At 64.8% G+C, this 57,671-nt stretch carries 41 protein-coding genes and 2 pseudogenes (2 of these 43 only partly in view); 15 read left to right on the forward strand and 28 right to left on the reverse strand.

The window, feature by feature from the left end:
- From FHY18_RS00775 to FHY18_RS00795, 5 genes are all read right to left on the reverse strand, one after another.
- Positions 1–362: the start of a carboxymuconolactone decarboxylase family protein gene (locus tag FHY18_RS00775; RefSeq protein ID WP_259149382.1), read on the reverse strand. 736 nt of this gene lie to the left of the window's left edge; the window shows 362 of its 1,098 coding nt (coding positions 1–362); its start codon is at positions 360–362; its stop codon lies beyond the left edge, outside the window.
- 53 nt (positions 363–415) lie between these two features.
- Positions 416–817, reverse strand: coding sequence for an alpha/beta hydrolase (locus FHY18_RS00780; protein WP_259149387.1), 402 nt, complete (start codon positions 815–817; stop codon positions 416–418).
- Between the two features lie 220 nt (positions 818–1,037).
- On the reverse strand, positions 1,038–2,132 hold the full coding sequence (locus tag FHY18_RS00785; RefSeq protein ID WP_259149388.1) for an alpha/beta fold hydrolase: 1,095 nt from the start codon (positions 2,130–2,132) through the stop codon (positions 1,038–1,040).
- A gap of 421 nt (positions 2,133–2,553) precedes the next feature.
- Positions 2,554–3,198 carry a response regulator transcription factor gene (locus FHY18_RS00790; protein WP_259149389.1) on the reverse strand — a complete coding sequence of 215 codons (645 nt, stop codon included), beginning with the start codon at positions 3,196–3,198 and terminating at the stop codon, positions 2,554–2,556.
- The gene (locus FHY18_RS00795) at positions 3,191–4,630 is read right to left on the reverse strand and encodes a PAS domain-containing sensor histidine kinase (RefSeq protein ID WP_259149390.1); all 1,440 of its coding nucleotides are present in this window, start codon (positions 4,628–4,630) and stop codon (positions 3,191–3,193) included. The genes FHY18_RS00790 and FHY18_RS00795 overlap by 8 nt, the downstream gene beginning before the upstream one ends.
- Positions 4,631–4,814: 184 nt before the next feature.
- On the opposite strand from FHY18_RS00795, the gene FHY18_RS00800 reads away from it, so the two are divergent.
- Both FHY18_RS00800 and FHY18_RS00805 read left to right on the forward strand, forming a co-directional pair.
- Positions 4,815–5,756 carry a bestrophin family ion channel gene (locus FHY18_RS00800; protein ID WP_259149392.1) on the forward strand — a complete coding sequence of 314 codons (942 nt, stop codon included), beginning with the start codon at positions 4,815–4,817 and terminating at the stop codon, positions 5,754–5,756.
- A gap of 14 nt (positions 5,757–5,770) precedes the next feature.
- Positions 5,771–6,688, forward strand: a complete 918-nt coding sequence (locus FHY18_RS00805; RefSeq protein ID WP_259149394.1) for a universal stress protein — start codon at positions 5,771–5,773, stop codon at positions 6,686–6,688.
- A 660-nt stretch (positions 6,689–7,348) separates the two neighbouring features.
- Here the strand turns inward: FHY18_RS00805 and FHY18_RS00810 are convergent.
- The 7 genes from FHY18_RS00810 to FHY18_RS00840 form a co-directional block, all read right to left on the reverse strand.
- Positions 7,349–8,152, reverse strand: a complete 804-nt coding sequence (locus tag FHY18_RS00810) for an SDR family oxidoreductase (RefSeq protein WP_259149396.1) — start codon at positions 8,150–8,152, stop codon at positions 7,349–7,351.
- 43 nt (positions 8,153–8,195) lie between these two features.
- Complete coding sequence (locus FHY18_RS00815; protein ID WP_259149397.1) at positions 8,196–9,722, reverse strand: GMC family oxidoreductase; 1,527 nt, start codon at positions 9,720–9,722, stop codon at positions 8,196–8,198.
- On the reverse strand, positions 9,719–11,080 hold the full coding sequence (locus FHY18_RS00820) for an alpha/beta hydrolase (RefSeq protein ID WP_259149399.1): 1,362 nt from the start codon (positions 11,078–11,080) through the stop codon (positions 9,719–9,721). Before FHY18_RS00820 ends, FHY18_RS00815 begins: the two co-directional genes overlap by 4 nt.
- A gap of 302 nt (positions 11,081–11,382) precedes the next feature.
- Positions 11,383–12,051: a glycosyltransferase gene (locus tag FHY18_RS00825; protein ID WP_259149400.1), complete on the reverse strand. Its 669-nt coding sequence runs from the start codon at positions 12,049–12,051 to the stop codon at positions 11,383–11,385.
- Entirely contained in the window at positions 12,048–12,650 is a 603-nt protein-coding gene (locus FHY18_RS00830; protein ID WP_259149401.1) for a class I SAM-dependent methyltransferase, read from the reverse strand. Before FHY18_RS00830 ends, FHY18_RS00825 begins: the two co-directional genes overlap by 4 nt.
- On the reverse strand, positions 12,647–13,405 hold the full coding sequence (locus tag FHY18_RS00835) for a PIG-L family deacetylase (RefSeq protein ID WP_259149402.1): 759 nt from the start codon (positions 13,403–13,405) through the stop codon (positions 12,647–12,649). The genes FHY18_RS00830 and FHY18_RS00835 overlap by 4 nt, the downstream gene beginning before the upstream one ends.
- On the reverse strand, positions 13,393–13,911 hold the full coding sequence (locus FHY18_RS00840; protein ID WP_259152442.1) for a dehydrogenase: 519 nt from the start codon (positions 13,909–13,911) through the stop codon (positions 13,393–13,395). Before FHY18_RS00840 ends, FHY18_RS00835 begins: the two co-directional genes overlap by 13 nt.
- Positions 13,912–14,784: 873 nt before the next feature.
- Here FHY18_RS00840 and FHY18_RS00845 point away from each other — a divergent pair.
- Positions 14,785–15,445: pseudogene (locus FHY18_RS00845) on the forward strand (AraC family transcriptional regulator); the annotation flags it as partial.
- A gap of 43 nt (positions 15,446–15,488) precedes the next feature.
- On the opposite strand, the gene FHY18_RS00850 reads toward FHY18_RS00845, so the two are convergent.
- Positions 15,489–16,493, reverse strand: coding sequence for a GlxA family transcriptional regulator (locus tag FHY18_RS00850; RefSeq protein WP_259149403.1), 1,005 nt, complete (start codon positions 16,491–16,493; stop codon positions 15,489–15,491).
- Between the two features lie 15 nt (positions 16,494–16,508).
- A complete protein-coding gene (locus tag FHY18_RS00855; protein WP_259149404.1) occupies positions 16,509–17,537 on the reverse strand; it encodes a DJ-1/PfpI family protein in 1,029 nt (342 codons plus the stop codon).
- Positions 17,538–18,144: 607 nt separating this feature from the next.
- Between FHY18_RS00855 and FHY18_RS00860 the strand changes: the two genes are divergently transcribed.
- From FHY18_RS00860 to FHY18_RS00880, 5 genes and pseudogenes are all read left to right on the forward strand, one after another.
- Complete coding sequence (locus FHY18_RS00860) at positions 18,145–18,450, forward strand: XapX domain-containing protein (RefSeq protein WP_259149405.1); 306 nt, start codon at positions 18,145–18,147, stop codon at positions 18,448–18,450.
- A 307-nt stretch (positions 18,451–18,757) separates the two neighbouring features.
- Positions 18,758–19,648, forward strand: a complete 891-nt coding sequence (locus FHY18_RS00865; RefSeq protein ID WP_259149407.1) for a glyoxalase — start codon at positions 18,758–18,760, stop codon at positions 19,646–19,648.
- A 6-nt stretch (positions 19,649–19,654) separates the two neighbouring features.
- Positions 19,655–21,052 (forward strand): alginate export family protein, encoded by a 1,398-nt coding sequence (locus FHY18_RS00870; protein ID WP_259149413.1) that lies wholly within the window; start codon positions 19,655–19,657, stop codon positions 21,050–21,052.
- A 315-nt stretch (positions 21,053–21,367) separates the two neighbouring features.
- On the forward strand, positions 21,368–21,646 hold the full coding sequence (locus FHY18_RS00875; protein ID WP_259149414.1) for a hypothetical protein: 279 nt from the start codon (positions 21,368–21,370) through the stop codon (positions 21,644–21,646).
- Between the two features lie 482 nt (positions 21,647–22,128).
- Positions 22,129–22,290 (forward strand): annotated as a pseudogene (locus FHY18_RS00880) (RDD family protein); the annotation flags it as partial.
- Positions 22,291–22,465: 175 nt separating this feature from the next.
- Here the strand turns inward: FHY18_RS00880 and FHY18_RS00885 are convergent.
- Together FHY18_RS00885 and FHY18_RS00890 are read right to left on the reverse strand one after the other, a co-directional pair.
- Positions 22,466–23,611: an MFS transporter gene (locus FHY18_RS00885; protein WP_259149415.1), complete on the reverse strand. Its 1,146-nt coding sequence runs from the start codon at positions 23,609–23,611 to the stop codon at positions 22,466–22,468.
- A gap of 202 nt (positions 23,612–23,813) precedes the next feature.
- Complete coding sequence (locus FHY18_RS00890) at positions 23,814–24,425, reverse strand: DUF1349 domain-containing protein (protein ID WP_259152443.1); 612 nt, start codon at positions 24,423–24,425, stop codon at positions 23,814–23,816.
- Between the two features lie 223 nt (positions 24,426–24,648).
- Here FHY18_RS00890 and FHY18_RS00895 point away from each other — a divergent pair, with 223 nt between their 5' ends.
- The 4 genes from FHY18_RS00895 to FHY18_RS22035 all read left to right on the forward strand — a co-directional run bounded on the left by FHY18_RS00895 (position 24,649) and on the right by FHY18_RS22035 (position 26,844).
- Positions 24,649–25,191 carry a TetR family transcriptional regulator gene (locus FHY18_RS00895; RefSeq protein WP_259149416.1) on the forward strand — a complete coding sequence of 181 codons (543 nt, stop codon included), beginning with the start codon at positions 24,649–24,651 and terminating at the stop codon, positions 25,189–25,191.
- Positions 25,192–25,391: 200 nt separating this feature from the next.
- Positions 25,392–25,817: a YqaA family protein gene (locus FHY18_RS00900; protein ID WP_259149417.1), complete on the forward strand. Its 426-nt coding sequence runs from the start codon at positions 25,392–25,394 to the stop codon at positions 25,815–25,817.
- A 171-nt stretch (positions 25,818–25,988) separates the two neighbouring features.
- The gene (locus tag FHY18_RS00905; RefSeq protein WP_055854279.1) at positions 25,989–26,264 is read left to right on the forward strand and encodes a hypothetical protein; all 276 of its coding nucleotides are present in this window, start codon (positions 25,989–25,991) and stop codon (positions 26,262–26,264) included.
- Between the two features lie 313 nt (positions 26,265–26,577).
- Positions 26,578–26,844, forward strand: coding sequence for a hypothetical protein (locus tag FHY18_RS22035; RefSeq protein ID WP_259149427.1), 267 nt, complete (start codon positions 26,578–26,580; stop codon positions 26,842–26,844).
- A 150-nt stretch (positions 26,845–26,994) separates the two neighbouring features.
- Here FHY18_RS22035 and FHY18_RS00915 read toward each other — a convergent pair whose 3' ends face one another.
- The 4 genes from FHY18_RS00915 to FHY18_RS00930 all read right to left on the reverse strand — a co-directional run bounded on the left by FHY18_RS00915 (position 26,995) and on the right by FHY18_RS00930 (position 31,036).
- The gene (locus tag FHY18_RS00915; RefSeq protein WP_259149428.1) at positions 26,995–28,050 is read right to left on the reverse strand and encodes a Gfo/Idh/MocA family oxidoreductase; all 1,056 of its coding nucleotides are present in this window, start codon (positions 28,048–28,050) and stop codon (positions 26,995–26,997) included.
- A gap of 167 nt (positions 28,051–28,217) precedes the next feature.
- Positions 28,218–28,904, reverse strand: coding sequence for a thermonuclease family protein (locus FHY18_RS00920; RefSeq protein ID WP_259149429.1), 687 nt, complete (start codon positions 28,902–28,904; stop codon positions 28,218–28,220).
- 402 nt (positions 28,905–29,306) lie between these two features.
- Positions 29,307–30,623: a sorbosone dehydrogenase family protein gene (locus FHY18_RS00925; protein WP_259149430.1), complete on the reverse strand. Its 1,317-nt coding sequence runs from the start codon at positions 30,621–30,623 to the stop codon at positions 29,307–29,309.
- Entirely contained in the window at positions 30,620–31,036 is a 417-nt protein-coding gene (locus FHY18_RS00930) for a hypothetical protein (RefSeq protein ID WP_259152444.1), read from the reverse strand. Before FHY18_RS00930 ends, FHY18_RS00925 begins: the two co-directional genes overlap by 4 nt.
- 937 nt (positions 31,037–31,973) lie before the next feature.
- On the opposite strand from FHY18_RS00930, the gene FHY18_RS00935 reads away from it, so the two are divergent.
- Both FHY18_RS00935 and FHY18_RS00940 read left to right on the forward strand, forming a co-directional pair.
- Positions 31,974–32,606: a carboxymuconolactone decarboxylase family protein gene (locus FHY18_RS00935; protein ID WP_259149431.1), complete on the forward strand. Its 633-nt coding sequence runs from the start codon at positions 31,974–31,976 to the stop codon at positions 32,604–32,606.
- Between the two features lie 1,187 nt (positions 32,607–33,793).
- A complete protein-coding gene (locus tag FHY18_RS00940) occupies positions 33,794–36,544 on the forward strand; it encodes a S8 family serine peptidase (protein ID WP_259149432.1) in 2,751 nt (916 codons plus the stop codon).
- 171 nt (positions 36,545–36,715) lie between these two features.
- Here FHY18_RS00940 and FHY18_RS00945 read toward each other — a convergent pair whose 3' ends face one another.
- On the reverse strand, positions 36,716–46,915 hold the full coding sequence (locus tag FHY18_RS00945; protein ID WP_259149433.1) for an autotransporter-associated beta strand repeat-containing protein: 10,200 nt from the start codon (positions 46,913–46,915) through the stop codon (positions 36,716–36,718).
- 708 nt (positions 46,916–47,623) lie between these two features.
- On the opposite strand from FHY18_RS00945, the gene FHY18_RS00950 reads away from it, so the two are divergent.
- Positions 47,624–49,435, forward strand: a complete 1,812-nt coding sequence (locus tag FHY18_RS00950) for an EAL domain-containing protein (RefSeq protein WP_259149434.1) — start codon at positions 47,624–47,626, stop codon at positions 49,433–49,435.
- Between the two features lie 115 nt (positions 49,436–49,550).
- Here the strand turns inward: FHY18_RS00950 and FHY18_RS00955 are convergent, their stop codons facing one another.
- From FHY18_RS00955 to nirB, 7 genes are all read right to left on the reverse strand, one after another.
- Positions 49,551–50,471: a M14 family metallocarboxypeptidase gene (locus tag FHY18_RS00955; RefSeq protein WP_259149435.1), complete on the reverse strand. Its 921-nt coding sequence runs from the start codon at positions 50,469–50,471 to the stop codon at positions 49,551–49,553.
- 275 nt (positions 50,472–50,746) lie between these two features.
- The gene (locus tag FHY18_RS00960) at positions 50,747–51,049 is read right to left on the reverse strand and encodes a hypothetical protein (RefSeq protein ID WP_259149436.1); all 303 of its coding nucleotides are present in this window, start codon (positions 51,047–51,049) and stop codon (positions 50,747–50,749) included.
- Positions 51,050–51,247: 198 nt separating this feature from the next.
- Positions 51,248–51,505: a KGG domain-containing protein gene (locus FHY18_RS00965; protein WP_005990975.1), complete on the reverse strand. Its 258-nt coding sequence runs from the start codon at positions 51,503–51,505 to the stop codon at positions 51,248–51,250.
- Positions 51,506–52,124: 619 nt separating this feature from the next.
- Positions 52,125–52,871 (reverse strand): uroporphyrinogen-III C-methyltransferase, encoded by a 747-nt coding sequence (cobA, locus tag FHY18_RS00970; protein WP_259152445.1) that lies wholly within the window; start codon positions 52,869–52,871, stop codon positions 52,125–52,127.
- A gap of 65 nt (positions 52,872–52,936) precedes the next feature.
- Positions 52,937–55,735, reverse strand: coding sequence for a nitrate reductase (locus FHY18_RS00975; RefSeq protein WP_259149437.1), 2,799 nt, complete (start codon positions 55,733–55,735; stop codon positions 52,937–52,939).
- Entirely contained in the window at positions 55,732–56,097 is a 366-nt protein-coding gene (gene nirD / locus FHY18_RS00980; protein WP_259149438.1) for a nitrite reductase small subunit NirD, read from the reverse strand. Before nirD ends, FHY18_RS00975 begins: the two co-directional genes overlap by 4 nt.
- Positions 56,094–57,671: the 3' portion of a nitrite reductase large subunit NirB gene (gene nirB / locus FHY18_RS00985; RefSeq protein ID WP_259152446.1), read on the reverse strand. The gene runs 840 nt beyond the window's last position; the window shows 1,578 of its 2,418 coding nt (coding positions 841–2,418); its start codon lies off the right edge, out of view — the gene reads right to left on this strand; its stop codon occupies positions 56,094–56,096. The genes nirD and nirB overlap by 4 nt, the downstream gene beginning before the upstream one ends.

Genomic DNA, 57,671 nt, shown 5'->3' on the forward strand with positions numbered 1-57,671 from the left:
GCAAGGTGAGTCATCGCGCTGTGCGGCGAGGCGCCATGCCAATGCTTGACCCCGGCCGGACACACCACCACATCCCCGGTGTGTATCTGCTGCACCGGCTTGCCCCACTCCTGGGTCAGCCCAACGCCGGATGTAACCACCAGTCGCTGACCGGCGGGGTGGGTGTGCCAGGCCGAACGTGCGCCCGGGTCGAAGCTGACGTATGCGGAAGAGGCCTGCAGCTCCTTGTCTGCTGGGAACAGGGGATCCACCCGCACCGTGCCGACGAAGTTCTCCGCCGGACCGGCAGCGGATAACTGCGTGCCCGCTTGAGTGATCTTCTGCGTGGGCGTTTCGCCGGCGCAAGCGAATGGTGCCGCCATGCTCAATGCAGCGCCCAGCAGAGCAGTCTGCGCGGGTGATTGACGACGCGCGCTCATGGAGCCAGCGTCCGGGCGTAGAACGTGGGCGGCTGGCCGCCGCTCGCACCCTGATAGGCCGCATCGGCGGTTATCGCGATGTAGCCCTGCCCGGCCAACCGCTGCGCGTACAGGCCGGCCACCTGCTCCTTGACCCCGCCGTTGGGGTGGGCGACCACGATGGTCGGATACTTCCGCGAAGCATCGAAGCTGGCTGCTGTGTAGAAGTTGGCCGCGATCTCGATTCCATTCGGCGGATAGGACACCGAGTGGACGTTGACCTCGTCGAGCACATTGCGCGTAACCGCGCTTTCATAGGCCAGTTTGAACGGGCTGAGCCTGTAGTCGGCGGCGGTGGCGTTGCCTGCCGCCAAGCCAAGAGACACCGCCAACAGCGTGGGGTGCACGATGTGCTTCATTCAACTGCTCCCAGTTTGGACGCTACCCTCATACCGGTGCGTGCGGCGCGCGCACGTTAGATGGGATCAGGAGTAACGCTAATCACCGTGCACGCATGGATATAGAGCATCGGCCGGATATCACTCATGCGCGCACGATATGAATGGTGCCTCGGCGTGCGACGCAGCGATCAAGTTCCGCAAACCGCCATTGCGCGATTCAGGCACCAGGCACGTCAGCTCAACGATCGAGATGCTTGTTCTCCAGAAACTCGCTCACCAGATCAGCGATCTGGACGTTGTTGAGGTCCGAGAACAAGAAGTGGCTGTTGCCACGGATTCCCATGTCCGGCAAATGGATCAGGGTGACGTCCCCACCCTGCCGATTGACGGCGTCGCGCCAGGCGCGGGCCATTTCCAACCGTGCCCGCCAGCTGTCCTGCGCGGGCAGGTCAACGGGCTTGTCAGGAATGTTGTCGCCATACAGCACCAGAATGGGAATCCGCGTCAGCGCCTTGAACTCCTCAGGCGAAACCACCGAAGGTGCGACCGTATCGAATGCACTGGGAATCGGCGCCGGCGCGTCGTCCTTGGCAAACACGAAGCTGCTGCCAGGCTCGAAGGCTACGATTGCGCGAACATTCGGGCTTTTTATCGCCGTCATCCAGCCAGGGCCTCCTGCCTGCGAATGGGTAAACAGGATCGCAGGGCCCGTCTTCTGCAGCACAGCAGCTACCCCGTCAGAGACTACCCCGAGGTCAAACGGCCCCGTATTTGGCGTGACCGAACGGAAAAACTGCTCAAGCGTGGCCTTCCCTGTCGGGAATTGGCTGCCGCCAAAGTACGCCGGCCAGAGGCCAATTCGGAACTGGTTAAACCACATCTGCTCATCAGCCACTGGCTTCAGCGTGGACTCGACCATGCTTCGGCCGGCTTTGCCTCGCCTTGGCTGATCGATCAGGTAAGTAGTGAAGCGACGACGCAGGAACAGGTTCTGGAAGCCCTCGCGCCCATCGGCAGTCGTTTCCCAACTCTTGGAAGACTGGCCCGCGCCGTGCCACATTACGATCGGCAGCGGACGCGCATTTACCGGCTTCTGATAGAAGGCATAGACGTGATCGCCGTGGTAGCTCTGGCCATCCGGATTGGAGGGTTTCAATGGATCGAACGTGCCGGGTTCCGTCTTTTCCATGCCACCAGCGAGGAAACTTCCCTGCGAATCGATCTGCAGTGGCTCGCTCGCCATGGCAGTCGTGGTGCAGAGGGAAACCGCCATCCAGATCAGTGCGGAGGGGACGCCAGGCACCAGAGTGCGGAGTCGGGTGCGAGTCTGCATGGGTCACTCCTGACAAATCGTCAGGGGAATCTACTCTCGGGAGCCTGCTGGAAGAAGATCGCAAGTGCATATCACTCATGCGTGGAGGATATATATGCCAGGCCTACGGCATGGCAGTGGCCAGTAGACGCAGCGCTTCGAAGACGTTCTTCAATCAGGCGCGTCTCAATCGGGGGTGGGTCAACTGACCGGCCGCTCCTGCCACATCGCGCAAGCGGTCGAGTTGGCAGGTCGGGGTTGGGTTCCATCGCGAACGCACGACCGATTGTCGAAGCTGGAAAGTTCAGATCCTGCGCGGCCCAACTCGCTTAGATGTGCTCCAACACCCCTGCTCTCGCTCCATCACGAATCTGCTCTCTCTCTCTCTCCGGGTTGCTCGCCAAGTCAACAAATCAGGCGCTGGCTGAAGCGACACGCCGCCTCACACCAGATCACGATAGTCCTGCAGGATCACCATTACCAGCTGGCTGCGCGAGCGCACGTCGAGTTTGTTGAACAGCTGTTGGAAGGTCGCCTTGATGGCGCTTTCCGAACTGCCCAGCTGGCGGGCGATCAACTTGTTGGACTGCCCGCGCAACAGGCCGCGCAGCACTTCGCGCTCGCGGTCGGTGAAACTGGGTCGGCTTTCGTGGGTGCCCTGGGCCACCAGCGATTGCAGATACCGTTGGTCGATCAGCACCCGGCCCATTGCCACGGCGTGGATGCTGTCGATCAGTTCATCCGTGGAAACGTCCTTGCGGCAGATGCCGGAGACGCCTAGCCGGATCAACGCCAGTGCGTCGCGTTCGGGCAGGCCGGCGGTAACGACCAGTGTGGCCGGGCGGCGCGCCTGCTCTGCCTGGCGCCGCATGTAGTCCAGCGCGTTGTACTCGCCCATGTCGTAGTCGAGGATGACCACGTCCGGCATCAGCGACGCGATCTGCACGATGGCCTGCGCCAAGGTGCCGGATTGCCCCACCACCTCGAAGCGGGCATCGGCACCGAGCAGGCGCAGCAGGCCCTCGCGGAACAAGGTGTGGTCGTCCAGCAGATAAAGCCGCACCGGTGCACGCCGTGACTCATCCATCCAGCGCCTCCGCATAGGGGGCATGTGCCAGCGGCAGATGCAGCTCGAAACATGCGCCCTGCCCGCCCGGCGCATAGCGCAGCAGGCCGCCCTGGTTGGCCATCAGCGCACGCGAGATGTACAGGCCCAGCCCGGAGCCGTCGCTGTCGCTGCGGAACGGCTGGAACAGGCGGCCTGGCTCGGCGATGCCGGTGCCGGTATCGCGCACGCTCAGCACGGCGCGCTGCTGTTCCAGGCGCGCACTGACGATCAACTGGCGGCGTTGCGGCGGCAGCGCCTGCACCGCACGCAGCGAATTACGCGCCAGATTGAGCAACACCTGCAGCAACGCATGGCGATCGCCGTGCACCGATGGGAAGTCGGCGGGGATCTGGATGACCAGCTGGCCGTCGACGTCCTCCCAGTCCGAGCGAATGATCACGTCCAGTTCGCTGCACAGCGTCTGCAGCCGCGTTTCATGCGCCTCGTCGGGCAGCTGCCGACGCAGGTTGAAGGACGCCAGCTCCATCAATGCCGACACCAGGCTGCGCAGTGCGGCCAGGTCCGGATCTTCGCCGATGGCCGGATGCCGCGCCAGGTTGGAGGTGACCACGCCGGCCGCAGAACACAGGTTGCGGATCTCGTGCGACACCGCACCGGCCAGCAGGCGATTGTTCTTGAGCACATCGTCGAAGTGCGCCGATTCGCGCGCGCGTACTTCCTCGCTGGTGTCGACCAGGATCGCGGCCAGGTGGCGCTCGGCGCTGTCTTCGTAGACCGAGAACCAGGTGGTGGCCGGGAAGCGGGTGCCGTCGCTGCGGCAGCCCCAGGTGCTGGCGGAGGTGCGCATGCCATCCAGATTGGCGCTCATGCTCAGCGCATCGTCCAGCAGCGGCAGGAACTCACGCACCGCGCGGCCTTCCAGCCCGCCCTCCTCGGCCATGTCCAGGATCTCGTGCGCGGCGCGGTTGGCTGCCACGATGCGGCCGTCGCCGGCCACGGTCAGCAATGCCGCCGGGCTGCTCTCGGCGAGCAGCCGCAATTGCCGCTCCAGCCGTCGGCGCAGCCGCTGCTCGGCGCGCAGTTGCACGTAATGGGCCAGGATCACCCGGCGAGTGCGGCTGATTTCGGCCACGAGCAGGCCGCAACCGGCATAGGCAATCGTCGCCATGAAGAAGCGTAGCGCCTGTTCGACCAGGGTTTCGTCGGTCACGAACAAGCCGCGCAACACCGCGCAGGCGATCGCGGCGATGACGATGTCGCGCCGCGACAGCACCGTGGCCGCCAATACCACCGGCAGGATGTACAGCAGCCCCAGCGAGACGCCCAGGTGCGAGTACCACTCCGCCCACACCAGTGAGGCCAGCATCGCCAGCGAGGCCCACAGCGTCGGGCCGCGATTGAGCTTGACCACCTGCCCGCGCCACTTGAACGGCAGTCTCAGTCTGTCCATTGCCTACCCCTGCACTTGCGCTGCAATGCCGCTCCTCTCTCGCTGTGGTTGATGCCACAGCATCGTGGCCAGGCGTGCGGATTTCACCCTATCGAAAGATAGCCCGTGCGCATCGTTCGGACGGTGCGTGCACTGTCCAACGCTGGCGCAAGGATGGCAGACACGACCGTGGAGGCTGGGTGTAATGCCCCTACCCCACGTCGATGCCGCCTTCCCCATGATCACCCGCGATACGTTTCCGTTGCGACGCATCTGGCCCAAGACCTACAAGCGCCTGCTGGTGTTGCTGGCGTTCGATTGCGCCGTGGCCGTGCTGTACACCTTCTTCGGCTGGCAGTGGCTGTCGATCGAAGCCTTGCCGCTGGCCCAGCTTGGCTCGGCGCTCACCATCTTCCTGGCGTTCCGCGCCAATGCGGCCTATGGCCGCTGGTGGGAGGCGCGCCAACTCTGGGGCTCGCTGGTGAACACCTCGCGCGCCATCGCACGCCAGGCGTTGACCGCGCTGGATGTGAATCCGGCCGACCCGCGCCAGGCCGCACTGCGCGACGACATCGTGGTGCACCAGGTCGCCTTCGTGCATGCCTTGCGCTGCCATCTGCGCCGGCAGAACCCGTTTCCCGAGTTGGCCGGCCTGCTCGGCCAGGCACGCGCCGACGAGCTGCGCGGCTACGCCAACATCCCCAATGCGCTGACCCTGCGGCTGGGCGAACAACTGCAACAGGCGCGCGACTGGGGGATGCTCGACAGCCTGCGCTGGTCGTCGCTGGACGCCAACCTCACCACGCTGGCCAACATCCAGGGTGCCTGCGAACGCATCAAGAACACCCCGCTGCCACGGCAGTTCTCTTCGCTGCCGCGCACGCTGGTGAACATGTACTGCTGGCTGGTGCCGCTGGGCCTGATCGCCGGCATGGGCCTGGCCATGCCGATCGCCTCGGTGCTGATCAGCTTCACCCTGATCGCCATCGACAGCGCCAGCAGCGCCATCGAAGACCCATTCGAGAACACCGTGCACGACACCCCGATGACCGCGCTGTCGCGCGGCATCGAACTCACCCTGCGCGAGATGCTGGGCCAGCGCGTACCGCTGCGCGAGGTGCGCGCCATCGACGGTTTCATCTACTGACCACGGAGCCAGCCATGCAGACCACCCCCACCCACCTGATCTTCGCCACCAACTTTTCCGAGACCTGCCATGCCGCGATCCCGACCGTGGCGCAACTGGTGGACCGCCTGCGTGCGCGCCTGACCATCCTGCACGTGCACGCCAAGGGCAAGCGCACACAGGCCCAGCAGTCGCTGGATTCCTTCTTTGCCGAGGCGTCCAACTACCCGGGCTGCGAGCGCGCCCTCGCCGGTGGCCCTGCCGCCGCCGGCATCGTCTCGTTCTGCCGCAGCCGCGACGACGCGCTGCTGATCATGCCGCCGTCCGAGCGCACCGGCCTGCCGCGCCCGTTGCATGTCTCGCTGCGCGCGCGCGTGCTGCAGCGCGTGGCCACGCCCATGCTCACCCTGCCCTATGCCGATGCGATCCCGCGCGACGGCGCCGTCGGCGGCCATGTCGCCTGCTGGATCACCGGCCGCGAAACCAGCCTGGAATCGCTGCGCGATGCCGCCGCCCTGGCACGCCGTCGCGGCGCCGACCTGCACTTGCTGCATGTCGTGCCGGAGGTCAGCGAAGGGCTGCTGGTGGACAGCCTGTTCAACGACAAGCCGCTGAGCGAAGGCGCAGCCAGCAACTGGCTCAGCGATCTGGTCCAGCAGCTGCCCGACGATGACGACCTGCGCGTGCGCATCCACGTCGCGGTCGGCAATCCGCGCCGCGAAATCGCCGGCCTGCTCAAGCGCGCCTGCGCCGATGTGCTGGTGGTCGAACACGACGCACTCGTGCGCCGCGGCGTCTGGCGCTCTTCGCTGCAATCGGCCCTGGCCAAAACCCCGTGCGTGCTGATCTGCCTGCCATCGCCGCACCTGCGCCGCCCGATCCTCGGCGCCGGCAGCGACCGTGCACCCACAACGCGCAGCCGCAGTGCGGCGACGCAGCGGCTGCGTGCCTGAGGGAGCGCGCGGCGGGGCAGCGGCAGTCGGACGGCTGCCCCGGCATCCAGTGATTCCCCGCCGCCTCCGGCAACGATGAAAAACCCAATTCGGCCCCTGCTGCTTCATAAACTCGTACTGTCACTGGGCAGCAAGGAGATACAAAGCCTGCCGGTGACAACGGCCTGGCCGAGCCAGGCAGCCTGGAGGACTTCCTGTCCGACACACGTGCACGGGGCCTCATGTTTTAGGCGGCTTCATGCGATGCCATGTTTGTACGCGGCAACTCCGAAAATTCCGTCATTGGGTGCGCCAAAATCGGGGGGCTTTGTTCTGCGGGCAGTATGGCAACGACCCGCCGCTCGCTTGGCTGCTGGAACGATTTCTGCTTGAACCTGCCAGCTTTTCGCCGGCGCCGTACCGGGTGTTTTCAGAAGACCGTAGCGATCGTTCCGGCGGAGAGCGAACCAGCGTGGACTGCGTGGTGGGTACCACCAACGTACGGGCCTGTAGAGCGATGGATAGCGGCTGCAATCGGATCCAGTACGGCGGCAATACCCAGCCGGGCACTGGGAGAGGCTCCCAGAACCAACCCAGACACACGATCATGCGGATGCGGGGTGAGCGGCTGTCCGTCGCGCTTTAAAGACATGCGGCGCTACGGTGGCAGCGCCGCACGGCTCAGCCAGCGATGGTAAACACAGAGCCCGAATCCACGCGCACGCCGGCCCCGTTGATGAAGCTGGCGCGCTCCGAACACAGGAACGCGACCACCGCGGCCACTTCTTCCGGGCGGCCGCGTCGCTTGAGCACCATGCCGGGACGCTCCTCGTCCAGGAATGACGAGATCGCTTCTTCGACACTGGTTCCGTTCTCCTGCGCGCGTTTTTGCATCATCTTGTCGGTCATCGGCGTTGCGATGAAGGCAGGCGACACGGTGTTGACCAACACATTGTCGGCGCCGTAGGCCTTGGAGAGCCCCTTGGCCAGGCTGAGGATGCCGGCCTTGGACGCGCAGTAGGCCAGTTCATCGACGTAGGGCTGCACCGCATCCTCGGAGGCGAACAGCACGATCCGTCCCCACTGCTTGCGACGCATGGCGGGAATGGCCTGGCGGCACATGCGCACCGCGCCCATCAGGTTGATGTCCAGTGTTTCTAGCCAGCCTGCATCGCTGACTTCCAGGAAATCGCCGGTGGCGCCGGTGACGCCGGCTGCATTGATGTAGATGTCCGGCTCACCCAGTTGTTCGCGCACCTGGTTCCAGATGGCGGTGACATCCTGTTCCCGCGTCACGTCGCCTTCGATGGCGATGATCTCTCCCAGGCCGGACAACTCGGCCAGTGCCTGGTCGAGTGTGCCGTCGGGAAGATCGGTGATCGCCACGCGCACGCCCGCTTCGAGCAGCTGGCGTGCGGTTTCCTTGCCCATGCCGGAGTCGCCGCCGCTGATGAGGGCGATGCGCTGGTTGATTCCGAGATCCATGTTGAACTCCTGGTCGTTGAATAAGGTTGCGGCGCAGGCGCTGCTAGCGCGCAAGGAAACGTTCTGCGGTACGTAGCCCGAGCGCCATTTGCGTCAGCGCCGGATTGGCCGCCAGTGCACTGGGAAAAATCGAGTTGTCGCAGATGTAGAGGTTTGGCAGATCGAAGGCGCGGCCATCGGGATCGACAACGGCCTGCGCGGGATCGGTGCCCATTCGGCAAGTACCGAGCGTGTGCGCCGAACGCGCAGCCGCGAAGATATTGCGGGCGCCAGCGGCTTGCCAGATCGCTTGAAGCAATGCGCGCGCATGCGCATCGATGGCCTGCTCGTTCGGCCCGTAACTGAAATCGATGCGCGCCTTGCGCTGGCCGAACGCATCCCGTTCGTCCGACAGGACCAGGCGATTGGCATCGTGCGGCAGGCATTCGCCATTGATTCCGATACCGGCCAGGCGGTTGTAGCGCAGCATGGTGTCGACCAGTTCCCTGCCCCACAGGCCGGCACCGCGCGCCAAGGTATTCGCCAGCGTGATCGGCTGTACGCCCAGGCTCTGCACCAGATAGCCGCCCACGAAGTCGGCATCGGCCGGGCGCAGCATGTCCTCGGTCATCAGCGAGGACGGGTATCCCCGATTCATGCGTATGTCTGCGTCGAACTCACCCCACACCTGGGTAGCCACATGCGCCATGAAATTGCGCCCCACCTGTCCGCTGGAATTGGCCAGCCCCAGATTGAGCAACAGGCGCGGCGTCTCCACCCCGCCCGCGCACAGGAAGACAGTGCTGCAACGCTGGCGATACTCCTGCCCATGCTGGCGGTAGATCACCGCGGTGAGCGCGCCGCGGCCATCGCGTTCCAGATCGATCACGCGGCTGTCGCTGCGCAGTTGCGCGCCATGCGCCCTGGCCAGAGGAAGCCAGGTGGTATCCACGCTGACCTTGGCGGCGTTGCTGCAGCCCTGGTGGCAGGCGCCGCAGTTGTTGCAGGCTGCGCGTTGGCCCCAATGCGGCTGCTGGTGGGGCCTGGTGACCAACGCGGCGGGTGCATCGGTCGCCCGGATGCCGAGGGCGCGGCAACCGCGCTCCATGGCCGCGGCCGACGCATTGCGTTGCGGTGGCGGGTACATATAGCTGCGCGCGGGGTCCCATGGATAATGCGCGGGTCCGGAGACGCCGATAAACGTCTCTACACGACGAATATAAGACAGTAACTCCTCGTGTGGGATGGGCCAATCGGCACCATGGCCGGTCTGGGTCAGAAGGCTGAGATCGCGCTTGTCCGGCCGTGGGCAGAAGGCGCCCCAATGCAGGGTGGAACCGCCTAGCCCGGAACCCGAATTGTTCGGTCCGAACGCAGTCGGCGTTTGCCCACCGCTCAGACGCTCGTCCATCCAGTAGATGCCGGTGGTCAATTCGTCGGGGATGTGGGACTGCGGCGTGAACGCCGCGCCCGCCTCCAGCACGACCATCGAAACGCCGGCCTGCGCAAGCCGCGCCGCCAGGGGGCCACCGCCAGCACCGCTGCCGATCACGACGGCATCGACAACATCCTGTGTGCCAGCAGCCTTCATCGTTTGGCTCCGGAGGCGTGGAGTTGCCAGGACTCATGCCGATCCGCTGCGGTCTCTGCGTAACCCAGGCTCTCGGTGCCGGCAGCGCCAACGGCGAACCCGTCGTAGCCCAGCGCTGCCATGGTGGCGGGCAGGCTGGTCCAGATGCGGACCGTCTCGGCACGCACGTCCTCGAACCAATGCGCCAGCTGGGCGGCATCCAGGCCATGCGCTGAGGTGGTGCCTAGCGCCGCCTGCGCAAGGTCCTGCAGCCAGTGGTCCTGGTTGTCTACCGACAGGTCGGCAAAGCCGCCGGCCAGCGCATCGAGCGTATCCAGCCCAAGCGCTATTGCCAGGCGATCTTCCGGCAGGTCAGCATGCCGCCAGCCATCGCCCGCACCGTCTGCGAGCTGCACGTCGATGCGCCGCGCAATTTGCCGCGCGTCGCCTTCGCCATCCAGGACGCGTGCGACCACCGCTGCCAGCACCGTCAGCTGGCGCGAGTTCAACACGCCCTCGGCCGTGGCGGGCGGACCTACGTGCCGCGCGAGCAGCGTCGCCCGCATGCGCGGTGCGACGCGCTCGGAGTTGAGCAGCGCAACGAAGGCTTCGGGCAGGCAGTTCTGCACGCAGCGGTCCACATGCGCCGCGATCAACTGCGCCAACTCCTGCGGCTGCTCATAAGGGATCAGATGCGCGGCATCGGCCACAACGGCAAGCTGCGCATGCGCATAGTGCGGCGCATTCAAGCGCTGTTGCGCGGCCTCGCCCAGGTCGCCATCCTGCTCACCGGCGACGATCACTGCCGGCACGCCAATGCATCCGGCCTGCGCGCGGACGTCTTCCCGACTGCCGTGTGTGAGCCACGCAATCCATGCGCTGGGCGCGGTGCGCAGGACATCGTCGATCGCCATCGCCCTGGGCCCGTCAGGCAGCGTCGAGGCACAGTTGGCCTCCACGAACTGCACGGCTTCGGCACGTGTGGGCTGACCCGTTTCGAACCAGGCAAGCATCGTGCGTCGTCGCGACTCTTCCATGGGTTCGGGTGCTGGTGGCGAGGCGGCAACCAGCACCATGCCTGCCAGACCGGCCAGGCCTGCCACACCATCGCGCGCCCGCGCTGCCGTCAAGGTAGCGATCTTTCCACCCATGCTGTGCCCGATCGCGAACCAGCATGGCGGCTGTCGATTGATGACTTCAGCGCTGAACCATTCGACGAGCGCATTCGTGTCGAAGTGGTCCAGCGGAGCCGCATCGCCAAACCCCGGGATGTCCAAGGCAACACAGTCGAAGCGATCACCTAGCTGCGCGATTACACTGCTCCACGCATGCCGGCTGCCTCCGAGGGCATGCAGAAAGAACAGCGTTGGCTTGATCATGTGACACCTTGATCCGTCGGTCCGGCATGGTGGCGCACGCTTCGTCCACGCCTCGTGCAGATGAGGTCGAAGGCCGGTCAGTAACGGGAGGCGTTGGTTGGTGGAATACCGTCGTTCGACGCAGGCTATGCAAAGGCGCAGAAGCATTCCGCGTCGCTTGTCCGGCAAGGCAGTAGCCTTGCAGTCGCCACGGCAACCAGAGCCAATTACGCCCGACGGCACCCGCTGAGCAAACCACGGAAGTGCGGCGTTGCCGCCGGCATCGCTCTCTCAGAGACAACGCCTCCTGCCTGCGTCACCGGCTATGCAGGCACCCAGGGCGAGACTTCCAGCTGCTTCAAGAAATCCGAGAACCCGCCAAGCGCACGTGCATGCCTGCGCGCACTGGTCCACACCACCGAGCGTGGCGACCACGCGATCGACGCCTTGATTGCCTGCAGCGCGTGGACCAGCGCGACATCTTCGCTGCAGGTCAGTGCAGAGAATCCGCCGCATTGTTGATACAGCGCGGTGCTCACCCCCAGGTTTGCGCCGTGAATGCGCCCATGGCCTTCGCCGGTCGCCTGGCTCTGTTCGAACCTGCGGCGTACCTCATCGGAATAGTCCAGCCAATCTTCAACTTCCACCACGCCGCAGAACACGCCGGTGCCTGCCCTGCGTTGTTCCAGCAGCCAATCGGCCGGAACACGCGAGTCGGCATCGGTGACGGCCAACCAGTCGGCGCCCAGCGCAATTGCCTGGGATGCGGCTGCGGCGCGCGCAATGCCTACGCCGCCGGGCGTGGGGACGTCGACCACGCGCGCGCCGAATGCCAGCGCCAGCTCGGCGGTGGCATCGGTGCAGCGGTCCACCGCGACGATCACTTCCACTGCCTCCTGCAGCTCGGGATGCGAGGCGGCGCGCAAGACCGATGTGAGACACGCGGCCATGCACTCGGCCTCGTTATGCGCGGGAATGATGACGGCGATCACCGCAGGCCTTCCTGCTGTGCCACCGACAGCGGCTGCGCTGTCCAAGCTTCCAGCAGAAAATCGCTGTCTTCGTAGCGATAACTCAGCGGCAAGCCGAGCAAGCGGGCGATGCAGGCGTGGACCGCGATTCCATCTTGTTGTGCCTGTTCGAAAGGATGCTTCCAGTGGCAGGCCACCAACAATCCGTCCGGCGTGAGCGCCAGCTGGAGACGCGCGACCAGATCGTCGAGATCGGCGGCGGCGAAATAGTAGCCAACCTCACTCAGCACGATCAGGTCGAAACTTCCCACCGGCCACTGCTGCGGATGGCAGGCTTGCACGATCTCCACGTTGCTTCGCTCACCCACGCGCTGTCTGGCTTGTTCCACCGCAGCTTCCGACATGTCGGTCGCCAGAAGACGCTCGCAGCGGGCGGCGAGCCCGCGTGTGGCCTCGCCGTTGGAACATCCCAGTTCCCATCCACGTGCAAATCCCATCCGAGGCAGCGTTGCCAGCAGAATGTCGCGTTTGCGCTTTTCGTACCAACGCGTCCCGTAACCGAATGGATCGTGCCGTTGGTAGATGCTGTCGAAATATTCTGCGTTGGCCTGGGCGTTCATGGGAGATAGACCTCAAAGTCGCGCTGAAACCTGGCCAGCGCCCAATCGGGAAGGATGGGGTTGGGCAGCGCGGGCGTGACGCGGCCGGTCTGCGTCTTGAACGCTGACATTGCCTGCACCTTTGCAGCGTGTGCAGCGGGCGTAAGCTGAAGACGCGTGGCCGCTGCCAGCATCTGACTCTGGTTCGGGTTGTCCCAATGCCACGCCCACACCGGGAACTGGATCAACTGCGCTCGGCAGCGTGCAGCTGCGTTGCTCGCGGCATCTGCACACGCTTCGTGGTCGGGGTGGCCGTCGCGCGCATACGTAACCAGCACCGCATCGCCCGGTTGCAGGAGATCGGCGATCTGTGCACCGAGTGCGATGACCCCTGCGCGCACCTGGCCATCTCCGGCATCAAGCCTGACGATGTTGGACGGAGCGATGCCCAGGCATGCCAGCGCAGCACGCAACTCGTCGCGACGCGCTGCAGCCAGCCGGGCCGGTGGCCATGCGTCGTCCAGCGGATAGGCTGCTTCACCGTCGGTGACGGAAACGATCAGCACCTGCCTCCCGGCTGCAATGGCCATCGCAAGCAGGCCGCCACATCCCAGCACCTCGTCATCCGGATGCGGAGAGATCACCACAACACGTGTGGCGGCGCCCAGTAGCTGGTCGAGGCTGGTGATGGGCAGCTCAATCAACTGCTGCGATGCGCGCCAACGCGCTTCGCTGACGCCTTGACCTTCGATGTGCTCGCCTCTCACAGCAGCCATGGATTGCCCTCGCGCGCGTGCAGCTGTTCACCGAGCCACTGCTCGTCCTTCTCGCCGTGGGATTGGCGGATGAAGGCGGCCAGGTCTGCACACCGTTGCGCATGCTCGGCATCGCAACACAACGAGACGGGCCCCAATGCCAATGCAGCGCGTTCGATCACGTCCCGGCAGACGCGGTCCATCAAGCTACGCAAGCGAGTAACTGCGAACCGATGGCTTTCGGCTGGAGCGTTGTCGATCGCATCCGCCAGGTCCTGCAGCATCAGTCGCGCACCCGTCAGCTGTTCGTCGATGGCGCCCAGGTGTGCTGCGGAAAAGGGATTGTGCATCGCCCTTGGCGAACGGCGGACCTGCTCGGCAATGGCCGTGGCGGCGCCATACCAGCAGGCGGCGATGCCTGCCCCGCCATGCCAAAAGCCCGGCCGCTGCAGATAGAAGTCCGGCTCACCCAGCAACCTTGCCGGCGCACCTGCAAAATGGCCGCTGCCGGTCGGAATGCCGACCATGCCGGGGCCGTGCCACTGACTAGCGTCCAGCGCAAAGTGGGGGCGCGTGAGTGTCACCGCGGCAAGCGGATGCTGATCGCCGCTGCCGACAGTCACCAATGCATGCGTCACCACGTCCAAGTCGGCGCTGCACCACGGTTTGATACCAGATACAGTGCACGAGTCCGCTTCGTACGTCGCGGTGTCGTGCGGCCCCCCTGCTGCCCACACTGCCCAGACAGCTCCATTCGAAGGCAACGGCTGACCGGCCTCGGAAAAGATGGACAACGCGTCGTAATGCGCTTCCAGCACCTTGGCAAGCGGCAAGCTCTCGGCACCCAGCTTGCTCAATGCCTGCCAACGTGCATGCGTGTTTCCTGCACCGGGATTTGGTAGTTGCGGCATCAAGCGCAAATGCGCATGCACGCGTTGCGCGAGCGCGGAATTCGAAGAGGTCGAGGAGATGCCCGGCAGATCATTCCGGGCCAAGGCTGATTGATACATAAGCCAACCTAGACGATGGTTCGTCAATCCCAAGTGAGTCAGATATCCAATTCCCTCACGTGCAGGGCACGTTGACTCCACCGTGTGCGACGCGGCCCCGACCGGGATCGGCACCGATGCATCTGCACCGACCTTCCGGCCGAATCGCAGCGCTCGCATGTCGGCGCGCGAGAAGCCTCTGGTTCATGGCCCGCTTCCAGAGACAAGTTGTGCGTATGAGCTCGCCACAAAAGATGGTGCCCGATCCAGCAAGGCGAGCTGCGGGGCCAACTGGCGGTAGACCTAAGTGATCGATGCGAGCAAGAACTAAACAGTGACCACAGCGTTGCAACGGCGATTGCGTCAGACGATGGAACCGGACTCGGCCGTTCTTGACCCCGGTCGTCGACATTCGACGCTGCTGCGTTCGACCGCGACGCACTGCGGGTGCGGCACGGCAGCGACGAGGAAAACGCACACGTCATCGGTGCCATGTTCCGCTACGAGCGCCGGCCTCTCCCGCCCATCATGCATGCCCTGCCCGAGGTCATTCGCATTCCCCAAGATGCCGGTCGGGTGCCGGAATGGCTGGCGCAACTGTCGCACTCTGATGGTCGAAGCGCGCCACGCGCAGGCCGGCGCGACGCTGATGGTGTCGCGGATCATCGACTTGATGGTCATCCGCGTGCTGCGCAGTCGGGCCGAATTGGAGCCGCTGCACGCACGCTGGCTGGGCAGCCCGGCAGGCGCACGTATCGGCCGTGCGCTCGCGGCTATCCATGCCGATGCCTACCGCCGCTGGAGCGTGGATGACCTCGCCCGTTGCGCGGGCATGTCGCGGTCGGCATTTGCCGCGCAGTTCGCCGAGATCGCGGGCGAGCCACCAATGCGCTACATCGCACGTTGGAGGCTGACGGTGGCCGACGAACTGATCCGCTCCGGTGGCATCAGCGTTGGCGATGCAGCACGCCGTGTCGGATACGATTCGGAAGCTGGCTTCAGCCGCGCATTCAAAGCCTTGTTTGGCCACGCGCCGAATGCGGCCAAACCTCCCGCAACGGCATCGCGCTAGATGCACCACACCGCACCAGCGATGGCGCCGCCGCCTTCGGCTCTCAAGCCGATGGGACGGAGCTGCTGCTGCGGAAGCGCTCGCGGTAATCGCCCGGTGCCACACCCAGCAAGCGCAGGAAGGCACGACGCAGGGTCTGTTCGTCGGACAGACCGGTCAGCGCCGCAATGCGCTTGATCGGCAACGTGCCGGACTCCAGCAGGCGACGCGCGGCCTCCAGACGCAGCGTTTCCACTGCCTTGGCCGGCGTGACGCCACACTTGCTGCGGTAGACGCGAGCGAAGGTGCGCGGCGACATGTTCATGCGGCCGGCCAGCACGTCCACCCGCAGATCCTCATGCAGATGGGCCGCCATCCAGCCGTGCAACTCTGCGAAATCGCCGCCGGTGCTGGCCTGCGCCGACAGCGGCGCACTGAACTGCGACTGCCCGCCCGAGCGCTTGACGAACACGACCAGCTGTCTGGCCACATCGATGGCAAGCCGGTGTCCGTGATCGTCCTCGATCAATGCAAGCGTCAGGTCGATCCCGGCCGTGACACCTGCCGAGGACCACACGTTACCGTCGCGAACGAAAATTCGGTCGGCATCGACCTGTACGCCAGGATGCAGATTCGATAGCCGCGCTGCCCAGTCCCAGTGCGTTGCGGCGCGCCGCCCTTCCAGCTGCCCAGCAGCGGCCAGCAGGAACGCACCTGTGCAGATCGAGCACAACCGGCGCACGGTCGGGCCACGCGCCGCCACCCACGCCACCAGACCTGCAGAGGCTTGGTACACGTCACCGCGGCACCCGCCGGGTGCCATCAGCGTATCGATCGGGGTGTCCTCCAGGCTGGCCAATGCCACAGAGACGATCTGCAGCCCGGCGCTGGTGGTCACCAGGCCGCCGTGTTCGGATGCGACGGTCATCGTATAGCGCAGTCTCCCGTCGGCCAGCGGCCGGCACTGATTGGCGGTGTGCAGCGCCTGGACCGGCCCGGTCAGATCGAGCACGTTCATCTGGTCGTGGGCGAGCAGCACAACGTGACGCGATGGAGAAGAGTCGGACATGGACGCCTTGTGCAGTCAATGCGGGAAATCGGGATATTCGAACGCCAGCGCGACGCCCCTGGCGGTCGCACGACCGTATCGCTGCATGATGCCATCGAGCGCAGTGTCCAGCGCCGCCACCGGTACCAGATCGGCAGCGATCAGCAGCGGAGCGGCAGTCCCCGCCTTAAGCGCCCGATCGGGCAGGATGCGCAGTCCGTGACGTGTCACAAACGGCTCGCCAGTGGCTGACACGAGAGAGGCCTGGCTGCGGCCCGTCGTTGAGTACGCATCGATCGTCAACGCAAGGGCACCCTCATCGATTCCCGCCCTGCCCAGTACGTCGATCTGGTCGCGGCCGTGCAGCCAACGGTTGGTGTACAGCACTTTTGCCAGTGGCACCGCCGTCGTGCCCAACCGCGGCGAAAAGACATCGCTGTCATGCTGCGCCGACCACGCCACGGCACCGACGCCCTGGGCGACGTTCCGCGCCGTCTCAGGCCCGCTGATGGCCTCCACGAGCGCGATGGACGCGGGGATGGCGGCGCTGACGCCAGCGGTCGATATCCAGTTTCCATCGGCAACATAGCGTCGATTCGGCGTCCAGCGTATCGCCGGATATTGCCGTGTCCGCGCAGCGCCGGTCGACCAATGCGCGGTGGCGCGCCGCCCATCGAACATCCCCATCTGCGCGGCGACCAGGGCGCCGTTGCAGATGGTGACGATCGTGGCGCCCTGCCGGGACTGCCGCTTCAGCCACGCAAGCAGGCGCGGCGTGGTTGCCTGCGCCGGCACGATGATGTAGTCGGCGCCCAGTGGATGGGTCGCATCGAATTGCGCCACCGTGGTATCGGTCGCGATCCGGAACCCGGGCCTGCCAAGATCGGTGAATGTGGAAAGCGGCCCCGCGTCGAGCGTCACCGCCGATACGTCCATCGTGCCAGCGCGGGACAGGATCGCGAAAGGCACCAGGAAATCGCTGATTTCCACACCTGCGTTCTCTGCCACCACCGCAATCACTGCGCGCGAGCGGTTGGGACGCGCCCGATAGGCGGGGATCGACATAGCTTCTGTGGGTGACGCTCTCGATGTCCCGGCTGCAGGTGGCGTCGCCTTCGATGGCGGCCCAGCGCACCCGGCTAGTACCACGCATGCAGCCAACGCGGTGTGCCGAACCAATCCAGAGAAGATGCCGGTTGCCATGGTGCTGCCGTAGCTGGGTGGAGTGCGGGCATTCTTCGCCCGCCACCCTGCGGCAACAATGCCGCTGTTGCGTCATTTCCTGCCATGTGTCGGTGCCGATCTGCGATGCCGGTGGTGTCGCCTGATCCGGCCTGCGGTCCAGGACGCATGCTGGCGACGCGCCGTGCGACGCGTGCACATGCATCCCCCGATCGAGTCATCGGACCCTGCCCCGACGCGGTGTTCTTGATTGGACGCGATACGTCCAGCATGGACGGCACCGCTGGCGCCACGCGACGCCATGACCCAGCGATTCCCTATCCAGAGAGGTCGCGTCCATGACGATGTCTGAGTTGCCGGGCCAGAGCGGGACGCTCGGGGCCGGTGCACTGCCCTCGCCTCGCGATCAGGCAAGTTGGCTGGCGGCGATTCGAACACGTCATCGAATGCAGACGTGCGCGAAGCGTGTTTCAAACAGGAGAGTCGCACGATGAAGCCCTATTTGCTCTCGCTCGGCGCCGGCCTGCTGGTCGGCGTGATCTACAGTCTGCTCAACGTGCGCTCGCCAGCGCCACCGGTCATTGCGTTGGTCGGTTTGCTTGGCATCCTGATCGGTGAGCAATTGCCGCCTCTTGTACGCCAGCTGACAACGCGCAGCCAGGCCGAAGCCTCGTGGATCGGCCATCAGGTCAAGCCGCATATGTTTGGGCATCTGCCCGCAGGCAAACGCACATCGACGGATGCACCGCAAGCGCCATCGCCGCCACCCGCGCAAACCGACGGGGGCGATACGTAAGCGCACCTGTCTATCCGGCCTGATGGTGCATGCCGCCTGCGCAGCCCCGGCTGCGTTGCCGGCCGGAGCCTTGCTGCGACGGCGCGTCGATCGGTCGATTGTTCCCTGTGGCGATGCGCCGCGAGCTACCGAACGGATCGCCGGCTTGATCAACCAAACACGACACCACACGCGGCGTGTAGCAAGTGGCGTCCCGGGTCAAACGGCGTACAAGAACGCTTCGCGTGCAGATGCCTCCTTGCAGCGATGGCATCGATTACCCATGGCCGGCAATGCCGTCGCTCCACCCTTTCCCGAAGGAACTTCCATGCGTCCGTTACTTTCCCTGAGCCTGTCCGCTGCGCTGGTGTTGAGCGCGATCCTCCCGGTCCTTGCCGATGCCGCAGCACCAGTGTCGGTGGGTCCGCAATACGACACCACGCACGTCTATGTGGCACCTGCCGATGTGGATGCGTTCGCGCACAGCTTCGCCGCAACCTTCGGCGGGCAGAGCACGCGCCAGGTGATCGCCACGGTCACGCCGACGCCCAGCAGTACCAGCTCGCAGTTGGTGCAGACGCCGGCAGGCACCGTGTCGTTGTTCGGATTCCGCACACCGGTGCCCCACCCCTTCGGCAGCGAGCGCACCGGCTACCTGGTGACCGACATGCAGCAGGCAATCGCGGCCGCACGTGCTGCCGGAGCGGAGGTGCTGGTTGCACCGTTCAAGGATCCGATCGGCATGGATGCGGTGATTGCCTGGCCGGGCGGCGTCAGCATGCAGCTGTACTGGCACGACAGCGCGCCGCATTACCCACCGCTGGCGACGATTCCGGAGAACCGCGTCTACGTCTCGCCCGATCGCGCCGATGCGTTTGTCAAAGCCTGGCTGAGGTTTTCGCATGGCAAGCTGCTGCACGATGACCGTCATGCGGACGCAACGCTGATCGGCCGGCCTGGCGCCATGTACCGCAGCATCGTCATCAGCTCCGGCTTCGGTGCGCTGCAGGTGCTGGTGACCGACGGCCACCTGCCCTATCCGTATGGGCACGAGCTCACCGGGTACGCCGTCGACGACCTTGCGGCAACGCTCGCCCGCGCCACCGCTTCCGGCGCAAAGGTGTTGGTGCCTGCCGTGACCGCATCGGGTCGACAGTCGGCGATGGTGGAATTTCCCGGTGGATATGTCGCCGAGCTGCACACCGAACTCCACTCCTGATTGCATATGTCGTTACGCTTCACACTGCCCCTGGCGTTGCTGCTGTGCCCGTGCGCAAAAGCATGGGCACAGGCTTCCGTCGATGCCATTGCCGCGACACCGCTGCGTCCTGCCATCAAGTCCAACCGCTGGCAGGAAGACTGGTCGCCACTTGCCGATCCGGCGCTGCGCACGCACCCGTTCGATCGCCTCAAATATGTGCCGCTTGGCGATGTGGGCTACGCATCGTTCGGCATCAACCTGCGCGAACGCTTCGAAAGCAACCACACGCCAGCGTTGGGGATCGGACGCGAGAGCGACAGCTATCTGTTGCACCGGCTGCAGGCGCACCTGGATATGCGGGTCGGCGAGCACCTGCAGCTGTTCACCCAACTGGAAGACGTCCGCGCAGTGGACAAACGCCGCATCGGCCCGGCCGATGCCAACCGCGTCGACCTGCGCATGGCCTTCCTCGCCTACACCGCGCCGCTGGGCACTGGCCAGATCAAGCTGCGCATGGGCCGGCAGGAGTTTGCCTTCGACCTGCAGCGATTCGTCTCGCTGCGCGATGGCCCGAATGTGCGCCAGTCCTTCGATGCGGTGTGGGTCAACTACGAGACCGGCCCATGGCGCTGGATTGCGTTTGTCAGCCAGCCGGTGCAGTACGCCGATGTCCGTAGTTTCGACGATCTCTCCAACCGACATCTGCGCCTTGCTACCGTGCGCGTCGAACGCCACGTCCTGGGCAGCGACGAACTGTCGCTGTATTACGCGCGCTATCGGCAGGACGACGCCAGCTTTCTCGATGCCGCCGGCAACGAGCGACGCGACATCCTCGATGCCCGCTTCGCAGGTGTACACACCGGCCTGGACTGGGATATCGAAGCGATGGGGCAACGTGGAAAGGTCGGCAACAGCCGCGCGCGTGCCTGGGCGCTCGGCCTCAAGGCGGGCTACACCCTGCAGGACACTGCGCTGATGCCACGTCTGGGGCTGCAGATCGATACCGCTTCCGGCGATCGACATCCGGGCGATAGACGGCTTGGAACCTTCAACCCGCTGTTTCCGAACGGCGCGTACATCAACCTAGCGGGCTACACCGGCTACAGCAACCTGCTGCAGGTCAAACCGATGCTCACCCTGCGGCCCACTACGCGCCTGAGTGTCACTGCCGCGTTGGGCCTGTTATGGCGGCAGAGCACCGCCGACGCCGTTTATGTGCAGCCGGATATTCCGCTGGCCGGCACCGCAGGCAACGGTAATCACTGGACGGGCAGCTATCTGCAGCTGCGCGGTGACTGGGAGCTCAATGCAAAGCTGCAGACCGCCATCGAAGCAGTCCATTACCAGGTGGGTGACACCGTGCGTGCCGCCGGTGGCCACGACAGCAACTACGTTGGCTGCGAGATGAAGTTCATGTGGTAGCTGGCGCTGGATCGCCCGCGGCCGCGCCGAGACTGTTGATGACCAGGACGGCATGGCGAACGGATGCGCGCGTGCGGCTGAAGCATCTTTGCGTCGATAGACGCAAAGGTGAATGAATGCAAAGCACCGCTGCCCCGTTGATGCCCACATTTTTATGGCAACGCGCTTGCGCAAGCGATCGCGCCTGGGCTCCTTCCCTCTCGCACGGCATACAGGGGGTTAGCCTGGACGCGCCGTACCAACGTAGAGTTGTCCGTGCCACCTTTTGATATATATCTTCCACCTTGGAACCGAGAGGAATGGAGAATCGATGATATGAGTTACTCCGTTCAAACCGTCGCAGTCCGTTCCAAAATCGTCTATGACTTCCACGATGTTATTGCCACCACCTTTGACCCATTGCTCCACGCGAATCTTGAGGCGATAGGCATAGGGCCGTTGCATGCCCTGGGGATTCAGGTCCATCGCCTCTCTCGCTTCAATCACTCTTCCGGTGATGACAAGATCAGCATGGTGAACCGCTTCTTCCTCGGTGAATTCATTGAACGGGCCTTTTCCAATGGGCTGGCAAGCAAGGGAACAGAATGGAAATGAAACACCAAGTATGGTGACCAGTAGATACGCAAGAGTTTTCATGAAATCAGAATTTCGGATCAAGTGGCGCCACCGGCACAACATGGAGTTGGATGAAGTAAGGCAGCGGAATGTCAGCGCAGTAGCGCATGACTTCCGCTCCCCAGCACGACCATCGTTGGAGCAAGCATGCCACAACCCACATCACGCTGCTTGCCAAGGGCACCTGACACGCACAGCGACCAGAGCCAGAGACTAACGGGCTCTAACTGCCAACGGAGCCATGTCCACTTCTCAAGCAAGTCCGAAGCTATGGCTTGAACTTGTGGAATAGTCTTTTCGACATCAGCACCCACATCCGGTTGCGGGTCTTGCGATATGGCCAAGCGTGTTTTTATCGCCCACCGCTATTGAACATCCGGATATTTAAATATCTTGCAAAAATAGCATCTACTTCACCCTGCCCCCACCAGAGCAGATGGGCTTCCACCTCGCTGCATTGATTAACACACGACAAGAAAGCAGCTGCGATGTCGGCCATTCAAGTCACACTGGTCTACGGCTATGATCTGGGCATCGCATCGTCATGGCGTTCGACTAGTTATCGGTTCGCGCCAAAGGCGCTGGCCGCGGGTGGTGGTGTCTCAGCACCAAGCATGCAGTAGACGCTGCGGATAGTGGGCGACTGCCGGTAGTGGCTGCTGCGGTCTGGGCCAATCTATCGCTTGAACGTAGCCGAGGTGCTAATCATGTCGCAACGACGCTGGCGGCCTTGCCAACAGCCTTGCATGTGCCTGCTTCTTCCTTGATAGCCAAGGCTTTGTCCAGCTCTGCGCCGCCCTACTCAGCGTACTCCGATCGCAACCAGCGGGTAGCAATCGCGACCGCAAGCATGGCGGCGGCAACGAGCATCAGCGCGGCTGTCAGCCCCCAACCGTGGGCGGCGAAGCCGATCAAGGCGGGGCCGGCCAGGACGCCGGCGTAACCCAATGTCGTCATCGCAGTGATCGCCAGGCCCTCGGGCATGGCACGCTGTTGACCGGCCATCGAAAACAATGCCGGCGCGATATTGGCGCATCCCAGTCCGATCAGTGCATAGCCCGATAGCGAGAGCTGCCACCAGGGCATCAGTACTGCAATCAGAAAGCCCAGGCATGCAGCCAGTCCACCTAGCATGATGGATCGGACGCGGCCTACGCGCTGCACCAATGCATCGCCAAACAGCCGCGTGGCAGTCATGGTCAATGCAAAGACCACATAGCCTGCGCCGGCCACGGCGGTATCGACACTGCGAACCTGCGTCAGGAAGACCGCGCTCCAATCCAGGATGGTGCCTTCGGCGAGAAACACGACAAACGCCAGCATGCCGATCAACAAGACGCCAGCCCGCGGCCAGGCCAGCAGCGGGCCTGGCTGAGTGCCCTGCTCCGCTCTCCAATGCGGGGCAGCCAGCGCAGCGACGAGCACGATGCTGAGCATGCCGATCATCGAAGCGATCGGCGGTGCGATGCCCAGGCTGAGCAGCACCGTCATCAGCAAGGCGCCGGCAAAGCCGCCGATGCTGTAGAAGGCGTGGAAGCCGGACATCATCACCTTGCCGCTCTCGCGCTCGACCGCGACTGCCTGCATGTTCATCGTGCAGTCCATCGCGCCAACCCCGGCGCCGAACAGAAACAACACCGCGCCCAATGCCGCTGCCGATTGCATTGCGCTCAAGAACGGCAATGCTACGCACATCATGGCAACGGTGGCCAGCATCACGCGCCTGCAGCCCGCGCGTGACGCCCACACCCCGGCGACGGGCATCGCCAGCAGCGATCCGGCACCCAGGCACAGCAGGACCAGTCCAAGCCTCGCTTCGTCCAATGCCGATTGGTGCTTGGCGAAGGGAACCAGCGGCGCCCAGATCGACACGGCGAATCCGGGAATGAAGAATGCGGCGCGGGTTGCGTGCTGTTGCGCACGGTGGGAAACACGAGAAGTCATCGATGATCCAACTGCAAAGACATCGCCTGCCGAGCACGGACGGCGCAAGAAGCGACCAAGAAGGACGGCGAATCGTGGTCAGGTCGCCGTGACTGCGCACTCGGCAGCGCAGTGTCCGCGTGGCATGGCTCGCACCTCGCACCTCGCACCGGCCGCTTCCGCCCGGCGATGACCGCGGTCTTTTTTTGGCTGCGCCAGGCGCTCAGGACAGATCGTGCAAGTCCTTGTCCAGCACCGGGCCAAGCATCCAGTCGGAGAAGTGGACCTTCAAGCCCTCGCGTTCTGGCGTGCAGGTCATCGGGCCCACCAGATAGCGAGCAGCGACCGGGAATGGGCATAGCCGCACCAGCGGCCAGTAGTTGCCGTCCTTGGACGCTTGCAAACGCAGTACGCCCTTGTCGACGGTGGCGCGGATCCAGAAGTCCGACGGATCGGCTTCGTAAGGACCTGTCGCCCAATCCGACTTGCCATCGGTAAGAACGCTGCTGAGCATCGCGCGGCCGTCGCTGAGCTCGATCCCCGCCTTGACCCACTGGCGCTCATTGACGCGGATCATCAGGCCGGCCTGATCGTAGAGTTGCTCGAATTTGGCGCGGACGCGCAGCTGGCAGGTAAACGCCGCCGGCGCCGCGATGCCGAGAAAGTGCCCACTATCGCGGGTGAACCCGTAATGGGTCTCGCGCCAGAAGTCGGTACCCTTGTCGGTCACGACCTCCAATACATTGCCGTCCACACTGCGGTGCGATTTGGGCTCGTTCAACCATTGTCCTGGCTTCCAACTGCCTGATGGCGCCGCGCCGGCACCGGTTGCCATGACCACGCCACCAGCGGCCAAGCCGCCCAGTGTCGCCCTGCGCGCGATATCGACCTGGTGTTTTTGCGAACCCGTCATACGTATTCCTCGTGACGAAAAGGCAAGGCTCTTCGATGCTTTCTCACAGTCATCGCAAAGCCGTTAGCGTCAATTTGTACATCCGTACCAATTGGCAAGTCAACTCTGGATTACCATCGCCTGGTCGATACGTGCGCGAACACAGATGAGCGGCAGGACCTGGCAGCAAGACCCACATCGAAAAGAACACATCGAGCAGGCCACCTTGCAGGTGGTCGTCGACCATGGCGTGGCCGGGACGACCTTTCGCAAGGTTGCCGAACAAGCGCAGGTGCCGTTGGGCGCGACCACCTACTACTTCGGTTCCATGCACGAGCTGCTGATCGCGGCATTCACCCGCTTCTCGCAGGAGGTGTCGAAAAACTTCGCTGCCGAGATCCGTGCTGCGAACAACCGCGACCAGGCCTGCGATGCGGTGGTGAACATCATCTTTGCCGACAGTACCGCCTCGCCGCGGATCCTGCTGCTGAGCTACGAGCTGTACGCGTTTGCGCGCCGCCACCCGGAGATGACGGCGATCATGGAGCAATGGATGGCACGCAGTCGCGCGGCGCTGGAGCTGCATTTTTCCAAGCCCGCTGCCAGTGCCATCGATGCCTTGATCGAAGGGATGACGATCCATCGCTCGGTGGTGCGCATGACCAAGAAAAGCGTGCGCAATGCGGTGGGACAGCTGGCCTTGCTGTAATGCATGCTGGGCGCCGTCCTGTTGGGAAATGGGCGTAACGGGCCATCGCCTGCATGACGACAGACGGATCGTTTGCACACCGAGCCATCAGGTGATGTGCTGCGGATGTGGCTGTCGCTCGTCGACCAATGCATGCGTGTCCCAAAGCTATCCAGCATTCTTTTACATTCAAATCGCCATGACCAACCCATAGGCCGTGCTTGAGCTATCTCTCGCTGTTCGCACTGTCGTTGATTGCCGCCACCCTGCTCCCTGCGCAGTCGGAGGCGGCATTGGTTGCGCTGCTGCTCGATGGCGGTTCGGTCGTGTGGCTTGTGGCCGCCGCGAGCGTGGGGAACGTGCTGGGCTCGCTGATCAATTGGTGGATCGGGCGCGAACTGGTGCGTTTTCAGGGGCGACGCTGGTTTCCGGTGACGCCGCAGGCCCTGGCACGCGCGCAAGCCTGGTATGGCAGCTACGGCAAATGGTCCCTGCTCTTGAGCTGGATGCCGATCATCGGCGACCCGCTGACGCTGGCGGCCGGGGTCATGCGTGAGCCGCTGCGTGTCTTCCTGCCGTTGGTGGCGGTCGCCAAGACCACACGTTACGGTGTGCTCGCATGGGCAACGCTGACGCTTGTGCGGTAACGGCAGGCAGGTGAAGCCTGCCGGACGTGCAACGCACATGACGCGGCGCGCCATCGATGCGCATGGCCGCGCACGGGTTCTTAACGTGGCATGCCTATGCTTGCGACGCGCCGCAGCCCATCTGCTGCGCATCCAGGGACATTGCACAATGGACATTGCAAAGGAGATCGTATGAAGAAGCTGCACAGCATGCTGCTCGCCGGGTGCCTGCTTGGCCTGAGCACCCAGGCCTGGGCCGAGGTGGCCAACCTGACCAATAGTGCCGATGGCGCCAACCGCGAGGCCGGTATCGCAGCGGTGAAGAAGAAACTTCAGGATGCCTGTACCTCACGTCAGGGCAAGGTCGACATGGCCTCGTTCGAGGTGGTGTTCGAAAAAACCAGCACCAATCCCGACGTTCCCAAACCGTATTATGTGGACGGCAAGATCAAGTGCGATCTACCGTGATTACCAGACACGCGTAGCGCGCCTTACCGCGCCGCCGCATGCATGATGCAAGGCCCCGCAGATGCGGGGCTTTGCATGTGTGGCGCCGGGATGCAGGTGGTGCGTTGCAGTCGCCGTCGTTGCTGGATCGGCACATCGCCCTGCAGTGTCGCCGTCAACGCCGCGCTGCACGTGCTGCACCTGCTGCACCTGCTGCAGGGCATAGAGTTGCGCGCGCAAGACAGGTACGCTGCCGGTCTATTAAACGACAGGATGTTCTCATGGGTCTGATCCAGGCGGTGGTGGCTACGGTCAGCGGCGTCTTGGCCGACCAGTGGAAGGATTTCTACACCGTACCGACGGGCCTGCCGGCCACGGCGGCGCTGTTTGCGGCGGTTGCGCAGGGCAGCAACGCCGGGCGTGGTGCCAACACCGCAACACCGATCAATCGCATGCGTTCGAGCGCGAAACCAAGATCGATGCCAAGGCGGTGAGCGGTACCGACATCAAGGTCGATACGATCATCGGCACGCGCAACGCGCAGATCGCTGGCGACAATGTGTCTGCCTACCGCACCCGGGTGCGACGCGAGAGCGATTGACTGGTGACATCCGCGCTGCCTTCGGTTGCCGGGAGTGCAGGCAGTCCGACTGACGCGATGCGGCAGTGTCGTTGCGGTGCGGCGCAAGCATCAGGCACCAGGCGGCCTAAGTTGTATCGGCTGAGCTGTCGCTGCCACGGGTGATGCGCTTCAAGCCATGGCGGCGCTGACTGCCGCTGCCTGCAGCTGCGCGCGCGCCAGGTCCAGCGTTGTCATGATCTGCACCACTTCGTCGAGCGGATGCAGCGGCGACTCGCGACGGCCTTCTCCGATGTAGCGTGCGGCCGCGTTGGCCTGCCATGACAGCCCGTCGTAGCCCTGAATGCCGGTCGGGTCTGTCCATTCGACAGGCGTACCGGCGTCATCGTTGCTGCCGATCCGCAGCCTGGACGGATTGTGGAAGTCCCCGGCCAGGTCGATGCGCCCTTCGGTGCCGGCGACGTAGGCCATCGAACTGCTGCGCGCGACGATGGAGCTGATCAATGTCGACTGCGCCTGCGAGCGATGCGACAGCACGACAGTGGAAAAGGCATCCACGCCGGTGTCGGTGAGTTCGCCGACGGCAGCGATCGCGGTGGGCGCGGACAGGATCATCGAGGAAAACTGCACGGCGTAGACGCCAAGATCCAGCAGCGCGCCACCGCCAAGGTCGGGCCGTCGTTGCCGATGTGCGGGGTCGCTGGGCCCACGCTGGCTCAGGTCGGCAAACACCTGGCGCACATGGCCAAGTGCGCCGTCGGCAAGCAATTTGCGGATCACCGAGGTGTGCGGCAGGTAGCGGGTCCACATCGCTTCCATCAGGAACAGACCGCGTGCACGCGCTTGCTGTACCAGCAGGCGCGCGTCGTCGGCGCAGGTGGCGATGGGCTTTTCGATCAGCACATGCTTGCCCGCACGTAGCGCAAGCAGGCCGTGCTCCAGATGCTCGCTATGCGGCGTGGCGACGTAGACGATATCGACGTTCGGGTCTTCCACCAACGCCTGATAGCTGTCGTACGCACGCTCGATCGCCCATGCCTTCGCAAACGCGTTCGCACGCTCCCCGCTACGCGAAGCAACTGCCACCGCGCGTTGCTGGGTATTGTTGCGTAACGCACGCACGAAGGCGGTTGCAATCGCGCCCGGCCCCAGCACGCCCCAGCGCAGGGATGGCTCGCCTTGGCCAGGCACGAACAGATCGGGCTCGGGAACGTGGAGCAGTGGCATGGGGTCGCCGCGTTGTCGTGGAGCGGTCGATGCTAGCAAACCACGCGTTTCGATCGGCGCGGCATGGCGGCTCAGGCACAGGACTGCAACCCCGCGCAGCGAACACGGCCGGTGCGCGTGCTGCATTATGTGCATCTCATGCCCGGCCTACCGATCCGGTTCCCCGCCTAGCGGGCGGCAGGCCGCCAACCGGCATTGAGCGCATCCTGCGCCGAACAGAAATAGCGCTCGCCCTTCTCGGTCGAGATGCTGGTACGCGCGTAATCGCGTTGACCGGGCATGTGAAAGATCTTGCTGCCCTTGCCCGAAATGTTGCCCTTGATGACGCACCCGCCCGGCACCGCTGCCGATACAGTTGCCGACGCGCGCGCAGCAATCTGCTGCCGCTTGTTGCGGCGGTACTCGGCAGGCTGCTGGAAGGTTCCCTGCCAGAGATTGCGTTTTTGCTGCTGTGCGATGCGCTCATCGGCGATGAACGCGGTGGCGTATTGGCGATACGCCACCGCCCAGCCGTTGCGCACCATCCAGCCATTGACCGATTGCCCTTGTACAAAGCAGTCGGCAACCAGACGCCCGTAACGGTCGGTATCGGTTTGCCGACAAAGCACGGTCTTGTCCATCAGGTAACCGTCCAGCGCCGCCGCGGAACGACGACCGCAAGGCCACGCAACGCCATCCGCGCCATTGCACTGCTGTGCGCTTTCCGGCGCATCGATTCCCCATAACCGGATGCGCTTGTGCGCCACGGTAATGGTATCGCCGTCGGTGACGGCAGCCCGACCGACAAGCTCTGCTGCGCTGGCAGGCAGAACGAGCGCGACACCAACAACACCCCACACCCATCTGAACAACATCGACAACAACGTCCCTTGGCGATCGGTAGAAGTCGTCCATGCGTTCTTCCCGTGTATGCACCCTCAGCCGGATGGCCTTGCCCGGCGCTGTCCTGACGCCAGACGTCCACGCGGCAGTGCCGACGCAGGGCCGGCACTGTAGGCGAATGCGGTGGGGATGGCTATCTCCTGCAGGTTGCGCGCAACGATCAACTGGCGACGCACTACATCGCAGTGTGCGACGCATCCGCGGGCACGGCGTGCATGGCGCGCACGTCACCTGCCTCGCGTTGTTGCACGCTCGCCCTGCCCTGCTGGGCGCACTGCCAGGCATCTGGCTGTCTGGCCGCCTTGCGTAGTAACAGCAACAAAAGAAAACCCGCCCGACGCATGATCCGCGCGGGCGGGTTCTCGCATTGCGGCTTACTGTGGCGTAGTTGCGGTTGCGGCCGCTTCGGGCGTCACGCGCCAGATGATGTTGGCCAGGTCGTCGGCCACGATCAACGCGCCGCGCGGATCGACAGTGACACCGACCGGGCGGCCGCGCGTCTTGCCGTCATCGCCATGGAAACCGGAGACGAAGTCGATCGGCTGACCCGCCGGGCGACCGTCGCGGAACGGTACGAACACCACCTTGTAGCCCACTGGCGGGTCGCGGTTCCAGCTGCCGTGCTCGCCGACGAATGCGCCGTCGGCAAACTTCGCGCCCATCACCGGCGACGAGAACGCCACGCCCAGCGCGGCCACATGCGAGCCCAGCGCGTAGTCGGGTGTGATTGCAGAGGCCACTTTCTGCGGATCCTGCGGCATCACCCGCTCGTCGACGTTTTTGCCCCAATAGCTGTAAGGCCAGCCGTAGAAGCCGCCTTCGCGGACCGAGGTCAGATAGTCCGGCACCAGGTTCGGGCCGATTTCATCGCGCTCGTTGACCACTGCCCATAACGCACCGGTGCCGGGCTGGATGGCCAATGCAGTGGGATTACGCAGGCCGGTGGCGTATGGCTTGTGCGCGCCGGTTGCCGCGTCCACCTGCCAGACCTGCGCACGATCGACCTCGGCGACCATGCCGCGCTCGGTGATGTTGCTGTTGGAGCCGATCGCCACATACAGGTAGCGACCGTCCGCACTGGCGGTGAGCGCCTTGGTCCAGTGATGATTGATGGCCGATGGCAGATCGGTCACCTTGCTCGGTGCGCCGCTGGCCTTGGTCTGGCCCTCGCGATAGTCGAAGCGCAGCAGCGCGTCCTGATTGGCGACATACAGCGCGTTGCCGATCAGCGCAAGCCCGTAGGGCGCATTGAGCTTGTCGGCAAAGACCGTCTTCATTTCATAGGTGCCATCGCCGTCGGCATCGCGCAACAAGGTGAGGCGATTGCCGCTCTTGGCCTTGGACGTGCCCTTGGCCTTGATCGGGCCTGCGATGATGTCCTTGGGCTTGAGGTTTGGTGCAGAGCCGCCGCGGCCTTCGGCCACCAGGATGTCGCCATTCGGCAGCACCAGCGTCTGGCGCGGAATGCCGAGCTCGGTCGCGATGGCGGTGATGCGATACCCCGCCGGCACGGTCGGCTTGCGGTCGCCCCATGCGGTGGGCTCGGCGATCGTCATGTCGGGCAGTACCCCGCGATCCGGGGCCGGCAATTCCGGCGTGGCGCCGTGCTGATCGAGCTCGGGCGCCTTGCCGCAGGCGGCCAATGCTGCGGCAAGGACGGAGACTGCAAGCACATGTGTGTAGCGGCTCATCGTGCACCTCCCATGCGCAGACCAGACAATCCCGCCCAGGTGGCGACCAAAGCGAACAGCGTGGCGATTGCCGACAGCGTCAAAGCCGCCGGCATGATGGCCCAGGCATCGCGCGCGTGATGCAGCGCATCGAAGAATCCGACGATCCAGGTGGCCACCAATGCGAGTACATAGATGACGTTGCGGCTGCCGCGCACAAGCCCGACGATGGCGGCCACAAGCGCGAGGGTGGTCACCACCATGGCCCCCACCAACAGCCAGGACGCGAAGTTGGCCCATTGGATCTGGTAGCTGCTCCAGTAGGCATAGTCGCTCAATAGCGCGCCAAGGAACAAGGGCCATACGCCGCCGAGCACGGCTGCATGGAATGGATGGATGGCCCAGCGACGGGGCAAAACGACAGCTGCATTCATGGCGGACTCGTTGGGGGCAATGGCGAAACGTGCCCCGATGCTGCCAGCTGGCGTGTGATGAGCAGGACGATTTCGCGTGCACCGCCCCGGCCATGCCATGAACGCACTGTTGCACGCGCCGGGTCGTTGCGCGGTTGCGCCTGGCAATGCTCAAAGGCCAGCTGGCACCGTCCTGCTGTCGGCATCCATCGGTGCCCGCTCGCGCAGTTCGATCAGACACCTCGCCGCTCATCCCGCCACACGACCACTGGACCGGCATACCGACCACAGGTCATGGAGTGCTCGGTGCAGCGAGAACGCGCTCTTAGGCTGGCCGCATCCACTCAGGGAGCAGGCAGATGAAGACGATCGGAGCAGTGATGCTGGCAGCGGTATTGAGCGCAGCAGTGGTAGCGCGTGCTGCACCACCTGTCGCGGCTGCGCCCGCCACCACAGAATTGGCACGCGAGGCGGTGGCGTCTTGGGTCTGCGCAGAGCGCTGCGCACTTACGTGCTGCAAACCGCTGGATGGTCCGTTGCCTGTCTAATCGTGGGCTGCCATCGCCCCGCTTGCAGAGAGTGTCGGCGCATCAAACGATCTCGGCGCATCACACCGTTACCGCCACGCGGTAATGAGCGCACCTCATAACTGCATGCGGTACACGCGGCTGGAACGGCGAGGCGGATACGGCATGCTGGCGCCATGTCCTGTCCAGACGCATCGCGGCGCGTGCATGGCCCATCGCGCAGCCGCCCAGGCCTGCGGCTATCGCATCACGCAAGGAGATAACGCTTGGATTTCAGCGCAGCGACCCCTAGATCTGTATCTGACAGACCCACCACTTCGGTGCGTCGGCCTCACGTGCTCGCGCGCGTCGTGGCCAGCGTCCTTGGCGCGGTCGCTGTCTGTGTGGTTGCCCCCTCCCCCGCGGCAACACATTCCCCGGAGTCCATCGGTATGCCCATCTCGGAAAGTCTGTCGCCCCGACAACAAGCCATCGCACCGATTGCCGCGTTTGCGGCGACCGGCGATATCGGCCGTTTGACCACCGCATTGGAGGCAGGCCTGGACACCGGGCTGACCATCAACGAATGCAAGGAAGTGCTGGTACAGGTCTACGCATATGCCGGCTTTCCGCGCAGCCTCAATGCGCTGTCGGCGCTGATGCAGGTGGTTCAAGCGCGGCAACAGCGCGGCCTTGCCGACACGCAGGGCGAGCTGCCGGGTCCGGTGCCGACCGGCCCGGAACTGCTTGCGTTGGGCACCGCCAATCAAACGCAGCTGGTGGGGGCGGCGGTGTCTGGGCCGCTGTTCGAGTTCGCACCGGCCATCGATGCCTATTTGAAGACGCATCTGTTCGGCGACATTTTCGCGCGCGACAACCTCGATTGGGTCAGCCGCGAGCTGGCAACGGTGAGCATGCTCGCAGCGCTGGAGGGGGTGGACTCGCAACTGCAGTCGCATCTGAAGATCAGCATGCACATCGGTGTGAGCAGCGCGCAGCTCAATGCGCTGGCGCAGGTGCTGGATACACGGGTCGGTGCGGCGGCCGGCACCCGCGCCAAGGCCGCCTTGGCCAAGACGCAGTGAGAATGCCGATCCGCTGATGCAGCCGCGGGCGGGCGATTCCGCCCGATGCGCTGCCGCGTGGCTGGGAGCGACCTGACCACGGTGAAATCGCCGCTACTGCATGCGTGCTTGCCTGCTGAATCAGTACCGGCCTGTCGACTATGAACGCCCACGCCCACACCTGCGGAAAGTGCGGGCACCGGGCCGGCCTCCACGCCGTGCCGTGCATGACGACTGGCGGCCCTGGCTGAGCAGATCGCTCAAACCTCACCGCCTTGCGCGATACGTCTGAGGCAGCGGTCACCGGCGTCCACACCAAGCGGGCTGAACCTCTGCAGGCTTCGGACGCTGGCTATGCGAAAAGCTTGTCCGCACCGCCCTCCTCCTCTCGCAATCGCCCAAGAACCTACAGGGGTTGCAAGATCGGATAATTAAATAACGCCCAGATCATCCTGGGCGTCCTAGAAGGCGACGACCTTGAGAAAATCCTCAAAAAATAAACTAAATTATTCAAATCATTCATTTTCTTCGCAACCGATTGCGCAATCAGCGCCGTTAGACGTCGAATTTCGCACAATCGGACGAGGCCGCTCGGCGCTGTGAGAGGACGTTTTTATCGCAATGACATCGGGGGACAATTTCGCCTGGACCGTTTAAACCATCGTCGCACTCAAAATTATTCAAAATCACGCTGCTTACAGCAGAGTCCGTTAGGGCGCCTAACTTCCGGTTGAATTCGCCACACGGCGTAAGGGATTTACCCACATCTTCAACGTGATTCCCCGATTACCCACGCTCTTCATCGCATTTAGGATGGCCGCCCTCTGCGAAATGTGACGGACTATTGTTGCGTTCGGTCCGACAATTTTCCATGTTTTGATCTGTTAGCCGCCTATTAGTCCGATATCGCTATGGAGTGAATCGGCGCTGCCTATCGCACGATCTTTTTCTCTGAATAGCAACTGTCCATTCAGACTTTAGAGTTAATGGCTAGCGCCGTTAAACAAACCGCAGGCACACGGCGAATGCATCAACGTATTTGCCGAGTACTTCGTCAGCGCAACTCCGAGGGGACGGACCGCTGTGGTTTGAAGTGAATAACACGTGAAATTAAACGCCTTCGTTGGTGACCGCCAGCGCTGGGACCTTCTGCGCCAAATTTCAAAATCAGCGGTAGCGGCGCGCCTACAACGGAATCGACCACGCTTATGAATCGCTCGCTACTTGCAACCACCATCGCCTCCTGTCTTGTCCTGACCGCATGTGGCGGCGGTGGCGGTGGCGGCAACGTCCGCAGTGAGCCGCCGCAGAGTACGGTGATCGCGCCGGCACCTACGCCTACCGCGCCGACCACCCCGGGCACCACCTCCGATCCGCTGCCCAAGACCGCGCCGGTTCCGACACCTGCGCCTGCCCGTTATCAAGGCGTCGGCAGCAATCTGCTGGTGCCGATCAATGCCGATCTGGCGCAGCAGGCCGGTGCCCGCGGCCAGGGGGTGAAGCTGGCGGTGCTGGACGACAACCTGATGCCGAGTTACGCGCCGATTGCCGGCAAGGTCGATGGCTTCACCGACTACACCGCCAGCCCGGGTACGCCCGAGTCGTCGTCCAACGCGCTGCGCGGCCATGGCACCATCGTCTCGGCGCTGGCGTTAGGCTCGGCGCAGGACGGCTTTGCCGGTGGCGTCGCTCCGGATGCGGACCTGTTCTATGCGCGGATCTGCGCAGAGAATTCCTGCGGTACCCAGCAGGCCCGCCGCGCGGCGGTGGATCTGGCCGCCTCCGGCGTGCGCATCGCCAATCTGTCGCTGGGCGCCTCGTATGCCGACGCCGCCGGCAGCGCCAATGCGGCAGCCGCCTGGCGGTTTGCGCTGACGCCGCTGGTGCAGGCAGACGCGCTGATCGTCGCCTCGACAGGCAACGAAGGCGCCGCCGAAGCCTCGTATCCGGCGGCGACGCCGGTGCAGGAAGCCAGCGTGCGCAACAACTGGCTGGCGGTAGGCGCGATCAATGTCGACAGTGCCGGCAATGCGGCCGGTCTGACCAGCTATTCCAACCATTGTGGCGCCGCTGCGCAATGGTGCCTGGTGGCACCGGGCAGCTTCACCGCTCCGGCGCTGGCCGGCACCGAATTGCAGGGCCAGATCGCCGGCACCTCGTTTTCCACCGCGGCGGTCAGCGGCGTCGCGGCGCAGGTTCTGGGTGTGTATCCGTGGATGAGCGCCTCCAACCTGCAACAGACCCTGCTGACCACCGCTACCGACCTGGGCGACCCGGGCGTGGATGCGCTGTATGGCTGGGGCCTGGTCAACGCGGCCAAGGCGATCAAGGGCCCGGGCCAGTTTGCCAGCAACTGGTCCGCCACCGTGGGTGCAGGCTACGACAGCACCTTCGGCAACGACATTTCAGGCAGCGGCAGCTTGACCAAGAATGGCAGCGGCAAACTCACCCTGAGCGGCAACAACACCTATACCGGCGGCACCACGATTGCTGACGGCGTACTGGCGCTGTCCGGCAGCCTGCGCTCGGATCTTGTGGTGGCAAATTCGGCCACCTTCGAGTCGCGCGGCGGCGTGATCAACGGCGGCTACAGCCTGGTCAACAGCACCGGCACCACCGCCATCGAATTGGGCAAGGGGTTGACCGTCACAGGCGTGGCCAGCCTGAAGGGCAATCTGCTGTTGCTGCCGGAAGCGTCCGGCTACAGCGTCGGCAGCAGCGAGAAGATCGTCAGGGCCGGTGTCCTGCAAGGCACGTTCGACCGCGTGCAGTACGCCAACAATTTCTTCTGGACCGCATCGCTTTTCTACGACCCGACCACCGTCACCGCAACCCTGACCCGCAATGCGTCGGCCGCCAGTGCGCAGGCCGCGGGTGCGCCGCAGGCCGTGGTCAACGGCGCTGCCCAGGCCGATGCGCTGGTCAAGGTGCTGGACACCCGCGTGGCATCCGGCGACACCGCAAATTTGGGTGGCCTGATCAGCGCCACCGGCTCGCTGCTGGCGGCATCCAATGCGCAGGTTGCCGCATCGCTGCCGACCCTGGCCGGCCAGGTGCACGGTATCGAGCGCACGCTGGGCTTCCAGTCGGCACTCAACGATGCGCGTGTTGCTGCCGATCGCCTGCCCTACCTGGCCGACACCACCACGCTGACCACCTGGATGCAGGGCAGCTACCTGGATGGCGATCTGAGCCGCAGCGGGTTTGCATCGGCCGACTACACCCAGCAGGCCACCACCTTCGGTGTGGATGTGCCGGTCGGCAGTGCCGGCACGGTGGTGGGCGCTGCGGTGACCTCCGGTCAGGACCGCGCGCACATCGATGCTTCGGCCAGCCGTCTGCGCTCGGACCGTTACGCGATGACCGCGTACCTGTACCAGCCGATCGGCCAGGCGTACCTGTCGGGCATCGGTTCTTATGGCATGAGCAATGTGGAGACCGAGCGCAACGTGCAGGCCGGCAGCGTCGGTGAGCGCTTGCAGGACCGTCGCCACGACACCAACTGGTCGCTGCGTGCGGAAGTCGGCCTGCTGCCGCATGCCGGGCTGTCGCCCTTCGTTGCCGCAGGTGTGGTCAGCCAGACCCAGGATGCCTTCAGCGAAGCCTCGGTGACCGGTCTGGGCCTGAGCGCCGGCAGCGATACCTTGCGCGCGGGGTATGCCGAGGCGGGCGTGCGCGGCCATCTGGCGCACGGCAAGTGGGGCTTCGATGGTCTGGTCGCCTACCGCTCGTTGCTGGGCAACCCCAACGCCGACTTCAGCGCCTGGTTCACCGGCTTGCCGGAAGCGCGCTTCAACGTGGCCGGGACGCCGGTGTCCAGGCAGGCCGTGCGCGCCTCGGTCGGCGTGCGGTACCAGGTCAACGACGCGTTCTCGCTGTACGGCAATGTGGGCGCCGAGCGTGGACGTTCCGATTCCAACAGCATCAACGCCAATGTCGGTGTGCGCTGGCAGTTCTGATCCAGCGCTGGCGGCGGTTGCGCGACGGCATCCGCCGGCCGCGTAACGCCAGCGACTGCGAAGGTCCCGGCATGCCGGGGCCTTCATCCGTCTCGATGCGCACCTGGCCGAGCGGATCGGCAAAAAGAGCCCCGGCGTGCCGGGGCTTTGTCGTTCACTGCGGGGAGCCAATCAGAAACTCCAGCCCCAGGTCACCTGTCCGCCGTAGGCGGTCTGTCCATCGCCGCTGAGTCCTTGCAACGACAGCGACATGCGGCTGTTGGGCGACGTGATCAGGCTGACGCCCAACTCGCCGATGGCCGCATTCCTGGCCAGCGTGACGCTTTGCACCGAGAACTCCGAGCCGGTGCCGATGAAGCCCGCCGAGCGCTGCACCGCGCGATCGCCAAACGCGTGGCGCCAGCCCGCCGAGGCATAGAGTGCGGCCTGCTGACCAAGCTCCCAACGTCCGCGCACACCCAGGGTAGTGGTGGTGAATTCGTCCTTGGCGCTGTCGACCGACAACCCGGAGATCCCGCCGCGCTCAGTGAACCCGTCGGTCTTCAGATGGGTGTAGTCGGCGGCAATGAACGGGCTGTACACCGCATTGCCGGTACGCAGATTCCACGACGCTTCCAGCGACACCGTCACGGCAGTGGCGTCGTATTGGCTGGTGAGCCGTTCCTCGAGCACGCCGGGCAGCACGACCCGGCGCGCGCCGTCCACGCTGTAGTCCGCATAGTCCACCGCGCCCTGCAGCGAGAATGCGGACCAATCGGCCTGGCCATACACACCGACATGGGTGCCGTCGATGTCGGAGCGGTCGCCCCACTCGCGCGACCAGCTTTCGATGTCCTGGCTGCCCACCGCCACACCGAGCACGCTGCGCTCGCCGATGCGGCGTTCTGCACCGGCCATGATGCCGTTGTCTTCGCGGCGTACCGAAACCGCGTTGGCATCGCCGTCGACGCGATTGGGCAGGCTACGCCCGGTGATCCATACGGTGGTGTCACCGATGCGGGTGTCCTGGCTGTCGCCGCGCAGATGGCTGCCGATGCCGCTGTTGAGAAAGCGGCTGTCCAGCATGGCGGTCGCGGTGCTGGCATGGCTTTCGCCCGACAGCGACGCGAAGGCGGTGGCGACTGCCTGCGCGTCGTCCGGCAGACGCACGACGGCCTGATACACCGGGCTATCGATCGACAGGCCGTCGACCGCAGCGGCAGCGGACTGCTGGTTGGGCGTGGTCACCGTATCCACCATGCCGACGGTGTTGCGCCCCAGCGACACCGACAACCCCGTTGCGCTGGTGCTGACGTCGGGATCGATAAACGCGTAATCGGAGAAGACGTTGGTGAATTGCCCGGTGAGTCCCCCAGCAGCGTTGATCACCGGAATCTCGGTGAACAATGGCAGGTCGGCCGCACGTACCAACACCAATGAGCTGCCCGGCGACAGCGTGGCCGCGCCGCCTACCGTCACCGGCGTCACCACACCGCCCGTGCCGGACGTGACCTGCACCGTGGAGCCGGGGCCGATGGTGGCGTTGCCGCCCACATTGATCGTGCCGGTGGTGCCGCCGATGGCCAGGGTACCGCCGGTCGTGGTCAGGCTGCCGATGCTGCCGCTGCCGGTCAGCGTACCGCCCGGCCCCACCGTCACCGGCCCGCCGATCGCGGCGCCCGGGTTGGCCGGGTTGCCGACGCTCAAGGTGCCCGCCGTGATGGTGGTCGGGCCGGTGAAGCCGCTGCTGTCTGCAGTGACCAGCAGGGTGCCGATGCCGTCCTTGAGCAGGCTACCGGTGCCCGACAGCGCACCTGCGTAGGTGCCGCTGGCGTTCTGCGCGAACACCAGCGCGCTGTTGTTTGCGATGGTGCCCTGCAGGCTATCGGTGTCGCCGATCAGGGTACCCGCGTTGATGGTGGTACCGCCGAGATATCCGTTGACGCCATCCAGCGTGACCGCACCGCTGCCGTCCTTGATCAGCGCACCGCTGCCGGCGATGTTGCCGGTAAAGCTGCCGTCGCCGGCCTGATCGAAGACCAGCACACCGTTGTCGAGGATGTTGCCTTGTAGGCTGGTGGTGGTGCCCTGCAGCGTGCCGTCGGCAATGGCGGTGCCGCCGCCATAGGTGTTGGCACCGGCCAGCGTGAGCACGCCGGCACCTTGTTTCACCACGCTACCGGCGCCGCTGACGATGCCGGTAAAGGTGCCATCGGCAGACTGGTCGAAGACCAGCGTGGCGTTGTTCACCACATCGCCCTGCAGGCTGGTGGTCGTGCCGATCAAGCTGCCGGCACTCACCAGCGTGCCGCCGGCATAGCTGTTGGCACCGGTCAGTTGCAGTGCGCCGCTGCCGGCCTTCTCCAGCGAGCCGGTCCCGCTGACTACACCGGCATACACCCCGCCGGTGGTCTGGTTGAACACCAGTGCCGCATTGTTGACGATGTCGCCCTGCACGCTGGTGCTGTCGCCGATCAAGCTGCCGGCCGCAATCGTGGTGCCGCCGCTGTAGCCATTGGCACCGTTGAGCAACAGCGCGCCCGCGCCGTCCTTGACCACGTTGCCGGTGCCGGTGATCGAACCGCTGAACACGCCATCGGCTGCCTGGTTGAACGCCACGGTGGCGTTGTCGACGATCGCGCCCTGCAAGCTGCCGCTATTGCCCGCCAGCGTGCCGGCACTGACGGTGGTGCCGCCGGTATAGCTGTTGCTGCCGTCCAGCGTCAGCGTGCCGGTATTGGTCTTGATCAGCGCGCCGTTGCCGCCGATGGCACCCGACAAGGTCAGATCGGCCGGGTTGTCGACGGTGAGCGCTGCGCCCAGGTTGACCGTATTGCCCAGCGCGGCGGCGATCGCATTGCTGAGCACCGAAGCGCCGGTCACCGACAACGTGCCGCTGCCCAAGGCCGTGTTGCTGCCCACCGCCAGCGTGCCGGCATTCAACACGGTGCCCCCCGCGTAGCTGTTGTTGCCGTCGAGCGTCAGCGTGGTGGCGCCGTTCTTGATCAGGCTGCCCGCACCGCTGACCGGGCCGGACACGCTCAGGTCGTTGCTGCCAAGCAGATTCAACGCGCCATTCACCACCACCGCGTTGCCCAGCGCCAGTGCCTGGTTGCTATCGAGGCTGGTGCCGGCCGCTGCGGTCAACGTGCCGGTGCCCAGCGCTTGCGCATCGCCCAGCACCAGCGTGCCGCCATCGAGCAAGGTGCCGCCGGTGTAGCTGTTGGCTGCGTCGAGCACCAAGGTGCCGGTGTCGAGTTTCTGCAGTGCGCCTGCGCCGCCGATGGCGACATCGATCGTGCCGGTTACACCAGGGTCGACGCGGATGATGGTGTTGGCGGCATTGGCGCTCAACGCACCGGCACCGCCGTCGCTCAGCACATAGCCATCGGTGACGAACTGCATGCCGGTGATGCCCTGGGTGCCTTGCACGGCCACGGTACCGGCAGTGCCGGCGAACACTGCGAAGCTGTTCTGCCAGGTATCGTTGGTCAGGCCGTCGATCGCTGTCCAGTTGGTGCCGCCGGCCGTCCATGCAGCGCTGCCGCCATCGATGGCGCCGTTGGCGACGGTTTGCGCACCATCCCAGAACTGCACGTTGCTGCCCGGCGCCAGCACCACCACGTTGATCTGTTGTGCCAGTGCGGTCTGCAGCGTCAGCTGGGTCGGGTCCACGGTGCCGGGCAGCGTGCCGATGCCCAGGCCGTTGTCGGTCAACGCACCGGTGTAGTCGATCAGGCGATACACACCGGTACCGAAGCCGCCGATGTCGGTGATGTTGAGCGTGCCGTCCAGCGTGAGGTCGCCGTTGACCGCCAGCACGCCGGTCTGGCTCGGGATGCCCAGGAATGCATCGAGCGTGGCGTTGGGCGCCATGCTCAAGCTGCCGGTGGTGAGCAATGCGCCACTGCTCACCACCAGACGGCCGCCATCGTTGACGGTGACCGCCGCATCGACCACGCCGCTGCCGCTCAAGCTGCCGCCGGCGCCAACGCTCAGGCCGCCAGCACTGGCCAGCGTGCCATCCACATCCAGCGTGCCGCCGAGGATCTGCGTGGTGCCGCCCGGCGCGCTGGTACCGGTGAGCTGCAGCGTGCCGGTGCCCACCTTGTCCAGGTTGCCGGCGCCGCTCAGACTACCCGCAAAGGTGCTGCCGACGTTGTTGACGCCCAGCTGCAGCGTGTTGCCCCCGAGGATGTCGACCGCACCCTGCCCGGTCACCGCGCCCAGCGCTGCACTGCTGCCCAACGACAGCCCCGCACCTGCGGCGACATCCACCGCGCTGGCGGCCCCCAGGTTGCCGGTGGCGGAGGTGGCAAGCACACCCGCCTGCACCGCCACCGGGCCGCTGAAGCTGTTGACGCCGGACAAGGTCAAGGTACCCAGGCCGGTCTTGGTGAGCGCACCGGCACCACTGAGCGTGCCGGTCAGTGCCAGATCCGCAGCGCTGGCGATGGTCAGGTCCGCACCCAGGTTGACGCCGTTGCCCAGCGCCAGCGCGACGGCATTGCTCAAGGTGGAGTTGCCCAGCACCGACAGGCTGCCGACACCCAGGGCGGTGTTGCTGCCCACCGCCAGCGTGCCGGCGTTCAACACGGTGCCGCCCGCGTAGCTGTTGCTGCCATCGAGCGTCAGCGCGGTCGTACCGTTCTTGATCAAGCCGCCCGCACCACTGACCGGCCCGGACACGCTCAGGTCGTTGCTACCCACCAGAGTCAGTGCGCCATTCACCACCACCGCATTGCCCAGCGCCACTGCCTGGTTGTTATCGAGGCTGGTGCCGGCCGCGGCGGTCAATGCGCCGGTGCCAAGTGCCTGCGCATCCCCAAGCACCAGCGTGCCGCCACTGAGCGCGGTGCCGCCGGTATAGCTGTTGGCTGCGTCGAGCACCAAGGTGCCGGTGTCGAGTTTCTCTACGCCACCGATGCCGGCGATGGCGACATCGATCGTGGCGGTGGCCGCCGGGTCGACGCGGATTGCGGTGAGCGGGCTAGCCACTGCCAGCGTGCCCGCACCGGCATCGCTCAACAGGTAGCCATCGCTCGCAAACTGCAGGCCGCCGATGTTTTGCGCGCCCTGCACGCCGACGCTGCCGGCAGTGCCGGAGAACACGGCAAAATCGCCCTGCCAGGTGCTGTTGGCCGAGCCGTCCTGGCCGGTCCAGTTGGTGGCAGCGCCCCACACGCCCGAGCCGCCATCGACGCTACCGTTGGCCGTGGTCTGCACGCCGTCCCAGAACTGCACGATGCTGCCCGGCGCCGTCACCACCAGGTTGATCTGCTGGCCGATCGCGGTCTGCAATGCCAGCTGGCTGATATCGACGCTGCCGGGGATGCTGCCGAACAGCATGCCGTTGTTGGTCAACACGCCGGTGTAATCGATCAACCGATACACGCCGGAGCCGAAGCCGCCGATGTCGATGACATTGAGCGTGCCGTCGAGGGTGAGATTGCCGTTGACCGCAAGCAGGCGCGTGTTGCTGGGCGCCGCAAGCGACACGTCCATCAAGGCGCCCGGTGCCAACGTCAGCCCGCCCATGCTGAGCGAGGAACCGCTGCTCAACGCCAGCCGGCCGCCATTGCCGATGGTCACATCGCTGCCGATGCTGCCACTGGGGCCGGTACCGGTGAGCGTGCCGCCAGCGAGCACATTCAACGCACTCGTGCCCAGGCTGCCCACCACGTCCAGGGTGCCGCCGCTCACCTGGGTGGCGCCGCCGATCACGCTGGAGCCGAGCAGGTTCACGGTGCCGGCGCCGACCTTGTCCAGATTGCCGCCACCGCCCAGGCTGCCGGCGAAGTTGCCGCTGCCCAACTGCAGGGTGGCGCCGGCATCGGTAGCGACGCCCCCCGCACCGGTGAGTGCGTTGATCAATCCGCCGTTGGTCAGGTTCAAGGATGCGCCGGCTGCCACATCGACGTTGCTTGCATTGCCGAGCGATGCGGCGGTGCTGGCCACCACGGTGCCGGCCTGGATCGCCAGCGGGCCGGTGTAGGTATTGCCGCCGCTCAGCGTCAAGGTGCCGAGGCCGGTCTTGGTCAGCGCGCCCGCGCCGCTGATGGTGCCGCTGGCCAGCATGTCGGCCGCGTTGTCGACGGTAAGCGCCGCAGACAGATCGATGCCATTGCTCAAGGCCACCGCGATGGCATTGCTCAGCACCGAATCGCCGGTAACCGACAAGCTGCCGGTACCGAGCGCGTTGTCGGCCCCCACCGCAATCGTGCCGGCGTTGAGCGTGGTGCCGCCGCTATAGCTGTTGCTGCCATTGAGCGACACGGTGGTGGTGCCGTCTTTGACCAGGCTTCCGGTGCCGCTGATGGTGCCGTTCAAGGCCAGGTCGTTGCTGCCGATCAGCGAGAGCTGGCTGTTCAATTGCACGCTATTGCCGACCGCAAGCGCAGTGTTGGCATCCAGTTCGCTAGCGCCACCGACCAACAGTCCGCCCACGCCCAAGGCTGCAGCGTTGCCAAGCACCAGGCGGCCGGCATCCAGGGTGACCCCGCCACTGAAGGTATTGGCATTGCCCAGGGTCAGTGTTGCCGTGCCCTGCTTGACGAGGCTGCCGGCGCCGCTGATCACGCCGTCCAGCGCGATGTCCTGCGTACCGGGCAACGTCAGCGCTCCGTTCAAGGCAAGTGCATTGTCCAACGCCACGGACGTGGTGGCATCGAGCGTCGTGCCGCCTGCAGCGGTGAGCGTGCCGGTCCCCAATGCCGTGTTGCTGCCGACCACTAACCCGCCCGCTTGCAGCTGCAACCCGCCGCCCCAGCTGTTGTTGCCTGTGAGCGTGAGCGTCTGCGTACCGCTCTTGATCAGGCTGCCCGCGCCATCGATCACGCCATCGAGCGTGAGCGCCTGGCCGTCGATGCCGAGCGCACCATTGAGCGTGACGGCGTTCTGCAGGCTTGCAGCGATCGCGGCACTTAGCAGCGTGCCGTCGGCCGCAATGAGCGCACCGCTACCCAGCGCCGTGTCACTGCCGACGATCAGCAACCCCGCATCCAACAGCGTGCCGCCGGCATAGGCATTGTTGCCGGCCAGCGTCAACGCACCGGTGCCCTGCTTGATCAGGCTGCCGGCTCCGCTCACCGTGCCGGTCAAGCCCAGCGCGTTGTTGCCGGTCAGCGACAGCGCACCGTTCAAGACGACGTCATTGCCCAGCGTCGCTGCGGTGCTCGCCTGCAACTGGGTGCCGTTGGCAGCGGTCAACGTGCCGCTTCCCAGGGCCGCGCCGCTGTCGATCAGCAATGCACCCGCATTGAGATCCACGCCGCCGGTAAAGGTGTTTGCGCCGGCCAGCGTCAGTGCGGCAGCGCCGTTTTTCACCAGGCCGCCCGCACCGCTGATGCCTCCATTGAGCACAAGGTCCTGGCTGCCTCCGAGCGATAGATCGGCATTCAACACCACGTCGTTGGTGAGCACGCGTGCCGCGGTGCCATCGAGCTGACCGCCGGCAACGGTGAGGCTGCCTGTGCCCAGTGCGGCATCGCTGCCCAATACCAGGCTGCCCGCAGTCAACAGCGTGCCACCGGTGTAGGTGTTGTTTCCGGTCAGGGTCAGGCTGGCGGGGCCGAGTTTGTCCAGGCTTCCGGCACCGCTGATGCCGCCAGTGAGTGTCAGCGCATTGCTGCCGCCGATGCTGACCAAACCTGTCAGCGCGATGGCATTGGAGAGCGTGTTCACCGCGAGATTGTCCAGCGTGGTGCCGGCCGCTGCGGTCAATGCGCCCACACCCAGCGCCGTGTCGCTGCCGACCACAAGCTTGCCCGCATTCAGCGAGGTGCCGCCGGTGTACAGATTGTTGCCGCTGAGGGTCAGATCGCCGCTACCGGTCTTGACCAGGCTGCCGGCACCGCTGATACCGCCGCCCAGCGTCAGCCCCTGCGCGCCGTTGAGCGTCAACGCGCTGCTATTCAATGCGATGGCGTTGGTCAGCGTGGTAGGCGTCGTGCCCTGCAGGTTGGCGTTGCCGCCGAGGCTGAGTGCGCCGCTGCCGAGCGCCCCGTTATTGGTCACCTGCAAGGTACCGCCGGCAAGCGTGGTGCCACCGCTGTAAGTGTTCAACCCGCCCAGCGTGAGCGTGCCGGTGCCGAGCTTGCTCAACGCACCGGTGCCGCTGATCGAACCACTCAAGTTCAGGGCAGTGCCATTGCTGGCCACGCCCAGATTGCCGGTGAGCGCAATCGCATTGCCCAATGTCGCCGCGGTGCCTGCATCGAGCACGCCGCCGCTGGCGGTCAAGGTACCGGTGCCCAGTGCAGCATTCGAGCCGACTACCAGACGCCCGTTGTTTAACGCGGTGCCACCGGTATAGCCGTTGGTACCGGTCAAGGTGAGATCGCCGGCACCGTTCTTGATCAGGCTGCCGCTGCCAGTGATGGCGCCACCCAGGGTCAGTGCCTGCGCGCCCGTCCACGTCAACGGCCCGACAAGATCGACCGCGTTGTTCACCGCCAGCGATGCGCTGGTGCTGAGACTGGCGTTGTCGGTAACACGCAACACCCCGGTGCCCAGCGCCGAGCTATTGCCCAGTTGCAGCGTGCCTGCTGTCAGCGTCGTTGTGCCTGAATAGGTGTTTGTTCCGCCAAGCGCAAGCGTGCCGAAGCCCGTCTTGGTGATGCCGCCGGTTCCTGCAAGCGCACCGGTCAAGCTGAGTGCACCGCCACTTGTACCCAGGCTCAGCGTGGTATTGAGTGCAAACGCATTGTTCAAGGTCAACGGTGCGGTGGTGTCCAGCGACCCGCCTGCCGCAGTGACGGTACCGGTTCCGAGCGCGCCGGAGGTTTCCAGCACCGTGGTGCCCGCGCTCAGCGTGGTGCCGCCGGAATAGGTATTGGCGCCGCCAAGCGTGAGCGTGCCCGTGCCGGTCTTGGTGAGCGCACCGGCTCCGCTGACAACACCGCCCAGCCGCACGGTATTGGTCCCGCCAATGCCAAGGGTGTTGTTCAACACAAAAGCGTTGGTCAAGTCGAGTGCGGCACCGGCCAGCAGGCTCCCGCCGGAGGCGGTGACGGTCCCGGTTCCCAATGCAGCGTTATTGCCTGCGGTCAGCGTGCCTCCGCCCAGATTGACGCCGCCGCTGAAGGTATTGCTGCCGGTGAGGTTCAATCCGCCGGTACCGGCCTTGGTGAGTGCGCCCGTCCCTGTCAGCGTGCTGCCGATCGTCAGCGCATTGGTGCCCTGCACGGTCAAACCGCCCGCCGCAAGCGCAATGCCACCGGCCGGAGCCAGCGTCAGCCCGGCAGCGGTGGCTTCGAGCGTGCCGCCGTTGGACGCGATCGTCGTGCCCAATTGTGCGGGCGTCGCAAATTGCAGCACACCTCCATTGAGCGCGCTGCTGCCAAAGTTGCTCGCGCCGCTCAAGGCCCAGGTGCCGCTATTGACACGCAGGCTGCCGAAATTGATGTACTGATCGGTGCTTGCCGTGCCGACGCCGGTCACGCCGCTGCCGGTTCCGGTGGCTGAATTTTGCAGGATCAGCGTGTTGGTTCCTCCCGCACCGCCATCCACCACGCCGGTGCGGGCAAAGCTCAGCAAGCCGCCTGGGCCAAGCAATTCCAGTCCGAGTCCGCCAGCACTGTTGATGCTTCCGCCCGTGACTGCGGTGAAGGTATTGCTACTGTTGGCACCCATCGACACGCTGCCGTTGATGGTGCCGGAGTTGACGAAACTGTTGCCGGTGGCCGAACTCTGAAAACCGACCCGTCCCTCGATGGTGCCGGTGTTGACCGCATTGACGGTGCCACCGCCACTGACGGCGATCACTGGCGTGTCGGCACCCAGTAGCGAGAGGTTGAGCAGCGAGCGGCTGGTGATCGTGCCGGCATTATTGATCTGCACGACGCCATTGCTGGCAGAGGTCATTCCCAATGCCATTCCATCGAGATTGAGCAGGTTGGCGCCCAGCAACCCGCCAGTGCCGTAGATGGTGCCGCCGACAAGATTATTGGCAACCACCGAGGTCGAGCTTGCGTTGCCCATGCTGACGCCGGTACTCAATACCGACAGCAGGCCAAGCACGGATGGATCGATGGTGCCGCTGTTGTTGAGCGTGGCATTGGTGCCGCTGAGCGCGATGGCGGTACCGCCCAGCAAGCCTGCGGTCATCTGTGTGCCGGCAGCCACGTTGACGGTCAGATTATTCGCGCCACTGGAAAACGCATTACTGGTGACCGGCAGACCGCTGCAGGTGACGGTCGCGCCGGCGGCAGGCAGTGCGGGCGTGCATGCACCCCAGGCCAATGCGGGAGCGGCGGCCCCCACCGCCAGAACCACCAGACTCGGCAACGCCCGACGCGTCCCGCCGGGCTTACGTCGACGCCGCACCAGCTCATGCGTCACGACCCAATTGCCGATGGCTGCGTTCCAGACCAGCGCAAATGCACGATTCATTCCGATTCCCCTGATTGACCGCGATAGATCAGCGCACACGCACGTGCGCGCCTTCGATGACGGAGGTGGATATGGCAATCCGATGGATTTAGAGAGTGACCCGCTTCAGATGGGTCACTTAAGGATGAGGGTGATTAATACCAATCCCTGGTAAATACGCTGCCAAATTAATAGGCGAATCAACTTGATCAAACTGTGCTGAGTATCACTAACTATAAATACATCCATTACACGGCCATAAACTGTCGACTCGTTTACTAGCGCCCGCTTTAAACGGAATGCAAGCCTCACAAGGCGCGACCCGCAAGGCCTTCTAGCGGGCACTACGGGTAAATCAACTATCTATTTCCGCATGCAGGAGTTGATTGATTTGTCGAGCCCGCCGCATCGCGCGAACCGATACATGCCAAATTGCGTGACAGCTGATCGAACCCTATAAGCGGGCACGACAAGTTTATTCCGTGCTGCAAAACAATGTGATGAGCGCAACTGAATTGCCTGAGTCCGCCTGGATCGATAAAACCAATTACCGGTCGACGCCGGGCGGTGCAATGCGATATTTGTATAAGCCAAGGCGTGAGGCGAGACGCGCGTCGCTTAACACTTAGTGTGGTGTGCTGCTCGCAGACGCGACCGCTTGCGATGGCAGCATGCTCCCGCTCGTCACTCTTCGATGACTTCGATTTGTTTCTAGTAGCCCTGCAGTGTGTGATCTTCAACACGGAACCTGACGACATGACGCTTGCTTCGGGAGACAAATCACCGGAACGCCAGTTCGACTGGTCCGGCGTGCCGATCGATCTCGGCGGGATGGAGCCGCTCGAACAGATCGCTCGCCTGCTCTGCCATGCGCTGGTCGCACCGGCAGCGGCATTGACCATTACCGAAGCCGGCCGCATGCGTGTGCTCGCATCGCGCGGCATCAGCACCCATCAGGTCGAGCAAGCCATCGTGCTGTGTCAGCGTGCCCCTGCCGCCTCCAACGGGGTGACGGAGTTGATCGAACATCCCGCGCTTGAGCCGATCCAACTCGGCGACGCCGCTTTCCCCGGACTGCCTGCACGCTTTATCGCCTGCGTCCCGGTCGGTGCGCCGCAAGCGGGCATCACCGGCACATTGTGCGTGATCGACACGCGCGAGCGCCGCCTTGCCAGCCAGGAACACCAGCAGCTGCTGATGTTTGCCAACGTGGCCGCTGCGCAGCTGGAGTTGCAGTTCGGCGCGGGCCGGCGTGAACCACATAGCGGCCTGCTCAATGCGCGTCAGCTGCAATCGGACCTGGATGCCCTGGCCTTCGGCAGCCACAGCGTGCCGACCATCGCGGCCTTTATCGAGGTCTACGACACCCAGGCGGCCAATGAGGCACGCCAGGCGCTGGGCATGCAGCCGCTGGAAGAGCTGATCCGTCATGCCAGCTACGTGCTGACACGCGCCCTGCGTGGCAAGGCCACCGTCTATCACGTCGCCCCGATGCGCTTTGCTTTTTTTCTGCTGAACTCAGCGCCCGACGAGATGGAAGACCTGTTGCTGGATTTGCGCGACATGCTGCACAAGCCGGTGGATGCCGCCGGTGTGCCGATGTCGCTGACGTTCCATGCCGGTGTGGTGCGCTTCGCACCGCAACAACCAGACACCAACGATGTGATGCGCAAGGGGCTGGTCTCGCTGGGCGATGCCATCAGCAACAATGCGGTGATGTGCTGGTACAGCGCATCGCAGGACGACGCGATCCAGCGCTCGTATCGGCTGGCGCTGGACGCGGAAAAGGCGCTGGATGCCGGCGATTTCCGGCTGGTGTTCCAGCCACGCATCGACCTGCAGGATCTGTCGGTGATCGGATTCGAAGCGCTGCTGCGCTGGCGGCATGCCAGCCTGGGCCCGATCGGCCCGGACGAGTTCATTCCATTGTTCGAAAAGACCGCGCTGATGTGCACGGTCACCAACTGGGTGATCGAAAGCGCATTGCTGCAACTGGCGCAATGGCGATCGCAAGGCCTGGATTTTTCCATCTCGATCAATCTGTCCTCGCGCGATTTCGGCAACATCAACCTGGCCGCCGATGTGATCAATCGTTGCAAGGACCTGGCCATCCCCACCAGCCGAATCGAGCTGGAAATCACCGAAGGCCGCTGGTTGCGCAGCAATGTCGAGGCCATTCCGCGGCTACGCGCATTGCGCGACGCTGGCGTCAGCGTGGCCATCGACGATTTCGGTACCGGCTACAGCAATTTCGGCTACCTCACCGAACTGCCGGTCAATGTGCTCAAGCTGGATCGCTCGCTGGTCACCGGCATTGCCAGCAAGGCCGGCATGCAGATGCGCGCAGAAGCGGTGGTGCGCCTGGCCAGCGCGCTGGGCTATCGCACCGTTGCCGAGGGCATCGAGCATGCCGACGAGATTGCGTTGCTGCGCAGCTGGGGCTGCGATGAGGCCCAGGGGTATCTGTTGTCCAAGCCGATTGAGGCGCAACTGGTTGCGACCTATGTGCAGGACGCCACCGCGCAGCGACGCCTGCCCTGAAGCAATGCCGCGTGGTTGCGCCAGTCCTTTGCCTGCAGGGACCGCCTGCCCGCATGCGGCACCAGGCGGCTCGAGCGCGTCGCGAGCACGCGCTCGAGCAGCAGCCTGCATCGTTTCACGCTTGTGAGAGCGCGTAATCCAGTGCCGCACAAATCGCCGCGACCTGCGCGGCATTGCACTGCTGCGGCGTTGCGCGCGGGCTGTCCGGATACACCTCGGTGGTGGTGCGATAGCGCGCATCGGTGATGCCGGCGCACAGGCCCAGGCGTCGTACCGGGTAATTGATCACGCCATGGCCGGTCACCGGCGCACCGATGATCTGCCCCTGCGCATCGGCCGGTGCGATATGGGTGACCCGCTCCACTGCCGCGATCACTGCATGTTGAAACGCCGCTTGCGGGTCTTGACTATCGCCCACCAGATAGAACCCGTCCGGAATGCTGCCAGGCACGAACGGCACGCCATCGCGCGCCGCCAACGCAGGACGGAACTCGCTTTCATCGCTGTCGGTGGTTTCGTGCAGGTCGATATGCACCAGCATGTTGCCCGCCGTTGCGGCGACCAGTTGCATCAGGGCCGCCGACTCTGCGGCTGGGCTGTTGGCACGAAATGAGCGGTTCGGATCGACCGCCTCGGCGTTCCAGCGCTGGATACGCTCATAGCCCCACGGATTGACGCACGGTGCAACCAGCAGGTTGATCCTGCCCGCATAATCGGCAGCACGTTGCTGCAAAAACAGCAGCGCGCCCTGCACGCCACTGGTTTCGTACCCATGCACGCCGCCGGTCACCAATGCGCACGGCAGCGTGCTGTCCCATACGGCACTGCGCAATGCCAGCAGCGGGTACTGCGCGGGGCCTGCTTCGATGGTGCCGTAGTGCACGCATTGGTAGCGCTCATCCACGGCCTCGATGAGCCGTACCACCTCCGATGCGTAACTGCGCTGCACTGCCTGGCGCGCGCGCCATGCACTGCGTTCGCCATCGCCCCACGGCTGGCCAGGCGTACCGATCGGGTAATCGAGATGCGTCGTCATGATCCAGTTGCGTTGCCAAAGAGCGTTCAAGGGTAAGCGCTTGCCGCCCAGAAGCAAAAAACCTTGCAGCGCGGGCATCCATGGGGCTGACCGTACCGCACCCGCGGTTTGCTGCTTGGCAAGGTGACAGGGTGGCGTCTCGAATCGGACAGCCTGCGATCCCCTCGGGCGGATGCGACGCCTACCAGTGCACCAGGGCGGCTCCCGCTGAAGAATCTGCTCGCAGGCGTGAGGTATCTCGACATTTACCCCCCGGCCGCGCTCGACAAAGCGGTCTACGTACCGATCTCCAGGTGATCGAACAGGCGGCTCGCCATCGCGCGTTCGACGATGGCCTTGGAGGCGGTCGCTTCACCCATGGCCTGGCCGCACGCGGCCATCCTGCCCCCGATGTCCTGGCTGTCGTCGATAGCAGGATGTTTCAGCGCCAGCGTTACCACATCGCAGGGTTTGCGAGGTCTGCAAATTCTGCCGACGCTGAAACGCCCAGCAGCGGAAGCCGGAAAATTTGCCCTGCAATCGATAGTGTTCGCAGCAAAAGCTGCAAAAATTTCCGAAGCGTTAGCAATGCGTTGCACATCAAGCAGTTAGGGCCGCGCTGATGAACAGGACGTGGTAATCGCCGTCACCGAGGTCATCCGGTTGCAATCGATTGTTTGTGCGGGCGCGTATCTGAGCGGCTTGCGCCTTAAAAAACAGCAGGCCCTGCGCTCTGCAGCGCAGGGCCTGCGCCCCCTGAATCACCGACGGCACGCAATCGCGCGCCGTGCCGTTGATTACGCGGATTCTTCCTGCGGCTTGGCCTGCTTGGATCGCCCACCCTTGCTGCCGATACGCGACATATGATCGCGGTCGCGGCTCACTGCCTGGCCGCCTTTCCGACCTGCTTCCCGTGCCTCGTCGCTAGTGAATTCGTGCGCGTTACCGCTGGCATGCGCAGCCTTGCCACCGCTGCTGGCCAGCACGCGACGCTTCTCCGGGTCCAATGCGGCGAAGCCGCGCCGGCTACGAGTACTGTTCTGTCCGTCTTCCACTGTGCCTCCTCTCGATGCATCGGGTACGTCATTCGGTGAGGAGCTCAACGCAACATTCGTGCCAACCCGCAAATACAGCAAAAATGGTGGCAAACGAGCACATGCAGGAAAAAACCGCTGCGCTCGCTGCGCAAATCTTGCACACCTTGCCTGGCAAAGAAGGGGTCCACGCATCGCGAAACGGTTAGCGCTACCAATGACGGCGCAGTTGCTGCCGACGGCTAGCCTGGCGCTCGGATGGCATGCACGCGTGCGTGTTGGGGAACGGCATCATCTGCGGGACGCACGTTGCGAAGCGACGCGCCCCGTACTGTGCCCTGCCCTATCGGATGGTGGACGCAGGCGCGAGATGGGCTGGCAGCGCGTAGCGCCCCTGCTGCAGGCGGAGCGTGCGCAGGATCGTCCTTAGAGCACCGTAGGTGCCGGCGTCATGCGCCCGCACGCGGCTGTGGCACGGATGCGATACGTCTCCGCACTGTGCCACTGATCGACCAGCGATCAAGCCCGCACACGTCCCGCATCGGGTCAAGCCTGTTGCAACACACTCGCTCGCGCCGTCACGCGCGTCTGATCAGCTCACGCCACGCCGCACGATCCCGGGCGGCATGACAAGGTACGCCTAACCCGCCGCCTGCTGCTGCACCGCACCGAAGCGGTCGTCGCAGGCCAGCGATGCTTCGGACAATGCATCGCCCACCAACAGCAAGGTGGGCAGACCTGGCAGCAGCGCTGCCGCAGTAGTCCCCAGCTCGCCCAGCGTGGTCAGCCTGCGCTGCTGCTCCGGCCGCGTGGCCGCCTGCACGATGGCGGCCGGCGTGCTGGCCGGAAGATGCAGTAGCAACGCCGTGGCCAACGCGTCTGCGCGGCGCAATCCCATGTAGATGCCCAGCGTTGTACCGCTGGCCGCCAGCGCAGCCCAGTTCGGCTCACCATGGTCGTGCGTGTGCGCGGTGACGAAGGTGATGCCGTGGCAGTGGCTGCGGTGGGTCAATGACACTTCCAGCGATGCTGCGGCAGCGAACGCAGCGCTCACGCCATTGACCACCTGCACGCCCACGCCGGCGCGGCGCAGGAAGTCGATCTCTTCGCCCGCGCGGCCGAACAACAACGCATCGCCGCCCTTGACCCGCACCACGCGCAACCCCTGCAACGCGTAACGCCGCATCAACCGGCAGATGAACTCCTGCGGCGTGGAACGGCAACCACCGCGTTTGCCGACGCGGATCACGCGCGCCTGCGGTGCCAGCTCGACGATGTCGGGGTTGGCCAGGTCGTCCAGCAGCAGCACCTGCGCCACTGATAGCGCCTTCACCGCCTTGATGGTGAGCAGTTCCAGATCGCCGGGGCCGGCAGACAACAACACCACATCACGCGCGCAGGATGGTCCGACTGACATGAGAGATCTCGCAATGTAGGGATGGGTGGGGTGCATCAGGCCAGCCGCGGTTGGCGACACAGCCGGGTCAGTTGCGGAACGCAGGAGCCGCAGACGGTGCCGCAGCCCAGGCGTTGCTTGAGCTGTGCGACGTCGGCACCGTCGTCGATGGCTGCGTGGATCGCGGCGGCCGAGACCTGCATGCAGGTGCACACGATCGGGTCGCTGGGCGCGGCGCGCGTCTGGGCGAACACCGCCAGCCGCGCCCCCGGCCAGGGCTTGCCGGCCAATGCCACCGTCAGCAGCGATTGATTGGCATCGCTGGGTTGTGCGGCGGTCAGGAGCAGGCCATCGATATGGCTGTGGCCGTCCTGCATGCGCCAACCGACGCGACGCATCAATCCACGTCGCAGGTCGCGGTACTCCAATACGTCGGCACCAGCGGGCAATTGCAGCGCGGCAACCAGGCGATCGATCCACGCGGCATCGGGCGCGCGCTCGCAGGCGGCGTGCAGTACCGCCCACTGCCCGGCGTTATCGGTCAATGGCTCGGCATGCAGGCGCAGGCTCGCATAGCCGCACTCGCGCAGCAGCGGTTGCAGTGACTGCTGCAAGGCCAGCGCATCGCCGCGCCGTGCCGCCAGCAGGTGCCAGCCAAACACCGCCTTGTCCACGCGCACGGCCGCGTGCTTGAGCTCGGGCTGGTGCGAGCGCGCATCCACCGCCGGCGTGCTGACTTCGTTGATGCCGCCGCTGGACAGCGTCTGTCCGCTCCAGTGCATCGCGGCAAAAACGGTGCCCGAGCGCAGTTCCTCCGACAGTTCCAACGGCAGCACCAGTCCACCGCGCTTGCTGGTGACCTGCACCAACTCGCCGGCCACCAGCCCGCGGCGCGCGGCATCGTCCGGGTGCATGCGCAACGAGGGTTCCGGGCTGTGCGCATAGGCCGCAGCCACGCGCCCGGTGCGCGACATGCCATGCCACTGGTCGCGCAGGCGACCGGTGAGCAGGCGCATCGGAAAGCGTGCCGAGGTGGCCTCGGCCACTTTGCGATACGGCGTTGCATGAAACCGCGCACGGCCATCGGCCGTGGCGAACACCCCATCGGTGTAGCGACGCGCCTGCCCTTGCGTGGCGCCTGCAGGGAACGGCCATTGCTGCGGGCCATTGTCCAACACCGCGTAATCCAGCCCTCCGATGTCCAGATCGCGCCCTATCGTCAACCCACGATGCTCGTCGAAGACCTGTGCTGTGCTGACGAACGCAAACAGGCCGGCGCCGGTAGCCGGTGCCAGCCGCGCCTCCAGTCGACGGGCGACTTCATTGGCAACCCACCAATCGGCACGCGCCTGCCCGGGCGCTTCCACCGCCTTGCGCACACGGGTGACGCGGCGTTCGGAATTGGTCACCGTGCCGTCCTTCTCGCCCCAGCTGGCCGCCGGCAGCAAGACGTCGGCATAGGGCACGGTGTCGGTGCCGGAGAAGGCATCCTGCACGATCACCAGTTCGGCCTGTTCCAGTGCTGCGCGAATACCCGCCACGTCCGGCATCGAGTGCACGGGGTTGGTGCAGACGATCCACACCGCCTTCAGGCTGCCGGCGCGCAGCCGCTCGAACAACTCCACCGCCGGCGCGCCGGGGTTGGGCGAGATGCGCCCCGCCGGCACGCCCCACAGCCGTTCCAGCTCGGCACGATGGTCCGCATTGCCGATCTCGCGGTGCGCCGCCAGCATCGTCGCCATGCCGCCCACCTCCCTCCCGCCCATCGCATTGGGTTGGCCGGTCAGCGAAAACGGCCCTGCGCCGGGCTTGCCGATCTGTCCGGTGGCCAGATGCAGATTGATCAACGCAAGATTCTTGTCGGTGCCGTGCGCCGACTGATTCAGGCCCATGCAATACAGCGACAGCGCTGCCGGGCTGCGCCCGAACCACTCGGCCGCCTGCACCAGGTCCTCGTGCGAGATTCCGCAGATCTCGGCGCTCATGCGCGGGGTGTACTCGCGCAGCATTCGCTTGAGGGCATCGAACTCCTGCGTGTTTGCCGCAACGAAGCGCGCATCCACCAGACCCTCCCAGATCAGGTGATGCAGCATGCCGTTGAACAGGGCGACGTCGGTACCGGGTTCGACTGCAAGGTGCAGGTCGGCCATGGCCGCGGTATCGGTGCGCCGCGGGTCGATCACGATCCAGCGAATGTCCGGGTTGCGTGCACGCGCGTCTTCCAGCCGGCGAAACAGCACCGGATGCGCGTATGCCATGTTGCTGCCGGCAAACAACACGGTGTGCGCCAGCTCCAGATCTTCATAGCAGGTCGGCGGGCCATCGGCGCCGAGCGCCAGCTTGTAACTGGTGACCGCGCTGGACATGCACAGGCGCGAATTGGTGTCGATGTTGTTGGTACCGATCAGCCCCTTGGCCAGCTTGTTGAAGACGTAATAGTCCTCGGTGAGCAGCTGCCCGGACAGATAGAACGCCACCGCATCCGGGCCATGTTCCTGGATGATGGCGGCCAGCTTGCTGCTGACATGCTGCAGCGCCTGATCCCAGCTCACCGGCGCACGCGACGCCTGCCGATGCCGGCGCAACTCCGGCGCAAGAACGCGCCCCTGCGTGCTTGCGACGGTCTGCGGCAACGCCAGACCCTTGCTGCACAGACGGCCGTAATTTGCAGGATGCAGCGGGTCGCCTTCGATGCCGACGATGCGTTCGCCATCGACATCGTGCGTGCTGTGAATCAGCACGCCGCAACCCACACCGCAATAACAGCAGGTCGAGCGCGTGATGCGATGCATCGGCCCTGCCGTCGGTGGCTGCGCCGCGTTGGCTGGCGACGGTGGCTGCAGGCCTTCGCTCATGTTGCCGGCTCGGTCACGGCATCGTCCTGCTCTACCGGCTGCAGGACGATCCACACCGCCTCGGCCTCCACCTTGATCGGATAGCGCGGCGCGCAGCCCACGTCGGGCGCGCAGGCCTGCCCGCTCTGCAAGCCGATCGCCCAGCCATGCAGGGGGCAGGTCACGGTGTCGCCAGCCACGATGCCCTGGGACAACGGCCCACCCTTGTGCGGGCAACGGTCGCGTAGCGCAAACAACTCATCGCTGGCAGTGCGAAAGATGGCGATCGCCGGCAGCCCATCGACCTCCAGCACGCGTGCGCCCAGCACCGGCAGGTCCTGCAGCGCGCACACGCGCACCCATGCGTGATTGGGCATGCTCATTCCTCCACCGTTGCCGCAGGCGCCGCGATACGCAGCGGTTGGTATTCCTGGCGACGCTCGCCAGCGATGCGTGCCTTCCATGGGTCGACCAGGCCTTCCAGCGAATACAGCAGGCGCTCGTACAGCGCACGTCGGTTGGCTGCGTCGTCCACCACCTGCGCACGGATGTAATCCAGGCCCACGCGGGCGATGTAGTGCACGGTGCGGTCCAGGTAATAGGCCTGCTCGCGATACAGCTGCAGGAACGCACCGGTGTACTCACGCACTTCCTCGGCAGTGCTCACCTTGACCAGAAAGCGCGCCACCTCGGTCTTGATGCCGCCGTTACCGCCCACATGCAGCTCCCACCCCGAGTCCACTGCGATGATGCCCACGTCCTTGATGCCGGATTCGGCGCAGTTACGCGGGCACCCGGACACCGCCAGCTTCACCTTGTGCGGGCTCCACATATTGGCCAGCATGGTTTCCAGATCGATGCCCATCTGCGTGCTGTTCTGGGTGCCGAAACGGCAGAACTCGCTGCCCACGCAAGTCTTCACCGTGCGGATCGACTTCCCGTAGGCGTGGCCCGACGGCATGCCCAGATCGCGCCATACATCCACCAGATCCTCTTTCCTGACCCCGAGCAGATCGATGCGCTGGCCGCCGGTCACCTTGACCATCGGTACCGCGTATTTGTCGGCGACATCGGCGATGCGGCGCAGTTCGCCGGCATTGGTCACCCCGCCCTTCATCTGCGGGATCACCGAGAAGGTGCCGTCCTTCTGGATGTTGGCGTGCGCACGCTCGTTGATGAAACGCGATTGCGGGTCGTCGATGGCCTCATGTGGCCAGGTCGACAACATGTAGTAGTTGATCGCCGGCCGGCAGGTGGCGCAGCCGTTGGGCGTACGCCATTCCATGAAGGCATAGGCCTGCGCATGGGTCAGCAGCTTATGCTCGCGGATGGCGCGCCGCACCTCGCCGTGACTCAGGTCGGTGCATGCGCAAACCGCCTTGGTTTTGGGAGTTTCCTGGAAGTTGGAGCCCAGGCAATTCATCAGGATCTGTTCGACCAGGCCGGTACACGACCCGCAGGAACTGGCGGCCTTGGTGTGCTTTTTCACCTCGTCCACGGTGAACAGACCTTGCTCGCTGATGGCTTTGACAATCGTGCCCTTGCACACGCCGTTGCAGCCGCAGACTTCGTCGCTGTCGGCCATCGCACTGGCGCGGTCCTGCCCGCCGGTGCCAGCGTCGCCCAGTGCGCTTTCGCCGAAGATCAGTTGATCGCGTTGCGCCTGGATCGGCGTGCCGTCCTTGAGCAGCTTGAAGTACCAGCCACCGTCGCTGGTGTCGCCGTACAGGCAGGCACCGACCAGCACGTCGTCGCGGATGACCAGCTTCTTGTAGATGCCGCCGGCCGGGTCTGACAACACGATCTCCTCGCAGCCATCGCCACCCATGAAATCGCCGGCCGAAAACAGGTCGATGCCAGTGACCTTGAGCTTGGTCGATGCCACCGAACCGCGATAGATGCCGATGCCGAACTGCGCCAGATGGTTCGCACACACCTTGGCCTGCTCGAACAACGG

This window comes from Xanthomonas sp. 3793, assembly GCF_024806835.1.
GTDB classification, from domain to species: Bacteria; Pseudomonadota; Gammaproteobacteria; order Xanthomonadales; family Xanthomonadaceae; genus Xanthomonas; species Xanthomonas arboricola_F.

Bases quoted from the DNA above. Each gene is read 5' to 3' on its own strand.
- FHY18_RS00780 (WP_259149387.1), bottom strand. From the start codon at position 817: ATGAAGCACATCGTGCACCCCACGCTGTTGGCGGTGTCTCTTGGCTTG.
- FHY18_RS00955 (WP_259149435.1), bottom strand. From the start codon at position 50,471: ATGACGACGCATCTCGATTACCCGATCGGTACGCCTGGCCAGCCGTGG.
- FHY18_RS00925 (WP_259149430.1), bottom strand. From the start codon at position 30,623: ATGAGCCGCTACACACATGTGCTTGCAGTCTCCGTCCTTGCCGCAGCA.
- FHY18_RS00850 (WP_259149403.1), bottom strand. From the start codon at position 16,493: ATGTCCGACTCTTCTCCATCGCGTCACGTTGTGCTGCTCGCCCACGAC.
- FHY18_RS00800 (WP_259149392.1), top strand. From the start codon at position 4,815: ATGCCCCTACCCCACGTCGATGCCGCCTTCCCCATGATCACCCGCGAT.
- FHY18_RS00890 (WP_259152443.1), bottom strand. From the start codon at position 24,425: ATGGCAACCGGTGCCGGCGCGGCGCCATCAGGCAGTTGGAAGCCAGGA.
- FHY18_RS00805 (WP_259149394.1), top strand. From the start codon at position 5,771: ATGCAGACCACCCCCACCCACCTGATCTTCGCCACCAACTTTTCCGAG.
- FHY18_RS00815 (WP_259149397.1), bottom strand. From the start codon at position 9,722: ATGAAGGCTGCTGGCACACAGGATGTTGTCGATGCCGTCGTGATCGGC.
- FHY18_RS00790 (WP_259149389.1), bottom strand. From the start codon at position 3,198: ATGGATGAGTCACGGCGTGCACCGGTGCGGCTTTATCTGCTGGACGAC.
- FHY18_RS00835 (WP_259149402.1), bottom strand. From the start codon at position 13,405: ATGGCTGCTGTGAGAGGCGAGCACATCGAAGGTCAAGGCGTCAGCGAA.
- FHY18_RS00820 (WP_259149399.1), bottom strand. From the start codon at position 11,080: ATGATCAAGCCAACGCTGTTCTTTCTGCATGCCCTCGGAGGCAGCCGG.
- FHY18_RS00810 (WP_259149396.1), bottom strand. From the start codon at position 8,152: ATGGATCTCGGAATCAACCAGCGCATCGCCCTCATCAGCGGCGGCGAC.
- FHY18_RS00915 (WP_259149428.1), bottom strand. From the start codon at position 28,050: ATGCCACTGCTCCACGTTCCCGAGCCCGATCTGTTCGTGCCTGGCCAA.
- FHY18_RS00975 (WP_259149437.1), bottom strand. From the start codon at position 55,735: ATGAGCGAAGGCCTGCAGCCACCGTCGCCAGCCAACGCGGCGCAGCCA.
- FHY18_RS00905 (WP_055854279.1), top strand. From the start codon at position 25,989: ATGAAGAAGCTGCACAGCATGCTGCTCGCCGGGTGCCTGCTTGGCCTG.
- FHY18_RS00855 (WP_259149404.1), bottom strand. From the start codon at position 17,537: ATGTCGATCCCCGCCTATCGGGCGCGTCCCAACCGCTCGCGCGCAGTG.
- FHY18_RS00920 (WP_259149429.1), bottom strand. From the start codon at position 28,904: ATGTTGTTCAGATGGGTGTGGGGTGTTGTTGGTGTCGCGCTCGTTCTG.
- FHY18_RS00885 (WP_259149415.1), bottom strand. From the start codon at position 23,611: ATGACTTCTCGTGTTTCCCACCGTGCGCAACAGCACGCAACCCGCGCC.
- FHY18_RS00935 (WP_259149431.1), top strand. From the start codon at position 31,974: ATGCCCATCTCGGAAAGTCTGTCGCCCCGACAACAAGCCATCGCACCG.
- FHY18_RS00945 (WP_259149433.1), bottom strand. From the start codon at position 46,915: ATGAATCGTGCATTTGCGCTGGTCTGGAACGCAGCCATCGGCAATTGG.
- FHY18_RS00785 (WP_259149388.1), bottom strand. From the start codon at position 2,132: ATGCAGACTCGCACCCGACTCCGCACTCTGGTGCCTGGCGTCCCCTCC.
- FHY18_RS00795 (WP_259149390.1), bottom strand. From the start codon at position 4,630: ATGGACAGACTGAGACTGCCGTTCAAGTGGCGCGGGCAGGTGGTCAAG.
- FHY18_RS00875 (WP_259149414.1), top strand. From the start codon at position 21,368: ATGAGTTACTCCGTTCAAACCGTCGCAGTCCGTTCCAAAATCGTCTAT.
- FHY18_RS00940 (WP_259149432.1), top strand. From the start codon at position 33,794: ATGAATCGCTCGCTACTTGCAACCACCATCGCCTCCTGTCTTGTCCTG.
- FHY18_RS00865 (WP_259149407.1), top strand. From the start codon at position 18,758: ATGCGTCCGTTACTTTCCCTGAGCCTGTCCGCTGCGCTGGTGTTGAGC.
- FHY18_RS00895 (WP_259149416.1), top strand. From the start codon at position 24,649: ATGAGCGGCAGGACCTGGCAGCAAGACCCACATCGAAAAGAACACATC.
- nirD (WP_259149438.1), bottom strand. From the start codon at position 56,097: ATGAGCATGCCCAATCACGCATGGGTGCGCGTGTGCGCGCTGCAGGAC.
- FHY18_RS00860 (WP_259149405.1), top strand. From the start codon at position 18,145: ATGAAGCCCTATTTGCTCTCGCTCGGCGCCGGCCTGCTGGTCGGCGTG.
- FHY18_RS00870 (WP_259149413.1), top strand. From the start codon at position 19,655: ATGTCGTTACGCTTCACACTGCCCCTGGCGTTGCTGCTGTGCCCGTGC.
- FHY18_RS00830 (WP_259149401.1), bottom strand. From the start codon at position 12,650: ATGAACGCCCAGGCCAACGCAGAATATTTCGACAGCATCTACCAACGG.
- FHY18_RS00930 (WP_259152444.1), bottom strand. From the start codon at position 31,036: ATGAATGCAGCTGTCGTTTTGCCCCGTCGCTGGGCCATCCATCCATTC.
- FHY18_RS00840 (WP_259152442.1), bottom strand. From the start codon at position 13,911: ATGGTCGGCATTCCGACCGGCAGCGGCCATTTTGCAGGTGCGCCGGCA.